Genomic DNA, 57,671 nt, shown 5'->3' on the forward strand with positions numbered 1-57,671 from the left:
CGCCGACCGCCCGCTGCCCGAGATCACGCTCAACTATCTCGGCAATGTCAGCGGCGCGCCGCTCGACGCCGACGGATCACAGGGGCATCAGACCGAGACGGTCGCGTTTGCACCGGTGCCGCAGCGTCACCGGCTCGCCGGCACCATTCGGGGAGACATGGTGGCGCCCGGGGTGCTCGACGTCACCGTCTCCACCGTCCCCTCGTCGTCCGGACGGATCCTGGAGGTCGACTGGCGCCATCAGCCGGACGCACTCTCGGATGACGAGATGGGTTCGGTTGCGCAGTATTTCACCGAAGCCCTGGCGGAGATGGTCGCGTTGGTCGCACGCGTCGACGAGGTGGGACCGTCGCCGTCGGACATCCCCGGTGCCGACCTGACGCAATCGGAACTCGATCGGCTCTGCGCCGAGCACCCGGGTGCGCAGATCTGGGCGCTCTCGCCACTGCAGAAGGGCCTGCTCTTCGAGTCCGAACTCGCCGCCGCTCGCGGCGACGTGGACGTCTACGTCATGCAGTCGACCGTGGGGATCGACGGAGATGTCGATGCGGCGCGCCTGGGCGAGGCCGTCGACGCGCTCACCCGGCGGCACGCCGCACTGCGCTCGGGGTTCGTGCGGACCGACGTCGGGCATCCGGTCGCGGTGGTGGCTCCCTCGGTGGACACACCGACGAGGATCGAGGATCTGTCGGACCTGACCGACGTCGCGGCCGCCGACCGCCTCGACGAGATGCGCCGTGCGGAGAACTCCCGGCCGTTCGATCTCGCGCGCGGCCCCCTGCTGCGGTTCCTGCTGGTGCGCATGCCCGGTGATCGCCACACCCTGGTCCTGACCAACCATCACATCATCATCGACGGATGGTCGGCGCCCCTGATACTCGCCGATCTGATTTCGGCCTACCGCACCGGCTCGACGGTCACCGACGCTGGTGAGCGGCCCGTCGTCGAGTACGACCGGTATCTGGAATGGCTTGCAGCACAGGACATCACCGCTGGACTCCAGGCGTGGGACACGCTGCTGGCGCCGCTCGAGAGGCCCACCCTCATCGGGTCCGGACGACCGATCACCGCCGAGGCGGCGCCGCAGAAATCCACGGTGACGCTCGGCGCCGAAACCACCGCGGCCCTCACCCGGCTCGCCCGATCGGCCGAGGTGACCAACGCCGAGATCATCCAGTTCGCCTGGGCGCTGCTGCTGTCGCGCATCACCGGCGAGACGATCGTCTCCTTCGGTGAGACCGTATCGGGCCGGCCGTCGGTACTCGACGGCGTCGATCGCACCGTCGGCCTGTTCATCAACACCGTGCCGGTGGTCGTGGATGTGGCCGACGAACAGGTGATCTCCGAGGCTCTTCGCCGCCTGCACGAGGGCAAGCTCACGGTGCTCGACCATCAGCATGTCGGGCTCGGCGAGTTGACCACGCGCTCGGGTTTCGCTGCGCTGTTCGACACCCTGACCGTCTACGAGTCCTACCCGGTCGACGCGGCGCAGGCACTGGCAACCGCCGATGATGCCGCCGGGATGCGGGTGAACGCCGTCGAGATGGCCGACGCCACGCACTACCCCGTGGCATTGGGCGCGTCGCCGGTGGGCGACGACCTCACACTGTCGTTCACGTTCCTGCCCGGCGAGATCTCGGCCGACCACATCGAGGTGTACCGGGATGCATTCGTGACCCTGCTCGGCCAGATCATTGCGACCCCCGACGCCCGTATCGGTGATCTCGTTCTGCTCGAGGCGGATTCGGTCGATCGTGTGCTCGCATGGTCACGCGGGGCGACGTCGACGCCCTCGACCCGATCCCTGCCGGACCTCGTGGACGACAGCGTCCGGGCGACACCGGATGCGACGGCTCTGATCTTCGGGCAGGCCGAGATGACCTACCGCGAATTCGGTGACCGCGTCGAGGCGTTGGCGCGCGATCTGGCGGCGACGGGTGTCACGACCGACGTCGCGGTCGCCGTGGCCATCGAGCGTTCGCCGGAATTGCTGATCGCGATCCACGCGATCGTGCGCGCGGGCGGACACTACGTGCCGCTGGACATCGACGCACCGACGAGTCGCCTTCAGTACATGATCTCCACGGCCGGGGTGCGTGTCATTCTCACCGGACCCGACGTGCCCTCGGCGGTGACTGTGGTACTGGAAACACCAGACGTGCACGGCATTCCGGTGGTGGCCGTGGACGCTTCCGGACCTGTTCCCCGGAGCGGCGCACCGACGCCGGCGGCAACGGCAACGGCGATTCCCGAGTCGGCCGCCTACACGCTGTTCACCTCCGGCTCGACCGGAGCACCCAAGGGAGTCACGGTCTCGCACGCGGCGATCGTGAATCGTCTCGAGTGGATGCAGTCCGAGTTCGCGCTCGGGTCTTCGGACGTGGTGGTGCAGAAGACACCGGCAACATTCGATGTGTCGGTGTGGGAGTTGTTCTGGCCGTTGATGTCCGGCGCGACCCTGGTGATCGCCAGGCCGGACGGACATCGCGACCCGCGGTATCTCGCGGAGCTGATGGCCCGCCACGCGGTCACCACGGTGCACTTCGTCCCGTCCATGCTCGCCACCTTCCTCGACGTGCTCGGCGAGGACGACCGCCACGCGCTCACCGCGGTCCGGCAGGTCTTCACCTCCGGTGAGGCGCTACCGGCGGCCGTGGCGCAGGAGACGCTGACCGCGCTGCCCACCGCACGCCTGCACAATCTCTACGGTCCCACCGAGGCGGCCGTCGACGTCACGCATCACGAGGTCGTGCCCTCGGATACCGTGGTGCCGATCGGGGTGCCCATCGCGAACACGACCACCCACGTGCTCGATCGGCGTCTGCGTCCGGTGCCCGTCGGCATCGCCGGTGAGTTGTATCTCGGCGGCGTCCAGCTCGCGCGCGGCTACGCGGGCCGCAGTGACCTGTCCGCGGATCGCTTCGTCGCCAATCCCTTTGGTGGTGCGGGATCGCGGCTCTACCGCACCGGTGATCTCGTGCGATGGGACTCCACGGGCCGCCTCGAGTATCTGGGGCGTACCGATTTCCAGGTGAAGCTGCGCGGGCAGCGCATCGAACTGGGCGAGATCGAGGCCGTTCTCGTCGCCGTTCCCGGTGTCGTCCACGCAGCGGCGTCGGTGATCGATGGACCCGGTGGTCAGCAGTTGGTCGGTTACCTCTCGGGCACAATCGATCTGGATGATGTCCGGGAGGCGGTCGAGGATCGGCTGCCGGCGTACATGCGACCGACCGCCTGGATGGTGCTCGATCCGATGCCGTTGAGTTCCTCGGGCAAGATCGACCGTCGCGCACTGCCCCGACCACAGGTCGCCGACAGCGGGATCGTCGAACCCGCGTCGCCCGTCGAGGCGGTCATCGCCGAGATCGTCGCCGACGTCCTCGGCCTCGAGCAGGTGTCGGTCACCGCGGGCTTCTTCGAACTCGGCGGGAACTCGCTGTCGGCCACCCGCCTGGTCTCACGCCTGTCGAGGGCGCTGTCGGCCGACATCTCGCTGCGGACGGTTTTCGACTCGCCGAGTGTCCGTGACCTGGCGCGTCACCTGGACATCGGAGCCGGTTCCGTCCTGCCGCCGATCACCGCGGCACCGCGCCCTGGGCGCATTCCGTTGTCCTACGCGCAGCGCCGCATGTGGTTCATCAATCGCTTCGACCCCGACTCGTCGGCGTACAACATCGTGGCGGCGCTGCGCCTGCGCGGTGCCCTTGACGTCGATGCCCTGCATTCGGCGGTGGCCGACGTGGTGAGCAGGCATGAGGTCCTGCGCACCACCTACCCCGTCGTCGACGAGGAGCCGGTCCAGAAGATCTGGAGTACCGACAACGCTGTCGCGCAGCTTGATTGGGCGCAGGTGACAGATCTCGACGAGTTGTCGGCGGTGGCCGGCCGCGGTTTCGACGTCACCGTCGAGACTCCGCTGCGCGTGCGCGTCATGCGCGAAGCGGACGATCGGCACGTGCTGCTCATCGTGTGGCACCACATCGCCGGCGACGGAGAGTCCATCCGACCGTTCGTCACCGACCTGGTGGCCGCCTATCGAGCTCGTCGGTCCGGTGCCGAACCCGAACTGCCAACGCTCGCAGTGCAATTCGCCGACGTCGCGATCTGGCAGCGGGCCGTGCTGGGCGAGGTCGACGAACCCGATTCGGTCGTCGGCAGACAACTGGGCCATTGGCGTGAGACCCTGGCCGCGCTGCCTGATGTCATCGCCCTGCCGACCGACCGGGTCCGGCCCGAGGTCGCCACCCTGCGCACCGAAACCGTCGACTTCGAACTCGATCCCGATCTCGTCGGTCGAATCGTCTCGCTGGCCGATCACCGTGGCGCAACGACATTCATGGTGGTGCACGCGGCCTTGGCGGTGTTGCTGTCACGCCTGTCGGCCGGCCACGACATCGTGGTCGCGTCACCGGTGGCCGGGCGCGGCAGTCCGGAGCTCGATGACCTCGTCGGCATGTTCGTCAACACCGTGGTGTTGCGCACCCACGTCGACTCGGCGGCGGACTTCGGCGCGCTCTTGGACTCCGTCCGCGATACCGACCTCGACGCATTCGCGCACAGCGACCTACCATTCGAGTATCTGGTAGAGAAACTCGCCCCGGTGCGTACCCAGGCGTTCGCGCCGCTCGCGCAGGTGATGCTCAACGTCCTCGACGACACCCCGGGAATCGTCGAGTCGACCGACCTGAGCATCGAACCGTTGCCGACACCGGATCGCCCGTCGCAGATGGACATGACGTTCGAGATCGTCCGGGGTCGGGATCTGTCCCCGTGGCAGGCGAGTGTGCGGTACGCGACCGATCTCTTCGACAGGTCGACGATCGTCGCCGTCGTCGACCGTCTGATCCGCATCCTGGAGGCCGTCACCGACGACCCGACCATTGCCGTCGGCGACGTCGTGATCACCTCGCGTGCGGAGCAGCAGCTCCTCGCGGCGTTGCCCCGACCCGGGCGGCAGAATCCGAACGCCGCGGCCACGGTACTCGATCTCCTCGATGAGGTTGTCGTACGTCATCCGGATCGCATCGCCGTCACCGCCGGTGGGCAGAGCCTGACCTACGCCGAACTCGATCGGCAGTCGTCCAGGCTGGCCGCCTCCCTGCTGGATGCCGGGGTGACACCGGGCTCGTTCGTGGGCTTGGCGGTACGTCGCTCGACGGTGCTTCCGGTGGCGATCATCGCGATTCTCAAGACCGGCGCCGCCTATGTCCCGATCGACGTGAGCAATCCCGACGATCGGCTGCGGCACATCATCGACGATGCGTCGCCGGCCTGCATCGTGGTGGATTCGACGACGCGGGAGTCACTTCCGGCCACCGATGCCGCTCGATTGGATATCGACGACCTGCCCGCCCATGGCGGCACCCGCCTCCGCGATGTCACGGTGCGCCCCGGCGACGCCGCATACATGATCTACACCTCGGGCTCGACAGGTCGACCCAAGGGCGTCGTCATCGGGCATCGGCAGGTCGTCGCACTCATGGATGGCGCCGCCGAACTGTTCGAGTTCACCGAGGCCGATGTGTGGACGATGTTCCACTCCTACGCATTCGACTTCTCGGTGTGGGAACTGTGGGGGCCGTTGCTCACCGGCGGACGTCTGGTCATCGTCGATCGTGATCTTGCCCGTGACCCCGACGAATTCCTCCGCCTGGTGCGCGACGAGGGGGTGACCGTCCTCAATCAGACGCCCTCGGCCTTCTATCAGTTCATCACCGCCCGTGAACGTGCGAACGCCGATCTCCCGTTGCGTTACATCGTCTTCGGCGGGGAGGAGCTGAGCTTCGACCAGGTTCACCGCTGGTACTCGACGGTTCCCGATGACCGGCCGACCTTGGTCAACATGTACGGGATCACCGAGACGACGGTGCACGTCACCTTCGCCGAGCTGGACGCGTCGATGGTGGGCCACGGTGGTCCCAGCGTCGTCGGGCGTGCCCTGAGTGCCTTGGGTATCGCCATTCTGGACGAACGTCTGCACCCCGTTCCGCCCGGCGTGGTGGGCGAAATCTACGTCGCGGGAACACAACTCGCGCAGGGCTATCATCGACGTGCGGCGCTCACGGCGACGAGATTCGTGGCCGCCCCGGCCGGGGCGGGCGACGTCGCCGGAACCCGGCTGTATCGCACCGGCGATCTGGGTCGACGCGTCGGCGATGACATCGAATACATCGGCCGCGCCGACTCACAGATCCAGTTGCGCGGTTTCCGCATCGAACTCGGTGAGGTGGAGGCGGCACTACGCCGTGTACCGGGAGTCGTCGCGGCAGCGGCGGACACCCGACGCGGCAGCGGGTCCGACGTCACCCTGGTGGGCTACGTCGTGGGCGGCGAGCAGTCGGATGACCGCGCACGGACGCTCGACCCGAAGGCGGTACGCACGGCGGTCGCGGAGTTCGTGCCCCAGTACATGGTTCCGGACGTGATCACCGTCGTCGAGTCGATTCCGTTGACATCCAACGGCAAACTCGACCGACGGGCGTTGCCGGCACCGGTGATGGAGAGCGACGCAGAGCTCATCGAACCCGGGACCGATGACGAAGCCGCAGTGCTGCAGATCTTCGCGGAGGTGCTCGGCATCGACCACCTCGGTGTCACCGAGTCGTTCTTCGATCTCGGCGGGAACTCCCTGTCGGCGACCCGCCTTGCCGCGCGCGTCGGTGAGGCCTTGTCGGTCGAGGTATCGGTGCGAAGCGTGTTCGATTTCCCGTCGGTGCGTGAACTGACCGCCGCGCTCGCATCCGGCACGAGTCGGATCGCCCCGGTGGTGCCGGTGATCCCACGGCCGCAACGTATCCCGTTGTCTTTCGCGCAGCGGCGCATGTGGTACGTCAACCGAATCGATCCGTCGTCGGCCGCCTACAACATCCCGATGGTGCTTCGTCTGAGTGGTGACCTCGACGTCGACGCGCTGCACGCGGCGGTGCTGCATGTGGTGGCGCGGCACGAGGTGCTGCACACGACGTTCCCTGCCGTCGATGGTGAGCCGTATCAGAAGATTGCCCGGGCATCGTCGGTGGCCGCCCGATTGGACTGGGATGTCGTCGACTCCGAGTCCGGGATCGCCGAGGCGGCAGAAACCGGATTCGACGTGACCACACAGTGGCCGATCCGAATCCGCCTGTGGGAGCAGGCCTCCGACGAGCATGTGCTCGCGGTGGTGGCCCATCACATCGCCTTCGACGGTGAATCGATGAGTCCCTTCGTGACCGACCTGACCTCCGCCTACGCGGCCGAGGCGCAAGAGCGGGAACCGGAACTGGCTCCGCTGGGGGTCCAGTTCGCGGACTTCGCTCTCTGGCAACATGACGTACTCGGCGACGCCGACGATCCCGACTCGGTCTTCGGGCGTCAGCTCGCGTACTGGCAGCGCAGTCTCGCGGGTGTGCCGGACCTGGTGGAACTGCCCACCGACCGGCCACGTCCACCGGTGGCCAGTGGTCGCGGCGATCGTGCCGAGGTCGAGATCCCGGCCGAGGTCGTGCGGCAGATCGGCAGCCGCGCACAAGAATTCGGTGTCACCCCGTTCATGCTGGTACACGCGGCACTGGCCGCGATGATCTCGCGCCTGACCGCCGTCGACGACATCGCCGTCGGCACGCCGGTCGCCGGGCGAGGGCAACGGGTCCTCGATCCGCTGGTCGGGATGTTCGTCAACACCCTGGTTTTGCGCACCACCGTCGATCAGGGCGGCGCCTTTGCCGACCTGCTCGCGGAGGCGAAAGCCGTCGACGTCGAGGCGTTGTCCCACTCCGATGTGCCGTTTGAGGCCGTCGTCGACGCGGTGCGGCCAAGGAGGTCGGACGCCTTCGCGCCGTTCACGCAGGTGTGGCTCACCTTCGACCAGGCGTCGCTGCCTGATTTCGGCGGTTCTGATCTTGGTGGCTCGGATATCGGGGGACAAGTCGCCGGCCTGACGGTGTCACCGTTGTCCGCCGAGACCGTGCCCGCCCGAGTCGACCTCACCGTCGGCATCGCCCCGACACCGCAGGCCCCGACACCGCAGGCCCCGACACCGCAGGCATGGACCGTCTCGTTGCTCTATGCCACCGACCTGTTCGATCACGCCACCGTCGTGCAATTCGGTGACCACCTGGTCGACATCCTGACGGCCGTCGTGGCCGATCCCGGTATGGCGGTGGGAGATCTGCCGCTGGCCACGCGTGATCGTTCGGCGGCGGCGGAGCCGGCCGCCGCAGACGTGGCCGTCGGAGCAGGCGGATACCAGGTGGTGGATCCGCTCGAGGGCATCGCGACCGAACCCATCGCGGTGAGTGGTCCCACGGTGGCGCCACGGTTGCTGCGTGAACTGTTCGCCGATGCTGCCGCGAACTTCGGGTCCCGGCAGGCAGTGATCGATGCCGACGGCGAGATGCTCACCTACGCACAGCTCGACGAACGCTCGAACCGGTTGGCGCGCTGGCTGATCGGACATCGGATCGGCACCGAGTCGCTGGTCGCGCTCGCCATCGGCCGATCCGCCCGGCTGCTGACCGCCATCTGGGCGGTGGCCAAGACCGGCGGCGCCTACGTCCCCATCGACCCGGATTACCCGGCCGAGCGCGTGACGGCGATGGTCGAGGATTCCGGTGCGGTCCTGGGATTGACGGTGAGCGAGGCCGGTGACCTCCCCGCCACCGCCACGGGCTGGTTGCGGCTCGACGATCCGGCGATCGCCGCGGAGATCGAGGCGATGGACGGTGAACCCCTCACCGACGCCGAACGTCGTCTGCCCGATCGGGTGCACAACACCGCCTACGTCATCTTCACCTCGGGCTCGACCGGACGACCCAAGGGCGTGTCGGTCACCCACACCGGACTGGCCAACTTCGCCGCCGAGGAACGACGGCGATCCAGCGCCGACGAGTACGCACGCGTCCTCGGATTCGCGTCGCCGAGTTTCGATGCCTCCGTCCTGGAGTATCTGCTGGCCACCATCAGTGGTGGAGTGCTGATCTACCGTCCGAGCGGCGCGGTCGGCGGGCCGGAACTGCAGGACCACATGATGCGTCAGGCGGTCACCCACACCTTCCTGACACCGACCGTGCTGTCGACCCTGCAGTCGAGCGCATTACCGGCGCTGCGTGTGGTCTATGCCGGTGGCGAGGCCGTGCCACAGGGACTCAAGGACGACTGGTCGGCGATGCGCCGAATCCAGAACCTGTACGGTCCGACCGAGACGACCATCGGTGTGACCATCAGTGAACCGATGCAGATGGGTACGCCGGTCTACCTCGGCGGGCCGATCAACGGTGTCGGACTGCTGGTGCTCGACGGCCGCCTCAAGCCGGTCCCCCCGGGCGTGCCCGGCGAACTGTACGTCGTCGGCCACGCGATCTCCCGCGGATACCTTCACCATCCGGCGCTCACCGCCGCGCGTTTCGTCGCCAATCCCTATGGCATCCCCGGCGATCGGATGTATCGCACCGGAGATGTCGTCCGCCGGCGCACCGACGGCTCGGGACACCAGGTGCTCGAGTACTCGGGCCGCAGCGACGACCAGGTCAAGCTGCGCGGACTGCGCATCGAACTCGGCGAGATCGAGAGCGCGCTCACCTCACACCAGGCGGTGGACTCGGCCGTGGTGGTCGGTGTCGGCGGTTCGGTCGCGACGTCGCTGGCCGCCTACGTGGTCGGCGACACCGAGCGGATCGACATCGCCGAGCTGCGGGCGTTCCTCGCCGATCGGGTGCCCGCCCACATGGTGCCGTCGTCGATCGCTGTCCTCGATGCGCTGCCGCTCACGCCGGTGGGCAAACTCGACAAGGCGGCGCTGCCCGAACCGGTCGTCGAGGCGGGGGAGTACGTGCCCCCGGCCGACGACACCGAGGCCGCGGTCGCGGCGATCTTCGGCGAGGTGCTCGGGATGGCCGAGGTGTCGGTCACCGACTCCTTCTTCGATCTCGGCGGCAATTCGCTGTCGGCCACCAAAGTGGTTGCCCGGGTGAGTGATCGGCTCTCCACCACCGTCGCGGCGCGCGACCTCTTCGACGCGCCCACCGTGCGGCGGTTGGTGCGGGCGGTCGCTGGTCGTGGCGTCGACGATCGTGAACCACTCGTCGTCGGGCCGCGACCCGAGCGCATCCCGCTGTCCTTTGCACAGCAGCGGATGTGGTTCATCAATCAGTTCGACACCACCTCGCCCGCCTACAACGTCCCGGTCGGCCTGTGGGTGACCGGCGCCCTCGACACCGACGCACTGCGCGCCGCCGTCGGCGATGTGCTGGACCGTCACGAGATCCTGCGCACCGTCTTCCCGGCGGCGGGCAACGACCCGGCAGACGACGACAGCGCAGCGCCGTATCAGCGTGTGCTCGGGGTCGGCGAGGCAATGGATCGGCTCGACTGGGCGGCCGGCGCCGACGTCGACGCGGTGCGTGCCGCCGCGACCGAGGGGTTCGACGTCACCGCCGACCTACCGATCCGGGTTCGCGTCGCGCACCGCACCCCCGACGAACACCTCCTCGTGCTGGTGACCCACCACATCGCATCCGACGCCGAGTCGGCGCCGATCCTCGCGCGAGATCTGATCACCGCGTATGAGGCCCGGGCGGCGGGGCGCACGCCGCGGTGGGTTCGGCTCGATGTGCAGTACGCCGACTTCGCGTTGTGGCAGCGGCGGATTCTGGGATCGATCGACGATCCGACGTCACGTCTGTCGGCACAACTCGATCATTGGCGCGACGAACTCGCCGATCTCCCCGAGGTGCTCGCGCTTCCGGCGGACCGTCGACGTCCGGTGGTCTTCGATCCGACGGCGGGGACCGTCGACTTCACCTTCGATGCGGAGATGCTCGGGTCGATCGCGAATCTCGCACAGGAGGTCGGCGGCACCCGCTTCATGGTGGTGCATGCCGCGGTGGCGGCCGCATTGTCGCGGCTGTGCGCCACCGACGACGTGGCGCTCGGCACAGCGGTGGCCGGCCGTGGTGATGCCGCGCTCGACGAGATGGTCGGCATGTTCGTCAACACGGTGGTCCTGCGCACCGTCCTCGATCCGGCCGAACGGGTGCGCGACCTGCTGACACGTGTTCGTGATCGAGATCTCGACGCCTTCGCCCATGCCGATGTGCCGTTCGATCAGGTCGTCGAGGCGTTGGCGCCGCGGCGTTCGACCGCCCACGCACCGCTGTTCCAGGTGGGTTTCAACTACCTCGTCGGCGCCGACATCGGCGACACCGCTCAGGAGTCACTCGGCGCGCTGGGCATCGCATTCGAGGAATCGGCCGCCCCGGCGACCAAATTCGACATGTCGTTCTCCTTCGTCGAATCGGCGCTCGCCGACGGCGCCGAGACGGCCGAGTTGCGCGGTGAGATCCAGTACGCCACAACCCTGTTCGACACCTCAACGGTCGAGCGGTTCATCGGGGTGCTGCGGGCGGTCGTCGCAGCGATGGTGGCCGACCCGGATCGGCTCGTCGGAGACATCGACATCGTCGACCCGGACACCCGGAACCGGCTGGTGCCGGCGACGTCCCGGCGATATCCCGACGTGACGGCCGCGACCCTCATCGAGATGCTCGACGCCCGCGATCTCGACGCCGATCGTCCGGCCGTCATCGAAGGCGACGAGGTGATCTCCCACCGCGAGTTCGAGGAGCGGACCAATCGGCTGGCGCGTGAGTTGATCGCCCGCGGTGTGGGTCCGGAGGTTCCTGTCGCCGTCGGGATCTCACGGTCAATGGAGTCCGTCGTCGCGGTTTGGTCGGTACTCAAGGCGGGCGGGGCGTACCTGCCGGTGGACCCGCGTCACCCGGCCGAGCGGATCGCGCACATGCTCACCGACTCGGGGGTTGGCGTCGGTGTGACCCGGGCCGCCGACCGAGCCGCCTTCGACGACGTATCCTCCACCGAATGGGTGGTCCTCGACGAGCGGGGCACCGACGAGCAGGGCACCGACGAGCAGGGCCCCGACGAGCAGGGCACCCGGGCGCGAACGGCCATGCACCCGGCCGCGGCCATCGACGCCGCCGAGCGGCGTGGACCGGTGACGCTCGACTCGCTGGCCTATTTGATCTACACCTCCGGGTCGACCGGCCGCCCCAAGGCCGTTGCGGTGTCACACCGCGGCGTGGCCGACCTGGTCGCCGAACAACGAGCCCTCAGTGGCCTGGGCGGGTCCGCCGAGGACCTACGCGTGCTCCACGTGGCATCGCCGAGCTTCGATGCGGCGTTCTTCGAGATGATCTGGGCGATCGGTCTCGGCGGCACCTTGGTGGTCTCACCCGCAGAGGTCTACGGCGGAGACGACCTGACGCAGGTCATCCGGGCCGGCGCGGTGACCGACATGGTGATCACGCCGTCGGTGCTCGCGACGCTCGATCCGGATCGGTTGCCGACGCTGCGGCACCTGACCACCGCCGGCGAGGCCTGCCCGCCCGAACTGGTGGATCGCTGGGCCCCGAGAGTGGCGATGTCCAATCTGTACGGCCCGTCGGAGACCACGGTGTGGGCCACTGTCGCAACGATGGGGGTCGATCGGCCGGTCACCATCGGCCGGCCGGTGCACGGATTCTCCGCCGTCGTACTCGACAACCGGCTGAATCCGGTGCCGGTCGGCGTGGTCGGCGAGCTCTACCTGATGGCCGACGGCCTGGCGCGCGGGTATCTGGGTCGTTCTGCGCTCACCGCGGAGCGGTTCGTCGCCGCACCGTTCGGGCGGCCCGGTACGCGGATGTACCGGACCGGCGACCTCGTGCGCTGGACCCCGGGTGCCGAACTCGACTACGTCGGACGTTCGGATTTCCAGGTCAAGGTCAACGGGCAGCGTGTGGAGCTCGGCGAGATCGACGCCGCGCTGGTTGCCGATCCCGCTGTGGCGCAAGCCTTCACCCTGGGTGTGCCGGGGCCGCGGGGCAACATGCGGCTGGTGGCCTACGTCGTCGGCGCGAGTGCCGATCTCGACGTCGCCGCGCTACGCGAGCGGGTGGCGGGAGGTCTCGCCGAGTACATGGTGCCCTCGGCGATCGTCGCCCTCGACGCCATCCCGCTCACCCCGACCGGAAAACTCGACCGGGCCGCGCTCCCGCAGCCGACGCTGTCCGACGACGAGGGTCACCACGCTCCGTCGACCCCGACCGAACAGGTCATCGCCGACGTCTTCGCCATGGTGCTCGGACAGAAGCGGGTGTCGGTCACGCAATCGTTCTTCGAACTCGGTGGCGACAGCATCATGTCGATCCAGCTGTCCTCGCTGCTGCGTGCGGCGGGGCTGTCGGTGTCGCCGCGGGAGATCTTCGTCCACCGCACGGTCCGCGGCCTGGCCGCGGTCGCGCGGGCCGATCGGGGCGAGTCCCTGGCCGAGCTGACCGGCGGCGCGGTGGGGCCTGTCCAGACGCCGCCGATGGCGCACTGGTTGCTCGAACATGCCACCACGCCAGGCGATCTCGATGATTTCTCACAGTCGGCGGTGCTGGTGCTGCCCACGACGATCGACGCCGGTGACCTGACCGAGGTGATCACAGCCGTCGTCGAGCACCATGCGATGCTCTCGGCGACCATGCGCGTCGACGACACCGGCACACCCGAACTGATCGCCGGCACCCCGTTCGATGCGACCCGCTGCGTCCACACCGTCGAGGCGGCCGGCGCGCCCGGTTCGGCGGAGTTCACCGAGGCGATCACCACGGCACATGCGCAGGCGCTGACGCGTCTCGACCCGTCGTCGGGTGTGATGACACAGTTCGTCGCGGTGGTTCCGGCAAAACATTTTGCGCCCGAACATGATGCGCCGGGACGGCTCATCGCTGTGGTGCATCACCTCGCCGTCGACGCCGTGTCGTGGCAGGCCATCATCACCGATCTCGCCACCGCGTGGGCGCAGCGCGCGGCCGCCGCACCCATCGAGCTGCGACCGGTCGGCACCTCATATCGACGCTGGGCCGCCGTACTCGGTGAGCTCGCCGCCGGGGATCACCGATTCTGGGAACGACAACTGCCGATCGACGGGGCCGGTATCGGACGCCCGTTCGACGGTGAGCGCGACCGGCTGTCCACAGTGTGCAGCCACGCCGTCGATCTGGACGAGTCGCTCACCGAGGCGCTCCTGACCCGTGTCGCAACGGCTTTCGCCACCTCCGTCGACGATGTCCTGCTGGGCGCGCTGACGGCCGCTCTCGGTCAACTCGGCGGCGACCGGATCTCGGTGCTGCTCGAGGGACACGGCCGCGAGGAGGAACTCGCACCCGGAGCCGACCTGGCACGAACGGTGGGGTGGTTCACCTCCATCGCGCCGCTGACCGTCGAGGTCGCCGACGTCGCGATCGACGACCCGGACACCCTTCTGTCAATGGTCAAGACGGTCAAGGAGATCCGCCGCGCCATGCCGGACGGCGGGCTGTCCTTCGGGCCCGCGCGCTACCTCGATCCGTCCTCGCCCCTGCGGTCGCGACCGCTGCCGGCCGTCGGCTTCAACTACCTCGGCAACGTCGGTACCGGTGGTGCCGGTGGCGAGGTAGCGCAGGAGTCGACGCCCACCCCGTTCACCCCTGCGCCTGAGCGATATGAGCTCCCGGCGTCGGTGTCGGGGGCATTGGTGGCGCCGGCGTCGTTGTCGGTCAACGCCGCCGTCGCGGTGATCGATGGTCGCCGCACCCTGCACGCCGATTTCTCCTTCCCCGCAGCGGTTCTCGCGGAGTCGGAGGTGGCCGGGATCGCGCAGCGGTGGACCGCAGCGCTGGGCGCGATCGTCGATCACCTCGACGCCGGCGCCCGACCGGGCCGTACCCCATCGGATGTTCTCGCCCCCGGTGTGACCCAGATCGATGTCGACGAGATCGATGCGGTGCACCCGGAGGCGCAGATCTGGCCCCTCTCGCCGCTGCAGAACGGTCTGTACTTCCAGGCCGAACTGGCCGCGGCCGATCACCTGCCGGACGTGTACATCACCCAGGCGACCATCGGTCTGCGCGGCGCGGTGGACCCGGACCGGATGCGGGCGGCGGCCGATGCGGTGATGGCGCGTCACGCGATCCTGCGATCGGGGTACCGGCGCACCTCGGCGGGCACCGTGGTGGCCGTGGTGCCCCCGGTGGTCGCCGCGGAGTTCTCCACAGTCGACCTCCGGGAGGTTGCCGAGCAGGAGCGGGACGAGCGCCGCGCCGCGCTCGCCGACGAACTGCGCCTGCGGCGGTTCGACATGTCGCGGCCCGGGCTGATCCGGTTCACCCTCGTCATCGAGGGCGATCGGCGACACAGCCTCATCATCACCAACCACCACATCCTGTTGGACGGGTGGTCGGGCCCCCTGCTGATCACCGATCTGCTGACGATGTATCTGACCGGCGCCGACACGGATCCGACCGGCACCTCCATGACGGCCGAGCGTGGGGACGTGCCCGACTATGATGCCTTCCTGCGCTGGCTGGGCCGGACCGACCCCGATGCCGGGCTTGCCGCCTGGCGGGAATGCCTACGGTCAATCGACGGTCCCACCCTGGTGGCGCCGGTGACCGAGACGGCATCGCAGCGACCACTGCCGCAGGATCTGGTCGTCGAATTGGACGGCTCGACCACCGCGGCGCTCGCCGAACTGTCCCGGACGCACGGCGTGACGATGTCGACCGTGGTGCAGGGCGCGTGGGCGATCCTGTTGTCGCGGATGACCGGTCAATCGACCGTGGTCTTCGGTGAGACCGTCTCCGGGCGGCCCGCCGACCTCGACGGTGCAGCCGCCATCGTCGGGCTGTTCATCAACACCATCCCGGTCGTGGCGACGGTGGACTCGGACATGACGATCGGTGGTGTACTCGCCGAACTGCACCGGTCCAAGACCGCCGTTCTCGACCATCATCACCTCGGCTTGGCCGACATCGCGGCCACGGTGGGGGAGAGCGTCCTCTTCGACACCCTCACCGTCTACGAGTCCTACCCGGTGGACACCTCCGCCGCGGCCGAACTGACCGCCGACGGCGGGCTCACGGTGAGCGCGGCATCCGGTCGTGATGCCACGCACTACCCACTGAATCTGGCCACCTCCCCGACGCCGGACGGGCTCACGCTGTCACTCAAGTACCTGCCGGATGTCTTCGACGAGGCGACCGTGTCGGCATTCTCCTCGGCACTGGTGCATCTGCTCGAGACGATGGCGGCAGAACCCGGACGCCTACTGCGCACCGTCGGTCTGCTCGATGCGCGGGCCGCCGCGGGCCGGCTCACCCGACGCGGACCCGAACCCGAGGACACCCTCACGCTGCCCGAGATGCTGCAGCGGTCGGCGGCGGCACATCCGGAATCCACCGCGGTGATCTGGGGAGATCGCACGCTGCGGTATCGGGAACTCGACGAGCAGAGCAATGCGCTCGCGCGGCTGTTGCTCTCGCATGGCGTCGGGCCGGAAGAGGCTGTGCTGGCGGCATTTCCGCGCTCCGATCTGGCGCAGGTGGTGCTCTGGGCGGTGGTCAAGACCGGAGCCGTCTTCACCCCCGTCGACCCCAAGTACCCCAGCGATCGTGTGCGCATGGTGGTCGAGGACAGCGGCGCGCGCCTCGGATTGGTCGACGCATCCGCCCGGTCGGAGATGCCCGACGGCGCGGAATGGCTGGGCGTCGACCATTCGTTCCTCGAATCCGTTGTCGCGCAATGGTCCACCGCACCGATCTCCGACCTCGAACGGGGCCACGGGATCCGGCCGGACAACGCGGCGTACATGATCTTCACCTCGGGATCGACCGGACGGCCCAAGGGCGTGATGGTCACCCACAGCGGTCTGCGCAACGTCGCCACCGGGCTGCGTGACGAGCATCGGTCGAACTCGTCGAGCCGGTGGCTGGGGGTCAGTTCCCCGGCGTTCGACGCCTCGATGATGGAGGTCCTCGGTGCCTACGTCGAGGGCGGCACGATGGTCGTGGCGCCGGCCGACACCTACGGTGGACCGGAACTGGCCCGATTCATCCGCGAACACGATGTGACACACGCATTCCTGGTGCCCAGCGTTGCCGCGTCGATGCCGACCTTCGGTGACGGAGCTCTGGCCGACCTGCTATTGGGTGGTGAAGCCGTCCCGGCGAGCGAGATCGCACGATGGACGGCCGCGGACTCCTCACGGGCCCTCTACAACGTCTACGGTCCGACGGAGACGACGATCATCGCGGTGACCTCCGCTGCGATGCGCGGTCAACCGATCACCATCGGCGACGCCCTGCCCGGCGTGCACACCCTCATCCTCGATCAGTGGTTGCGGCCGGTGCCCACCGGAGTCGCCGGCGAACTGTATCTCGCCGGGCCGGCACTGGCCCGGGGCTACGCACACCACGGTGGGCTGACCGCCGAGCGATTCGTCGCCGATCCCTACGACGCGCCCGGATCGCGGATGTACCGCACCGGTGATCTGGTGCGCTGGCGCTCCGACGACACCATCGAGTATCTCGGTCGATCGGACTTCCAGGTCAAGGTGCGCGGACTGCGCATCGAGATGGGTGAGATCGAATCGGCGCTGCGGCGCGTCGACGGGGTGGCCGCGGCCGTGGTCACCGCCGTCGAACGCCCGGCCGGAACGGCGCTGGCCGCCTACGTGGTCCCCGCCGAGGGGGCCCGGCCCGACCGGCGGACGATCCTGGCCGATCTCGGCCGGCTGCTACCCGCCTACATGGTGCCGGCGAGTCTGACGATCCTGGACCGGATGCCGCTGGGTCCCATCGGCAAGCTCGATCGTCGGGCCCTGCCGGAGCCCGAGTTCACCGCGACCGAGACCGTCGCGCCGAGGACTCCGGCCGAGAAGGCGATCGCCGCGGTGTTCGGCGAGGTCCTCGGGATCGCCGAGGTGTCGGTGATCGAGTCCTTCTTCGACATGGGTGGCAACTCGTTGTCGGCGACGCGGGTGGTCGGCCGGCTCGGCGACCTCGTCGGCGACCGCGTCGGTGTGCGGACGCTGTTCGACCACCCGACGGTGGAGTCGCTCGCCGGCCATCTCGATCACACGCGAACACGTCCGTCGGCCCCGATCGTCGTCGGGCGGCGGCCCGATCGTGTGCCCTTGTCACTGGCGCAGCAGCGGATGTGGTTCATCAACCAACTCGATCCCGCCTCGTCGGCGTACAACATCCCGACGGTCCTGCGGCTGACGGGTGATCTGGACGTCGAGGCCCTGCGCGCGGCGCTCGACGACGTGATCACCCGGCACGAGGTCCTGCGCACCATCTATCCGGCGACATCCGGCGACCCGGCACAGCAGATCATCGATGCGCGGACCGCCGCCGACGATCTCGATTGGGCGGTGGTCGGTGATCTCGATTCCGTCGTCGCCTCGGCCACCGACGGGTTCGACGTGACCACCGATCTGCCGGTGCGGGTGCGATTGCTCGACGAGTCACCATCGGGCGACGAGCCGCGCCACCTGCTGTCGGTCGTCGTGCATCACATCGCCGCCGACGGCGAGTCGATGGCGCCGCTGGTGCGCGATCTGATCGTCGCCTACGACGCACGACACGCAGGACGTCGGCCGGACTGGCAACCGCTGCCGCTGCAGTTCGCCGACGTCGCCGTGTGGCAACGCGAGATGTTCGGTGCGGCAGACGATCCCACGTCGCTCCTGCACCGCCAACTCCGGTACTGGGCGGATCAGCTCGCCGGCCTCCCCGACGTGGTGGCGCTGCCCGCCGATCGCATTCGCCCCGCGGTGGCCTCCCACATCGGCGACAACGTCGACTTCGAGATCCCCGCCGACACCGCTCGACGGATCACCGAGGTGGCGCGGACGTTCGGGGTCACACCGTTCATGGTCGTGCATGCGGGGTTGGCGGCCCTCGTGGCGCGGCTGTCGGACACCGACGACATCGCGATCGGCACACCGGTTGCCGGGCGGGGCCGGCCCGAATTCGACGACCTCGTCGGCATGTTCGTCAACACGTTGGTGCTGCGTACCCGGGTCGAGCAACAGTTGTCGTTCGCCGACCTCGTCGCACAGGTGAGAGCTGTTGATCTGGAAGCGTTCTCGCATTCCGAGGTCCCGTTCGAGTCGATCGTCGACGAGCTCAATCCCACTCGCTCGCAGGCGTTTGCGCCGTTGACGCAGATCATGTTGACCTTCGAACAAGCCGCGATGCCCGAACTCGCGGGCGGCGACCTGCCCGCCGATGAGGTCGCCGACCTGCGGGTGACGCCGCTACCGCCGATCGAGTATCCGGCGAAGCTGGATCTGACGGTCGGAGTGAGTGTGGCCGAAGCAGATTCGCCGTGGCGAGGTTCCCTCATCTACGCCACCGACCTGTTCGACGAATCGACCGTGGTGACCTTCGCCCGGCGCCTGGTCGCGATGATCGACACCCTGACCCGCGATCCGCAGGCGGCGATCGGTGACATACCGATCTACATCGACGGCGAGATCGACCAGGTCGTGGCGGCGTCGGTGGGCGCACGGGTCGAGGTCGAGCCGGTGACACTGACCGATCGTGTCGACCGGCAGATCGCGGCCACGCCCGACGCGGTGGCGCTGGTGTTCGGCGAGACCGAGATGACCTACGGGGAGTTCGGTACCCGGGTGACCGCGCTGGCGCGAGCGTTGATCGATCGGGGAGTGGGCGCCGAAACGGCTGTCGGCGTGGCGATTCCGCGTTCTGTCGAGCTTCTGGTGGCGGTGCATGCGGTGGTTGCCGCCGGTGGTCACTATGTGCCGGTCGACACCGACGCACCGGTCGAACGCGTCCGCTACATGCTCGAGACCGCCGACGTCGAACTGGTGATCGTGGCGGCCGAAACCTGCGCAGACTCTGTAGCGACCGCGGGCGTCGAGGTGTATCCGATCGAGTGCACGGGCCCCGTTCCGCAGGGCCCGGCATCGCCGATCTCCGACGCCGACCGACCGCAGACCTTGCGCCCGGACTCGGCGGCCTACACCTTGTTCACGTCGGGATCCACCGGACGCCCCAAGGGAGTGACGGTCTCGCATCACGCGATCGTCAATCGACTCGAATGGATGCAGTCGAGGTTCCCGTTGACCGGTGACGATGTGGTGCTGCAGAAGACGCCGGTGACCTTCGACGTCTCGGTGTGGGAGTTGTTCTGGCCGTTGATGGTCGGTGCCCGTCTGGTCATCGCCCGTCCCGACGGCCACCGGGATCCGCGGTATCTGGTCGCTGTGATGTCCGAACAGGCGGTGTCCACGGTGCACTTCGTTCCGTCGATGCTCTCGGCGTTCGTCGATGTCGTCGGCGCCGAGGCGATGGCCGGGTTGACGTCGCTACGGCAGGTGTTCACCTCCGGTGAGGCGTTGGGATCGTCGGTGTCCCGGTCGGCGCTGAGCACGCTGCCGAACGCCGCCGTGCACAACCTGTACGGCCCGACAGAGGCGGCGGTCGATGTGACCCACCACGAGGTGCGCGCGAGCGACAAGGCGGTCCCGATCGGAGTGCCGATCTGGAACACCACCACCTACGTGCTCGACCGGCGCCTGCGTCCGGTGCCCGTCGGCGTGGTCGGGGAACTCTATCTGGGTGGCGTGCAGATCGCCCGCGGATACGCCGCGCGCGCGGATCTGACCGCCGACCGATTTGTCGCGAACCCGTTCGGCGCACACCCGTTCGGCAACCCCGGCGAACGCCTCTACCGCACCGGTGACCTGGTTCGCTGGAACCGCGCCGGGGAGTTGGAGTACCTCGGTCGCGGCGACTTCCAGGTGAAGCTGCGCGGACAGCGGATCGAGCTCGGGGAGATCGAGGCCGCGCTGGCCGCCGCGCCGGGGGTCGTGCACGCCGCGGCGACGGTCGTCGACCTCCGGGGCGATCAGCGCCTCGTCGGCTACGTCAGTGGTGGCGATCCCCGGGCCGGTCTCGCATCGGTGGATCTGAATGCCGTCAAAGAGTTTGTGGCACACCGATTGCCGAAGTACATGTGCCCGTCGACGTGGATGGTGGTCGACACCATGCCGCTCAGCACCGCGGGCAAGATCGATCGCAGCCGACTGCCGTCGCCGGTGTTCGAGGCGGCCGAGTACGTGGCGCCGTCGGGTGAGACCGAGACGCTGGTGGCCCAGACCGTCGCGTCGGTACTCGGCACGGATCGGGTCGGCGCGACGGAATCGTTCTTCGACCTGGGTGGCAATTCGCTGTCGGCGGTCCGCGTGATCGCGGCCATTCGGGAAGTGACCGGCCGCGACATCGAACTGGCGTGGTTGTTCGCCGATCCGACCGTGCGGGGCCTGGCCCAACGGCTGGCCGCAGGCCCGCAGATGGAATCGGCATCGGCTGACATCGTCATCGGGTTGCGCGCCGAGGGGCGGGGAGCACCGCTGTTCTGTATTCACCCGGCGGGCGGATTGGCGTGGCTCTACGGCGGACTCGCGACCCATCTGCCCGGACGTCCCATCTACGGGGTGCAGGACCCGCATGTCGTGGCCGGCGAGACCGCGGCATCGTCGATCACCGAGATGGCGCGACGATACGTCGAGGAGATCCGGTCGATTCGTGGCGAGGGTCCTTATCACCTCCTGGGGTGGTCCCTCGGTGGGGTGATCGCACACGAGATGGCGGTCATCCTGGAAGCCGAGGGGGCCGAGGTCGGTGTGGTGGCATTGATGGACGCGATGGTCAGTTCGCAGATCACCGACGACATGGCGTCCAACGCCCCGGATGCGGCCGACCTTCTCGGCGCCTGGCGGGTGCTGTTCGATCTCGACCCCGCGCCGACCGAGGGATCCGGGGACCGTGACGTGCGCTCCGACGACATCGCCGCGCTGATACGCGAGCAACTGGGCGCGTCGGGTCTGGTCGGCGACGACCAGATCGACCGGATCATGGACAGTTTCCGGCTGTCGGAGGCCGTCATGGCCGAGCATCGACCGCGAGTATTCGGTGGTGACCTCACGGTCTTCACCGCGACCGCCGACAAGGCGGAACCGGCGATGATCTCCGACAGTTGGCGACCACTGGCGGCCGAGGTCACCAACGTCGACGTCGACACCGCTCACCTGGGCATGGCCGGCGCCTCGGCCCTCGCGGTGATCGGTCCGCGCCTGTCGGTCGCCCTCGACGACGCCGAGGACGACATGTAGCCCGTTCGGCGGGGCGGGTGTGGATCGCGGCGCCACCGGCCCACTAGCCTGTAGTGATCGCGGCTTGACGACACGACACAAATGGCGGATCACCGATTCGGCGACCGCCGATTCGACAAGAAACCAGAGAGGGCATCCGGCGATGACCAATCCTTTTGACGACGAGAACGGCCGTTTCTTCGTGCTGGTGAACGACGAGAACCAGCATTCGCTGTGGCCCACGTTCGCCGACATCCCGGCCGGCTGGACCAAGGTGTTCGGTGAGGACAGCCGGGCGGCGTGCCTGGAATACGTCGAGCAGAACTGGACGGATCTGCGCCCGCAGAGTCTGATCGACGCGATGGAGGCCGATCAGGCGGCCCGCGACGGCAGCTGATCGGGTCACATAGCGGTCACCATTTCACATCAGCCCCAGTGATCACATTGGATTACAGGGGCATCGGCTATACCGTGATTACTGGACGGATTGCCACGATTGGGTGTGTACTTCCTCACAATGTGGCCCGTCCGGTTATCACTTGGTTGTGAGCCGGTGGATTCTTGGCTGGCAGGTGGCCGTCGATTGACGGGGAGGTTGGTCGACATGGAACTCGCACACGGTGGGGAGCAGCGTATGTATGACGTGATGAATGACGTGCGGGCGCGTGCCCAGGTGACGCCGTCGCTCCCGGCGGTGCGATACGCCGGGCAGATGGTCACCTACGGTGACCTCGACCGCGCGATCGACACCTACTCCGAGGTGATGCGCCGGCATGGCATGTCGATGGAGGCGGCCTTCTATGCCGCGATCCTGCATTCCATTCCGGCGCTCGCCGAGGTCACCGATGCCGATGCCCAAGGGCGTGCGCTCGATCAGGTGGTCCAGTGGCTCAGCCGTCATATCGCCGCGACCGGTCAGGATCTGCGCGCGGTCGGTTGATCCGGGCCGTCACTCAGAGCAGGGCGCCGATGGTCAGGACCAGTGCCAGGATCGGTATCCCGATCACCGCGCTGCCGGTACCTAGCACGATCCCGGTGATTGCACGTCCGTTGCCGCGCGCCAGGGGTTCTCGTCGGACCTGTCGCACCCCGACGACCCCGAGGATGACGGCGAGCACACCGAGGACGCCGCCGATGCCCAGCAGTAGCACGAGCGGTACCGACACCAGGCCGCCGATCAGTGCGGCATTGGCCCACCCCGATGTGTGCGGATAGCGCACCTCTTCATGGCCGCCCCGGATGTGGGTGGATGCCCAGTCGTCGGCCGTCCAGTACTCGGCTGTCCAATACTCCCCCACGGCCGGTAGCGGTCCCTCGTCGCGCGGACTGCGCAGCGGAAATCGGGTGATCGGCGCGACGGGCTCGATCACTGGTACCGGTGCGGCCTCCACAATCGGTGCGGCTTCCACGATCGGTGCGACATCGTCATTGTGCTGCGGCCACCGGACGTGCCGATCCGTCGCGGTCGGCGCGATCGGATGCGTGGGCTGATCGGTGCGCACGGCCGCTCCTGTCGGTGTTGCTGGACTGCTGGGTTTGATGGCGGCCATGCTACCGACGAAAAAACACCTGCGCCGCGCCGGAAGGTCTCCGGTGCGGCGCAGGTGTTGCCGAGGTGCGCCGGCGATCAGCCGCCGTGCTGGCCCATCATCGAGGTGAGTTGGGTGACCGCGGATCCGGCCAGCTTCCAGGTGCCGTCGACCTTGACGAACGCCAGGGTGATGTCGACCGGCTGCGGGGCGTGCGGGCTGGCGACCGAGACGGTGGCCGCGGCCTTGTCGGTGCCGTCGGCCGACACCGACTTCACGGTGTAGACCTCGGGTCCGTAGCCGGCCGCGGAAGCGCCCTTGGTGTAGGCCTGCAGGGCGGGCTTGGTCACCGGGCTCGACACGTCCACCACGGCGTCGAGGTCGTCGCTGGAGGTGTTGGGATCGAGCGCCTTGCGCAGGATCACCTGGGCCTGTGCGGCGTCGAGATCGGCCGGCGCGGGTGCGGCGGATTCGCTGGTGCTCTCCGCGACGCTGCTCGCAGCCGTCGACGTCGCGGATGATGAACTGTCGTCGCTCGAGCATGCGGCGACGGTGAAGACGGCGGCGCCGGCCAGCACGGCCGCGGCGACGGACTTCCGAAGGTTCATGTGAGTAACTCCCATTCGAGGATCGGGTAAGCACACACTAACCCACCGAGGTGGAGGCGCCTATGGACCTTCGGCGCTCCGAGGTGGAAGTCCGCGGAATTATCCGGACCGCAGTCCGGTTAGTCTGGGTGAATCTCGATTCGCCACCATTCCAGGAGGTAGGACATGCAGTTCGGACTCTTCAGCGTCAGCGACATCACCGTCGACCCCACCACCGGTATCGCGCCCACCGAACACGAGCGCATCAAGGCCATCGTCGAGATCGCCAAGAAGGCGCAGGACATCGGCCTCGACGTGTTCGCGCTCGGCGAGCACCACAACCCGCCGTTCTTCTCGTCCTCGCCGACCACCACGCTGGCCTACATCGCCGCGCAGACCTCGACGTTGAACCTGTCGACCGCGACCACGCTGATCACCACGAACGATCCGGTGAAGATCGCCGAGGACTTCGCGATGCTCCAACATCTCGCCGACGGCCGCGTCGACCTGATGCTCGGCCGCGGCAACACCGGCCCGGTGTACCCGTGGTTCGGCCAGGACATCCGTCAGGGCATTCCCCTCGCGATCGAGAACTATCACCTGCTGCATCGGCTCTGGACCGAGGACGTCGTCGACTGGGAGGGCAAGTTCCGCACGCCGCTGCAATCGTTCACCTCGACGCCGCGTCCCCTCGACGACGTCGCGCCCTTCGTGTGGCACGGATCGATCCGCAGCCCGGAGATCGCCGAGCAGGCCGCCTATTACGGTGACGGTTTCTTCGCCAACAACATCTTCTGGCCCAAGGACCACTTCCAGCGATTGATCAACTTCTACCGCGAGCGCTACGAGCACTACGGACACGGCAAGGCCGACCAGGCGATCGTCGGTCTCGGCGGACAGTTCTTCATCCGCAAGAACTCTCAGGACGCGATCAACGAGTTCCGGCCCTACTTCGACAACGCGCCGGTCTACGGACACGGCCCGTCGCTGGAGGATTTCAGCCGCGAAACCCCGCTCACCGTGGGCAGCCCGGCCGAATTCGTGGATCGCACACTGTCCTTCCGCGAGACCTTCGGCGACTATCAGCGTCAGCTGTTCCTCGTCGACCACGCCGGTCTGCCGCTCAAGACGGTGCTCGAGCAGCTCGACGAACTCGGCGCGGTGCTGCCGGAACTGCGCAAGGGCTTCGCCGAGGGGCGGCCGGCCGAGGTTCCCGACGCGCCCACCCACGCATCGCTGGTGGCCGCGCGAGACGCCGCTGATGTTGCAGCGGAACAGGATACGACGGTGAACGCATGATCCGCCTGGTCGCGGTGAACGCCGGCCTGAGCGAGCCGTCGTCGACGAGGATGCTCGTCGACCGGCTCGCCGCCGCCACCACCGCGGTGCTCGGCGACGATCGGGTCGATGTGCAGATCATCGACCTTCGCGATCTCGCGGTCGACCTGGGCCGGTCGATGGCCCCAGGCTTCGCCACCGGCGCCGCGCGCGACGCCATCGCATCGGTTCAGGACGCCGACGCCCTGATCGTGGCCACACCGGTGTTCAACGCGTCGTATTCCGGTCTGTTCAAGACCTTCTTCGACCTCGTCGACGTCCACGCGATGAACGGAAAACCGGTACTCATCGCGGCCACCGGCGGCAGTCCGCGGCATTCGATGGTGCTCGACCACGCCCTGCGTCCGCTGTTCGGTTACCTGCGGATGGTGGTCATTCCGACGGGAGTCTATGCGGCAGCGCAGGATTGGGCCGGAGGGTCCGGTGACACCGCGACACTGGGCGACCGGATCGATCGTGCGGCCCGCGAACTCGCGGCACTGCTGGGTACCGGCGATCGGCCCACGAGGTCGGCGCCCACCGGCACCGAGGCATCTCCGGCGGCGACCACCGCCGAGGCGTCGGGCATCGCGAACTTCGCGCGACTTCTCAACGGGGTCTGAGCGGATCGGTCACTCACGTGCGCGCCCGGGAGTGTTCTCCCGGGCGCGCAACCGTGTTCCGGGCAGCGCCGGGGCGGGCAGATGTTGGACGTCGCCGACGTAACCCCGCACCTGGCCGAAGCGTTCGGAGTGTTCCATCCACTGCTCGCGGAACGCCACGATGTCGTCGTGGGTGCGGCCGATGAAGTTCCACCACATGATGATGTCCTCGTCGAGCGGTTCGCCGCCGAGCAGCACAATGCGGGCGGTCTCATTGCCGACATTGACCAGTGTGATCGCCTCGGCGCCGAGGCCGATGTAACCGAGTTCGGTGCGCCGCAACGGTTCTGCGGTCGAGTCGGCGATCTCGACGACGCCGGAGTCGACGAGGACGCCGTGCTCGAAGTCGTGGCGCACGTCGAGGGTGATCCGTGCCCCCGGTGGGATGTGCAGTTCGGCACCGAGCAATGGGGTGAAGGTGCGCACCGGTGAACTGCTACCCATCACCTCGCCCAGGAAGACCAGCGCGCTGACCTCGCCGACGGTCACCAGCGGTGGTTCGTAGTGCGCGAAATCCCTTGTGGTGTCCCGGGCCTCGTCCGGTAGCGCGATCCACAACTGCACGCCATGCAGCACCGTGGTGTCGGGGGTGCTGACCTCGGTGTGTGCGATCCCGTGACCGGCGGTCATCAGGTTCAGCTCGCCCGGCCGCACCATCGCATGATTGCCCATGGTGTCGCGATGCTCGATCTCCCCGGTGAAAAGCCAACTCGCGGTTTGCAATCCGGTGTGCGGGTGCGGTGGGACGTTCATCCCGCCGGTGCTCGAGACATCGTCGGGCCCGTAATGATCGGCGAAACACCAGGCGCCGATCAGTGATCGGTCACGCTGGGGCAGGGTGCGATGCACGGTCATCGCCCGTGGGCCGCCGAGCGGGACGTCGCGGGCGGTGAGCACCTCCACCCGCAGCGCACCGGACGGGGATCGGGCGTCGTCACCGATGGTCCGGCATTCGACTTCCGCCGGCTGGGTTTCCATGTTGCTCACGGGCTACCGCCTTGGACTGGGGCTGGTGGACTGCGAGCCAGTCTACGTACTCACCGGACAGCGCCGTCGGGTCACACGGTCTCGGCGTCGTCGAAGGTCATCGCGAGGCTGCGGACCGAGGTCGACATCAGTGCGTGCCGGGACAGCTTCAGTGTGCGCAGCTCGTCGGCGATCGGATGATCGCCGAGCTCGAGGAGCGCGCCGCCGACCCGGGTGCGGGTTCCGGTGATCGACCGCAGCCGCCACGGCGTGCTGCGCAGCACGCCGTCGAGCTGGGAGTAGGCGTGCAGGGTCGCCTCCACCGACGAGCCCGGCATCGGCAGGCCCGGTTTGACGGTGAGGTCGGCGATCAGGGCCCCGTCGGCGCTGACGCGGCCGTGGCGGGTCGCCGAGTCGTGGTCGACGTCGAAGTCCGCGAGGGTCTTGGGGAAACCCCAGATGCCGCGTCCGGCGGCCAGGGTGAAGTCGCCGTCGACGGGGAGGTGATGGATGAGGGCCCGGGCGTCCCCGGCGAACAGCGAGCGCAGCGCGGCGACGGGCGACGGGGCGGGCGCGGCGGGATCGCTCACCAGGAAACACACCCCGAACTCGTTGTACGGTCCGAGGTCGCCGTCGATGTATTCGACGAACACCAGCATGCACATCCCGCGATCGCGGCGGATCCGCAGCGGGGTGAGTCGGCGATCTCCGGGGCCCGAACCGTCGATGGCCCGCTGCATGGCGGTGACGTCGGCGGAGAATCCGCCGACGAAACAGCGTGCGGTCCGGATCTCGACGGGCATCGTGACCGTCTCGCCGAGGACCTGATGCCGGGTAGGGGTGGACATGCGAACTCCCGCCGTATGGTTTCTAGAACGTGTTCTATTTTGCCGGACGGACCGCCCCGGTGTCCCCTTTTTCGGCGTCCCGGCGTACGCCCGTTCGGATGAAAAACCCGCGGTGGACACCCACGCCTGAGGGCCGATGTCCGATTCTCGTGATACGACACGTCACGCAGCGCAGGGATCGGGAAGGGGGTCACAATGCCCGGCGGAACTCTTCGGGTCGGCATGGTCGACGATCACCGATCCCCGATCTGGGGGATCGAACGTGTCCTCGAGCCCGAACCCGACATCGAACTCGTGCGGGCCGCCGCCACCGTCGACGAACTGCTGGCCGCCGACGTCGAACTCGATCTGGTGCTGCTCGATCTGCGTCTCGACGACGGCACCACCCCGCGGGAGAACGTCAACCGGCTGCGCGACGCGGGCATCGGTGCGGTGGTCTACACCTCCGGTGAGCATCCGGCGTTGCTCCGGTCGGCCGCCCGGGCCGGCGCCCTGGGCGTGGTCCTGAAATCGGCGTCCGAGGACGAGATCCGGGAGGCGCTGCGTGCGGCCGGGCAGGGCCGGGCCGTGCTCACCACCGAGTGGGCCGCCGCGATCGACGGCGACCCCGAACTCGCCGCGGTCGACCTCAGCCCGCAACTGCAGCGGGTGCTGGCGTTGTACGCCTCGGGTGAGACCTCGGCCGGCGTCGGTGCCGCGCTCGGGGTGAGCGCGGAGACCGTCAACGAGTACCTCAAGCGGATCCGGCAGAAATATGCCGACGCCGGTCGCCCCACCCGCACCAAGATCGACCTGTACAAACGGGCCATCGAGGACGGGTGGCTGCCGATGCCGCGCCGCGGCGACGACCCGCCCGACCCATGACCGCGATGGGGCCCCGGGAAGCCCGCATTCAACGACTCATGGCCCGGTTCGTGGGCGGCGGATTCCTCGCCTACCTGCTGGTCTCCGCCGTCGAGTTCGCGCCGACGTCGACGTTCGTCGCGGCCTGGTTCACCCCGGTGGCCGCCGTCGCCGCGTTTCTCCCCGGCATCACGATCTTCGCCTACAGCTTCGTTTCCGAGGTCAGGCCACGAGTCCTCGTCGCACTCTCGGTGCTCACCTCGGTGGGCTACGTCGGTGCCTGCGCGCTGTGGTTGATCGCCTGGAACGGGGTGGCCAGCGGCGCGGACCGGGTGACCTGGCTGATGAGTTTCGGCGGACTGCCCAGTCTGGCCATCGTGCTCGTCCGCCCGCTGTGGGTCGGCGTGATCCATCTGGTGATCTGCATCTGTGCCTCGACGATCGTCACCAATCTCGGCCGTCATGGTGCGTTGGGCGCCTCGACGATCACCGAGGTCATCTGGGGTGTCGCCTACAGTTCGATCTTCCTGTTCGCCGCCGCCATGATCCGGCGCACCGGCCAAACCCTCGACCAGACCCGCGCCACCGCACTGCGGGTCACCTCGGCGACCGCCGCCGCCACCGCGCGTGACGTCGAGCGGGCCCGGTTCGACGCGCTGGTGCACGACCACGTGATCGCCACCCTGCTGGCGGCGGAGTCCGGCGACGCCGACGGACGACTGGCCGGTCAGGCCCGGTTCGCGCTGTCCGAACTCGACTCGCTGGCGGCGGTCGGTCCGCACCGTCCGGTGACCCGCGACGAGGCCGCGGCCCGTCTGCGGGTGAGCGTGTCCTCGGTGTCCGAGGACGTCGGTGTGCACCTCACCAGGATCGGGGGTGCCGACACCGACCGGGGACCGTCCGACTATCCGGCCGAGGTGATCGCGGCGGTCGGGGAGGCGATCGCCGAGGCCGTGCGCAACGCATCCCGCCACGCCGGCCCGGACGCCGAATGTGTGGTCGTCATCGAGCTCGGTCCGGATTCGCTGCAGGCGGCCGTCATCGACGACGGACGGGGGTTCGACATCGGCGCGGTGCCCCCGGAACGGCTCGGGATCGAGGTGAGCATCCGACTGCGGATGGACTCGATCCCCGGCGGCGGGTCCCGTATCCGCAGTGAGGCGGGCGCGGGCACCACGGTCCAGCTGTGGTGGCGGCGGTCATGAAAGCCGCAGTGCGCGTTCTGCTCCGGCAACGCCCACGCAACGACGCGTCGACGATCATCGGGCTGCAGTCGCGCTGGGTGTACGCGGTGATCGCGTGGTTCGTCGGTGCCTGCCTGATCACCGCCGGATTCGGCGCCGGCGGGGTGCGGTCCTGGCCGCTGTTCCTCGTGGTCCTGTTGCTCGTGCTCACCGGGGTCGGGGCGCTGATCCTCGCGCCCGGCGACCCGATGGGTCACACCGCGACGGCCATCACCGCGACGATGGTGGCGGTGGCCCCAGCGCTCGCCACGGTGGCGTGCGACCCGCCGCCGGCCGTCGCGTTCGGGACCGTCGGCGGCTGTGTCTCGGCGACCTGCGCCTTCATGTGTGTGCGGGGGCGCGTCGTGGCCGCCTGGTGCGCGTTCGGTGCATCGGTGCTCGGTTCGGTGGGAGCGGCGTGGCCCGAGGCGACACCGTGGTTGGGTGCCCAGATCGGCAGTGTCGCCGTGCTGCTGATGGCCACGCTGTTCGCCGCGATCATTCGTCCCGCGGCACGCGAGATCTATGCGTTGCGGGCGCAGACCGTGCGCGAGGCGAGTGCGGCGGCGTCGGTGGCGGCGGCGACGGCCGAGCGCGACGGTCAGTTCGCGCGGCTCGACGAACAGGCCAGGCAGTTGCTCGAGACGATCGCCACCGGGGCGACGCTGACGCCCGCGCAACGATTCCGGTGCCGCCTCGTCGAGGCCCGGTTGCGCGACGGTATCCGCGCCCGCGCCCTCGACACACCCGCGGTGGTCGACGCGGTGTGGGCGGCGCGGGAACGTGGCGCCACGGTGACCCTGCTCGACGATGCCGGCCCGGCATCCGCCCAGCCGGGTGTCCCGGCCGAATCGTCACGTGACCCGGTGCTCGCGGAGATGCACGCCCGATTGATCGCCCTGCTGGCCGACGCCGTGGCCGGGACCTCGATCACCGCGCGGGTTCATCCGGTCGGCCGCGATCCGGTGGGCACGATTGTCGTCCGGACGGCGGACGGACAGCATCGCGTCGACTTCGGCGCGGTGGTCGACGACGGTGCCGTGGAGAAACTTCCTGGTCAGCGCGATCCGCAGATCTGAGAGGTCCCCGAAAAGGGGGAAAGTGCTTGCAAACGGAAGGATCGTCCCCCAAGTTGGGACTATTCGGTATCTGAGCGGAGCCTTAAGATCTGCTGTGACGACCTGAATGATGTGCGCTCGGCACCACACCTCGTGACCGCCGCGGCCACCCGACAAGTGAGGAACCACGGTGACGACCGCGCATTCTGATTTCCCCGCCCCGACGACCCGAACCGCGACCGCGAGCGCGCAGCCCGCACCGGCGCGGCAGGTCCCCGGCCGATTCGGACCGAGCCACCCCGCAGCGGGTCAGCCCGCACCGGTTCCGCCAGGACGGATGACGCCGGGACAGGTCCGACCCGGACACCGCCCGCCCGCACCGGTGACGCGCATCGCCGACTACCGGCCCACGCATCCCCGGCCGGTCGGTCCGGGCGCTCCGATGCGTCCGGCGCCCGCCACCCCGGTCGTCGAGACCCCGTCGGTGCGTCGGCCGTCCCTGTCGCCCCGCGAGGTCGAGGTGCTGCTGGCCTGGCTGCGGGCCGAGTCCAAAGAGGAAGCGGCCGAACATCTGTTCATCGCCGCCTCGACGGTCAGCACGCACCTGGCCCGCATCCGCGCGAAGTACTCCGGCGTGGGACGCCCCGCGCCGACCAAGACGCATCTGCTGGCCCGCGCACTTCAGGACGGGATCACCCGGCTCGAGGACTGGTGAGTGCGAGGCGGTCGCGACCGGTCGCGACCGCCGACCTCAGAGCTGCACCTGAGCCAGGATCGGTGGGCTCGGCGCCGCGGACCCGCCGCGCGGTTCGATCGTCACCGCCACCACGTCGGCGGTGTCGATCCGGTCGATGAGCGCGGGAGCCGCCGAACCCGTACCCGGCACCAGCCCGGCCGACACCGGCGCCGCGTTCTGCCCGCCGACCAGCCACAGCTGATAGGTCCGGTCGTCGGGCAGCGGCGTGCTCCGGTCCCGCAGGACGGCCACCGCCTGGTTACGGCTACGCGAGGCCACCACCGACATCGATCCGTTGTCACCGGAGAGCCGGGTGACGGTCAGCGTCGCGTCGGGTGCCTGCAGCACGTCCAGAACGTCCTGATCGGCGCTCACCTCCGGTGCCGGTGACGGCGCGAGTTGCCGCCCGATCAGCACCCCCGCGCCCAGGGCGACGACGACGGCGACGGCCGCCGCGGACAGGGTCATCGCGATCCGGCGCCGCCGGGCGCGACGCGCGTCGAGGTCGGTCACCTCCGCGATCCCGGTCGTCTCGGTGTCGGTGGCCCCGGTCGAGGCCGGGCGTTCCGGCGCCGACCCGGGAGTGCCGGGGGCCGCCGAATCGGTGGTGGCGGACTCGGTGTCGGAATCGGCGGCGGTGTCGGCATCGAAGACGTGGGCCAGCACCGCCGCACGCAGCTCCAGTGGTGCGGCGAGGGCGTAGCTGCTCGCGAAATCGGCCATGGTGGTGTGGATTTCGGTGATCCGGCCGTCGTAGATGGTGCGCTCGAGCGGTGTCAGGCCGGCGTATTCGGTGTCGAATCGTGCGTTCTCGTCGGGACGCAACGCCGAGATGGCGAAGAGTTCGACGTGATCGTCGAGCCAGTCGGTGTCAGCCATGACCATGTCCTCGTACGCAATCGCGCAGTCGTCGCAGTCCGTCACGGATCCGCGATTTGATGGTGGGCAACGGGGTGTCGGTCTCTCTCGCCACCTCGGGATAGGTCATCCCGTTGAAATACGACATCTCGATGCTGGAGCGCTGCAGGGCGGTCAGATCGTCGAGGCAGGTGCGCAGCGTGCGGGTTTCCTCGCGGTCGACGACGACCTCGAGTGGCAGGGGCTCGGACACCGTCGCCTGCGCCACACCCGCCTCGGTACTCCGTCGGCGTTGCAACTCCTCGGAGCGGACCCGATCGATGGCCCGGCGGTGCGCGATCGTCATCATCCAGGTGATCACCGACCCGCGGTCGGGCCGGTAGGTGGGGGCCTGCTGCCAGTACTGCAGATACGCCTCCTGCACCACCTCCTCGGCGTAGTTGGCGTCGCGGATCACCCGCAACACCAGCCCGTAGATCCGCGGATTGGTCAGGTCATAGAGGTGGGTGAAGGCTTCCCGATCCCCGGAGGCCGTCGCGGCGAGCAGATCCCGCATCGACAGTTCGGCGTCATCGGTACCCGGGGTCACCGGTCCACCGTAACCACGTCGAGGCGGCGGCGCCCCCGAAACCGATCGGGCGGGCGTCACCGACTCGTCGATCGTCGATACAGCAGCAGCGACACCGGCACACAGATCGCGAGGATCACCACGCTCGCACCGATCGAATACGCCATCGCGTGATCGGCCACCCAGCCGGTGGGCGGCGGGAAGTCCGGTGGTGCGGTGTTGCCGAACTTGTCGCGGGCCATCGTGGCCACCGCGGTCACCGGATTCCACTCGGCGATCGTCCGCAGCGGGCCGGGCAGGCTCTGCGCGGAGATGAAGGCGCTCGAGAGGAAGGTCACCGGGAACATCCACAGGAATCCGATGCTCTGTGCCACTTCCACATTGGGCGCCGCCAGGCCGCTGACCGCACCCACCCAGGCCATCGCCAACGCGAACAGCGCGATCACCGCGAACGCGATCACCGCGTCGCCGACGCTGCCGCGGATCCGCCAGCCGATGGCCAGTCCGCTCGCGACCATCACGGCGACGCCGAGCGCTCCGAGCAGCATGTCCGATCCCACCCGAGCGGCGATGACCCCGATCCGCGACATGGGCAGCGAGCGCAGCCGGTCGACGATGCCCGCGGACATGTCACCGGCGAGGCCGACGGTGGTGAACGCGGCATTGAACACCACGGTCTGGGCGAAGATCCCGGCCATCAGGAATTCGCGGTAGGGCGCACCGCCGAGGGTGGCACCGAAGACGTAGGCGAACAGCACCACGAACATCAGCGGCTGCACGGTGGCACTGAGCAGCAGAGTGGGGATTCGTTTGACGGTGAGCAGGTTTCGCTCCACCAGGACTGCGGTGTCAGCGAACATTGCTGAGCTCCCTTCGATCGGCGGTCAGTCGGAGGAACACGTCGTCGAGGGTCGGGGTGGCGACGACGGCGTCGACGATTTCGACGCCGATCTCGTTGCACACCTGCACCGCGGACACGGCGCTGCGGGTGCCGTCGGCCACCGGAACCGACCAGTGTGTCTCGTCGACGCGTTCGGGCATACCCAGGCCGATCTCGGCCAGGGTGGTCGCGATGATCTCGGTGGTGCCGTCGATCTCGGTGGCGCCGGCCGCGCCGCGCACGTGCCGCGGCGCCACCTCGACGGTGAGGATCGCACTCGCCGCGGTCTCCTTGAGTTCGGCGGCCGAACCCTGCGCGCAGATCCGGCCGTGGTCGATCACGGTGATCTCGTCGGCGAGTTCGTCGGCCTCCTCGAGGTACTGGGTGGTCAGCAGCACCGTGGTGCCGGTGGCCACCTGCTCGGCGATCACCTCCCAGATCTGGCGCCGGCCGCGAGGATCGAGGCCGGTGGTCGGTTCGTCGAGGATGATCAGTTGCGGGTCGTTGATCAGTGCGCCGGCCAGATCGAGGCGCCGGCGCATGCCGCCGGAGTAGGTGCGCATCGGGCGGTCGGCGGCGGCCGTCAGGTCCAGTTGCTCGATCATGGCCCGGGCGCGGTCACGCGCCTCCCGGCGCGGATGACCATAGAGTTGCGCCACCAGCCGGAGATTCTCGAAGCCGGTCAGGGTGGGGTCGACGGCGGCGTACTGGCCGGACACCCCGATCACGGCGCGCACGGCGTCGGGGTCGGCGAGCGCGTCGATCCCACACACCGTGACGCTGCCCTCGTCGGGACGCATCAACGTCGCCACGGCGCGCACCGTCGTGGTCTTGCCCGCCCCGTTGGGTCCGAGCAGGGCGTGTACGGTCCCGGACCCGACCTGCAGATCGAGTCCGTCCAGTGCGCGCACCGACTGCCGGGAACCGAACGATCCGGAGCCGAATGTCTTTGTCACACCCCGTAGTTCGAGGGCATCGGTAGTCGAGTCGGCGGCCGCAGCTGCGGCCGTGGTCGCGGCTTCGGATGCGGTCATTCGGTGGCGTCCCACGTGGGGTCCTTTCGTCGGGTCTCGGCCGCCTCCATGGCGGCGATCAGGCTTGCCGGGCGCATGTCGCGCCAGTTGTGTTCGACATAGTCCAGGCATTCGTCGTGGCCTGCGGGCCCGAACACCTGCCGCCAGCCGCGGGGTACGGGCGCGAAGTCCGGCCAGAGCGAATGCTGGTTCTCGTGATTGACCAGCACCGCGAAGGTGCCGCTGGTGTCATCGAAGGGATTGGTCATGATCGTCCTTTCTCGCGGATCGCCGGGGTGAACCCGGTGACGTTCTCGCCGAGCAACATTCGTGCGTGGGTGCAGTCCAGAGAGATCTCGGTGACCGGCCCCCGCAGGGTGTCGCGCCAGCCGTGCAGCGCCGACGGCCCGGGTGGTACGTCGCGCGTCGCGGTCACGAACACCGCGTCGCCGTCATACGGACGGGGATGCCAGTCCTCGGCGAGCCGGGACGCCGACACGAACGTCTCGTGCACCCGGCTGAACTCGTCGAAGTCCAGCGAGGCCAACGGGCCACCCGCGCCCCTCAGGGTTTCCCACGCCTGCCGCGGCGTCGGGTCGGTGTGTTCGCCGGGAACGGTGATCCCGAACTCGGCCATCAGCGCACCGATGTCGGGGGTGGTGTCCAGGTCGGGGCGCTCGGCGACGATGAACGAGTCGAGGATCATCAACTGACCCAACGATTCTCCGGCGTCGGTCAGTGCCACCGCCATCTCCTGCGCGATCAGGCCGCCGAGCGACCACCCCAGCAGGTGATAGGGGCCGTGGGGCTGGATGCGCCGGATCTGCTCGACGTAGTGGGCGGCCAGCTCGTCCAGTGCCTGTGGTGCCGGAGCGCCCGACAGGCCGGGATGCTGCAGACCGTAGACCTCGCGGTCGGTGGGCACGTGGGGAAGCAGCGAACCGAAGCTCCAGGACAGCCCGATCGCCGGGTGCACGACGAACAGCGGGGCCGCGCCGGTGGGGTGCGGTGTGCGCCGCAGCCCGAGCACCGTGGCCAGCGCGCCGGCCTGGTGGGCCGCCGGGTCGGTGCCGGCGCCGTCGTCGATCACGGCGGCGAGTGCGGCCGGGGTCGGATTGGCGAACAGGTCGTTGACGCGTAGGTCCGAGCCGGTCCGGGTGGACAGCGTCGCGGCGACCTCGGTGGCCGACAACGAGTTTCCGCCGAGGTCGAAGAAGCCGTCGTCGGCGTGCACCTCCTCGGAGCTCAGGCCCAGTACCTCGGTGAAGACCGCGGCGATCAGGGCCTCGGTGCCCGCCCGCGGGGCCCGGCCGGAGCGCGCGCCACGACTGGGGTCGGGCAGCGCGGACCGATCGAGTTTGCCCACCGGGGTCAGCGGGATCTCGTCGAGGACGGTGATGGCGGCCGGGATCATGTGCCGCGGAAGGCGGCGAGCGAGGTGCCGGGCGAGGCGCTCGGTGTCGATCGTCGCGTTCGGCGCCGCCTTCACATAGGCCACGAGGGAGGTGCCGTGATCGTCGTCGCGCACCGTCGTCACCGCGAAATCGACTGCGGTGCATTCGCTGAGGGCGTCGTCGATCTCGCCGAGCTCGATACGGAAACCGCGCACCTGGACCTGGTTGTCGGCGCGTGCGACGTACCGGAGGCGTCCGGTGTCGTCACGTCGCACCAGATCGCCGGTGCGATACATCCGGGCGCCCGCGCTCTGCGGCCCGGTGACCATCGGTGCGGCGACGAATCGGCCGGAGGTCAGGCCGGGCCGACGGTGATAGCCGCGCGTCACCTGATCGCCGAGGAGGTAGAGCTCACCGGTGACGCCCGCCGGGACCGGATGCAACCGCGCGTCCAGCACCAACGCCCCCACACCGTTGTTGGGTGTGCCGATGGTCAGATCGGTGGTGGCGTCCAGGGGTTGGCTGCCGGTGGTGATGATCGTGGTCTCGGTGGGACCGTAGACGTTGCGCAGTGTGCGTCCCGGCGCCCACTGCCGGACAAGTTCCGTTCCGTAGGCCTCGCCGCCGATCGCCAACTGCGTCAGCCTCGGTACCTCGGCGGGATCCATACTCGCGACCGCCGCGGGGGTGATGAACGCGTGGGTGACCCGATGGCGGGAGATGAAGTCGGACAGCGCCGTCCCACCGAAGACATCGGGCGGCACGATCGCCAGCGCCGACGCCCCGGCGGCGGCCAGCAGGAACTCCAGCACCGACGCATCGAAGCTCGGCGACGCGAAATGCAGGACGCGGGAACTGCTGTCGGGACTCATCTGTGTGCGCAGCTCGTCGTGCACGGCACGCAGGCCCGAGTGCGGTACCAGCACACCCTTGGGGCGTCCGGTGGAGCCGGAGGTGTAGATGACGTAGGCGAGGGCGTCGTTGCGGCGCACCGGGATTCGTTCGGTGTCGCTGATCGCACGCGGTGAGGAGTGGCCGAGCCGCGAGCGTGTCGAGGGTGCGTCGAGGATCACCGTGGGCACCGCGGTGTCGAGTCGATCGGCGACCGCGGTGGTCGTCACGACCAGTTGCGCGCCGGAATCGGCGAGCATGTGCGCGATCCGATCGGCCGGATAGGTGGGATCGATCGGCACATAGGCCGCCCCGGACCGCACGATCGCCCAGATGGCCACCAGTGCATCGATGGAGCGGGGGATCGCCATCGCGACCACCGATTCGGCGTCCTGATGACCGGTGTTCTCGTGACCGGTGTCCCGATCCCCGATGCCCCGGCCGAGCAGCACCCGCGCGAGCCGGTTGGCCCGGGCGTCGAGGGTGGCGTAGGTGATGAAATCGGGGTCTCCGTCCGGGGTTTCGGCGAGCGCGGCGAGGCCTTCGGGATTGCGGCTCACGGCGTCGTCGAACAACTCCCCGAGGGTCATCGGGGACTGGGCGTCCGGCCCGCGCTGCGGGCTGACCTCGGCGACCTCGAGCGGATCGGTGATCCGGATGTCGCCGACCGGGCGATCCGGGTCGGTGATCATCGCCCGGACGACGCGCAGCAGGCGGATCGCGAGGGTCTCGGCGTCGGCGGCCCGGTATCGGGACGGGTCGAAGGTGACCCCCAGTGACGCCGGCGCGTGTTCGGGGTCCTCGGTGCGGGCCCGACGCAGTCCGGTCGCGGTGAACTGCAGGTCGAACTTCGCCGCCGCCACACCGGCATCCATCACCGACGCGGTCAGGTTCTCCGACAACGGAATCCGTGCCCCGGTGAGTCCCTCGCCGAAGTCGTGGACCGACAATGCCACCTGGAACAGGGGATGACGGCCGGGGGTGCGTTGCGGGTTGAGGGCATCGACCACATCACCGAAGGGTGCGCCGCTGTGATCGAGCGCGTCGAGGTCGTCGTCGCGGGTCCGCGCGAGGACATCGGTGACGGTCTCGGCCGCGCCGAGTTCGGTGCGCAGCGCGAGGGTGTTGACGAACATGCCGACCATCGGTTCACAGTCGAGCGGTGTCCCGCCGTCGGCCGGTCCGGCGCGGTTGGCGGCCGGCGTACCGATCACGAGGTCGTCGCCGGCGCTGAGTCGATGCAGCAGGATCGCCAGTGCCGTGTGCAGCACGGTGAACGGTGTCGTGTCGTGGTGCCGTGCCCAGTCGAGGATGTTGCCGCGCAGCACGTCGTCGATCGCGATGCGGACGTCACCGGAATTGCCGGTGATCTCGTCGGGGCCGGCGTCGCCGAGGCTCGGGGTCACCGTGGTCTCGGGAGGCGAATCCGCCAGTCGCGCGGTCCAATACGACACCTCGGTGTCGGCGACGGTGGCGGCGCGCAGGGCGTAGTCGCGGTAGTCCGACGCGGCCTGCGGCCACGGCTCGGTGCGTCCGGCCAGGCGTTCGGTGTAGGCCTGTGCCAGGTCGGCGGCGATGATCGGCAGTGACGCACCGTCGACGGCGATGTGATGCATCACCAGCAGCAGCACCTGTTCGGCGGGGTCGTCGGTATCGGTGCCGCGGGTGGTGAGCAGGTGTGCCCGGATCGGCGCGGTCGCGGTGGGATCCAGTGGCGTGGTGGCCCGTTCGAGCGTTGCGGCCGCCAGGTCGTCGACGTACTCGGGTCGCAGATCGCCGATCACCTGCGCGGCGTCGTCGAGGACCACACCGATCGGCCGGCCGGCCACCGCGGGGAACACGGTCCGCAAGGTGACATGCCGGGTGACGAGGTCGACGAGGCAACCGCGCAGGATCGCCACATCGAGATCGCCGTCGAGGCGGATGGCCAGCGGGATCAGATACTCCGCCGATTCGGGCTGGGAGCGGGCCAGTGTCCACAAGCCGCGTTGCACGGGTGCCGCCGGAACCTGTTGCGGCCGTGGAGCGGTGGTCACCTGCGGATTCTCGGACCCGGTGACCACCGTGCCGTCGATGGCCTCGGAGGAACCCGCCACCGGGCCGACGAGAGCGGCCAGGTCGGCCACCGTCGGATGGTCGAAGAGGTCACGCACGCGCAGCGGGGTTCCGCTGTGCGCCCGGTTGAGGCGGCTGATCACGGTGGTCGCCTGCAGCGATGTGCCACCGAGGTCGAAGAAGTCGGCATCGTCGGTGACGCTCGACGCTGTGAGGTCCAGAACCCCGGCCAGGATGGTGGCCACCAGTTCGGTGGCCGTGCGGGCCCGCGGCGGTCGCGCAGTGGCTTCCGCGGTGCCGGCCTCCTCGACGCCGGCCTGCGCCGCGGTGGGAAGCGCCGCGCGGTCGAGTTTCCCGTTCGGTGTCAGTGGGACGTCGTCGAGCATGATGACCGCCGACGGCACCATCGGCGTGGGCAGCCGACGACTCACGAATCCGCGGAGTTGTTCGGCGGTGGGCGCATTCTCGCCGCGTAGCCGGACGTAGCCGACGACGGTGGCCTGCGCTCCGGTGCCGGAGACGGCGGCGGCGGCGAAGTCGACCTCCGGGTGGGCGCCGAGCGCGGCGGACACCTCGTCGAGTTCGATGCGGAAACCCCGCACCTTGACCTGATTGTCGCCGCGCCCGTGGAAGATCAGCGCGCCGTCCGCTCGGCGGTGTACCACGTCACCGGTCCGGTACATGACGCCACCGACCGCACCGGGGGCCGCGACGAAACGAGAAGCGGTCAGAGCGGGCCGAGACAGATAGCCGCGGGCGACGCCGGGCGAGGCGAGATACAACTCGCCGGGCACGTGATCGGGTACCGGGCGCAGACGGTGGTCGAGCACGAGCGCACGACATCCGGGAATCGGTGCGCCGATGGTGATCTCGTCGTCGACCAACAGCGGCTGCGACATGGTGGCGACGATGGTGGTCTCCGTCGGGCCGTAGCAGTTGAGCAACCGGTGATCGGCCGACCACCGCGACACCAGTTCGGCCGGAACGGTTTCGCCGCCGACCGCGAGCGCCTCCAGCGCCGGCAACTCCCGGTACTCGGCGGTGGCCAGGGCGGCGGGGGTGACGAAGGCGTGGGTGACCTCGGTGGCCGCGATGAACTCGATGAGTTCGTCCCCACCCACGATGTCGGAGGGGGTGATCACCATCGTCGCGCCCGCCGTGAACGCGAGCAGGAACTCCAGCATCGAGGCGTCGAAGGCCGGGGAGGCGAAGTGCAGGGTGCGATGCCCCGGGTGCACGCCGTGACGCCGGCGCTGCGCATCGGCAAAGGCGGCGATACCGGCGTGGGACACACTGACGCCCTTGGGTTCTCCGGTGGATCCGGAGGTGTAGATGACATACGCCAGCGAGTCCGGGTGGCGTCGGTCGCGAGGTGGCACGGTGATGGAGTCGACCGGCCACGAGTTCAGTGCGTCGGTGTCGACCCACCACACGAGGTGCGGGAGGGCCGGGATGCGATCACCGGCGGTGATGCCGGCCAGCGCGCCGGAGTCGGCGAGCATGTGCGCGATCCGGTCCGCCGGATGGCGGACGTCGATGGGCAGGACGACGGCACCGGCGAGGGTGATGGCCCAGGTGGCCAGTACCGAGTCGAGGGAACGAGGCAGGGCCACCGCGACCACGTCCTCCTCGCCGATACCGAGGTGGGACAGGTGACCCGCCCAGATCTGGGCGCGAGATGCCAACTCCCGGTAAGTGAGTGCGCGTTCCCCGTCGATCACCGCGACCTGATCGGGGTGGGCGGCGGCGGTCTCGTCGAGCAGATCGGCGAGATGGCGTGCGGTGGTCGCGTCGGTCGTCCTGTCGTCACGGACGGTGTCGTCGTGAGTGACCAGGTCGACTTCGTTGATGGCCCGATCGGCGTCGTCGACGCTCGCCCGTGCCATCGTCACCAGGTCGTCGGCGAACGCCCGCACCCGGTCGGCGCCGAAGACGGCGGTCGCGTAGGTGATCTCGAGTTCGTCGCCGCGGGCCCGGATCTCCAGGTCGAACCGCGCCGCACCGGTGTCGAGGGCCTCCGGGGTCACCGTGATGCCATCGAGGGTGGGCACCGGCAGTGCGGCGACCCCGTCGGATGCGGTGGCATCGGCGGCCAACGCGATGGAAAACAGTGGGTGACGTGCGGTGCGGGGCGGATTGAGCAACCCCACCAGGTGTTCGAAGGGCATGTCGGAGTGGGCGAGTGCCGCGAGGTCGCGGGTGCGGACGTCGTTGAGCAGTTCCCGGAATCCGGACCGGCCGTCCACCGGGGTGCGCAGCACCACGGAGTTGACGAACATGCCGACCGTCGCGGCCAGTCGCGGATCGTTGCGTCCGGAGACCGGGGTGCCGATGACGATGTCGGAGGTCGCACCGTCGAGGTGGACGGCGGCGTGGGAGTCGTGCCGGTGCAGGGTGGCGGCCAGAAGTGCGTGCAGCACCGTGAATTCCGTGATGTGACCGTCGCCCAGTCGCTGCAGGCGGCTTCGCAGGGTGCGGTCGAACGGCACGCGGACCACGGCACCGGCGAAGTCGGTGCCGTTCGCCTCGGCGGCATCGGACCGGGTCACGTCGGGACGGAGAGTCGGGGTGTGGTCGAGGTCGGCAAGGGTGTCGCGCCACCAGTCGGTGAGTTGGGCCAGTCGGGTGTCCCGGTCGTCGATGCGGTGCGCGGAGAGTGCCACGCCCGCATCGACGCCGAGACGCTCGGCCTGCCACCGCAGATGGTCGCGGTAGCTGACCGGCAGGGGCGCGGGCGACGGTGATCGACCGTCGCGCAGCCGCCCGTAGGCGCTCGCGATGTCCTTCGCGAGGGGCGCCATGGACCAACCGTCGGCGGCGATGTGATGCACCACGACGGTGAGTTTGTGATGGTCGGGATCTCCCGAGATCCGGTGCAGTGCAGCGCGGAACGGGCTCTGGCGGGTCAGATCGAACGGCCGGCGCGCCAGTTCGGTGGCCTCGTGGTGCCAGCGGGGTGCCTCCACGGGTTCCGGCGTCAGCGCAGGTGCCGCCTCGTCCACCGACACCACGACCATCTCGGGTCGTCCGTCGTTCTCGGGGTAGATGGTGCGCAGTGGTTCGTGACGATCCACCGCCCAGCGCACCGCACCCTCGAGCGAGGCCACATCCAGCGGGCCGACGAGATCGAGTGCGAATGCGATCGAGTACGACGCCGGGTTGTCCGAGGAGTCGGGGGCGTCGGCGGCCAGCCGGTTGAGGAACCACAGTTGCTGCTGTGCGGGACCCGGGACGACCGGGGTGTCGAGTCCGACCGGGATGGTCAGCGGAACGTCGTCGGTGTCGATGGCCGCGTCGGTGGTGCTGCCGGTGGTGCTGCTGTCGATGGTGCTGCCATCGTCACCGGCCAGGCGGGCGAGCCCGGTGACGGTGGGATGGTCGAAGACGTCGCGGACGTCGATGCGCCGTCCCCCGAGGTGTTCGAGGGTGCCCACGATCTGGGTGGCGAGCAACGAGTTGCCGCCGAGGTCGAAGAAGTCGGAGTCCCGGCCGACGGTGGCCGGGTCGAGACCCAGTCGATCGGCGATCAGGTCGGCGACGGCACGTTCGGTGTCGGTGGCCGGCGGTTGGCTGGTGGCATCGACGCCGGCGGTGCCCAGCGTGAGGTGCTCGATCGCCGCCGGATCGGTGAGTGCGCGGCGGTCGATTTTACCCATCGGTGTCGTCGGGATCCGGCTCACCGCAACGATGTTGGCGGGAACCATATGCGACGGGAGCCGGTCGGACAGCTGTGTGCGCAGCGTCCGCAGGGTTGCCGAGGTGTCGGTGACGTCGCCGGCGAGGGTCACGTGGGAGGTGAGACGGGCGTGTTCGTTCTCCCCGTCGACCACGGTCACGGCCGCGGTGACCGCGGGGTCGGCGCTCAGCGCGGCGTCGATCTCGCCGAGTTCGATGCGATGTCCGCGGACCTTGGCCTGCGAATCGGCGCGACCCCGGAACTCGAGTTCGTGGTCGCCGGTCCAGCGCACGAGGTCGCCGGTGCGATACATCCGGTCACCGGGGGACCCATACGGGTTGGCGATGAACCGCTTCGAGGTGAGGGGCCGGATGCCGTGATAGCCACGTGCGAGGTGATCGCCGGCGATGTAGAGCTCACCGACGGTGCCCGGCGCGACGGGGCACAGCCGTTCGTCGAGGACCATGGCCTCGATACCGCGGATCGGCCGGCCGATGGTGAGCGGACTGTTGGGCAGGATCTCCGACGAGACGGTGGCGACCACCGTGGTCTCGGTGGGGCCGTAGGCGTTGAACAGTGCCGGTCCGCGCGACCAGTCCTGCACCGCTTCAGGGTTGGGATGTTCGCCGCCGATCACCAGGGCACGCAGACCCGGGACGTCGTCGGGGGACATGGTGGTGAGCAGTGAGGGGGTGAGGAAGGCGTGGGTGATGCCGCGCTCGTTCATCAGCTCGGCGAGCTCACGCCCACCGACGGTGCCGGGGGGTGCGATGTGCATGGTGGCGGCCGCCGAGATGGCCATCACCATCTCCAGGACGGAGGCGTCGAAGCTCGGGGAGGCCAGGTGCAGGGTCCGCGCCTGCGGACTGAGTCCGAAGTGGGAAACCTGGTGTGCGGCAAAGTCGGCGAGCCCACGGTGGTTGACCACGACACCCTTGGGTGTGCCGGTGGTTCCGGAGGTGTAGATCAGGTAGGCGGGCTGATCCACCGACAGTGGCGCGGTGAGTTCGTGATCGCCCACCGGACCGGTCGCGGATGCCGCGGTCTCGCGCGTGTCGTCGACGGTGAGGATCGGCCGGGTCCCGGCCGCCTCGGCGACGGCAGACCGCGCGGCCGCATCGGTGACGAGCAGGATCGCATCGGAGTCGCCGAGCATGAAGGAGATGCGCGCCGCGGGATACGAGGGGTCGACGGGCACCCAGGCCGCGCCGGTGCGGGCGACTGCCCACACCGCGGTGATCCAGTTGACGCCGCGCGACAGTGCCACCGCCACAAAGCGTTCCGGTCCGGCCCCGCGCCGCAGCAGTTCCCGGGCCAACACATTGGCGCGGCGATCGAGTTCGCGGTAGGTCAGTGCGGTGTCGGAGTCGCTGACGGCGATGCGATCGGGTTCGGCGCGCACCGCGTCGGCCAGCAGGGTGGTGAGGTGTTCGACCGGGCGGGCGGCGTCCCCGACCGCCGGGACCAGTCCCAGGCGTTCGGTGGGATCGAGCACCATGATGTCGCCGATCGGGGTGGCCGGTGCGTCGATCACGGCGTCGGTGATGCGGCGCAACCGTGCGAGCATCGCCTGTGCGGTCGACTCGTCGAAAAGGTCGGTGGCGTAACCGAGTTCGGCCGAGAGGCCGCCCGGTGCGCCGGCGGGATCGCGGTGTTCGGTGAAGGTGAACGACAGGTCGAACTTGGCGAGTCCGGTGTCGACGCGCGATGCGGTGGCCGACAGGCCGGCGAAGTCCAGATCGACCGCGCCGCCGCTGTCGCGGGCGCCGACCATCGGGTCCTCGAGCGCGATCGACACCGCGAAGAACGGATGGACGCCGGTCGTGCGGGCCGGGTTCAGTTCCGACACCATCCGGTCGAACGGCAGTGCGGCGTGGTCGAAGGCGTCGATGTCCACCTCGCGGACCGCGGCGAGCAGCGCGTCGAAGGTCATGTGCTTGTCGACGGTGGTGCGCAACGGGAGGGTGTTGACGAACATGCCGACCAGACCGTCCACGTCGGCATCGCCGCGACCGGACACCGGGGTGCCGACGATCAGATCGGACTGGGTGGACACGGTGCGCAGCAGGGTCGCGACGATCGCGTGGATCGTCATGAACACGCTCGCGCCGCGCTCATCGGCGACACGGCACAGCGCCGCATGGGTGGCCGCCGGAAGGGTGGCGGTCGTCGTCGTGCCACGCAGGGCGGCCGAGCGGGGGCGGGGCCGATCGACGGGGAGTTCGGTCTCGGCCGGTGCGCCGTCGAGGGCATCGGTCCAGAAGCGCAGGTCGGCGGCACCGTCATCGGAGTCCAGGGCGGCGTGCCGGGCGGCACTGATTTGCGAGTAGGTCACCGGCAGGGGCGTCCAGTGTGGTGCGTTCCCGGCGCAGCGGCTGCGATAGGCGGTGGCCAGGTCGTCGGCGAGTGGGCCGAGTGACCATCCGTCGGCGGCGATGTGGTGGACCACCACGGTGAGCCGGTGATCGCCGTCGGCGATGCGCAGGAGACGAGCCCGAATCGGGATCTCGCGCTCCAGATCGAAAGGCAGCCCGGCGAACTCGACGTCGGAGCTCTCCTCGGCGACGTCGGCGACCGAGAGGGGTGTGGCGACCTCGGCCGGATCGAGCACCTCGATGTAGGCCGTGCCGGACTCCTCGCGGACGGTGCTGTGCAACGGTTCGTGCCGGGCGATCACGTCGCCCAGCGCGGCGTGCAGGGCGGGCACGTCGAGATCGCCGACGAGGCGGACGGTGAACGGGATGTGGTAGCTCGCGGTGGCACCGGAGGCGAGCTTGCTCGCCAACCACAGGCGATGCTGGGCGGGGGACAGCGGCACCGGGCCCTGGGTCTGCGTGTCCTCGTCCCGGGTGTGCTCGTGGCCGCGAGCACCTCCGGCTTCGGTGACGTGGGCGGCGATAGCAGCGAGGTCGCCGGCGTCGAAGATGTCACGAATGCCGATGCGGTGACCGGTGGTACGGGACAGCCGTGCCGATACGCGGGTCGCCGACAGCGAGTTACCGCCCAGATCGAAGAAGTTGTGCGACATGGACACCGAGTCACGGCCGAGCACGGCGGCGACGGTGTCGGCGACCAGTTGCTCGGCGGGCCCGGTGGGGGCGAACTGCGCGGTGAATGCGTCGGTGGTGATCTGCGGTGCGGGGAGTGCGCGCCGATCGAGTTTGCCGTTGGCGTTCACCGGTAACGTGTCCAGCACGACGATCGCCGTCGGGATCATGTGGTCGGGCAACCGGTCGCGCAGCATCGACCGCAGGTCCTGATCATGCAGTTCGGTACTGCCACTGACGTATCCGACGATCGACGGTTCACCGTCGACGACGTCGTCGCGGAGCACGGCACCGGACGAGGTGACCCCGTCGATCCGGGCGAGCGCCGCCTCGATCTCACCGAGTTCGACGCGCTGGCCCCGAATCTTGATCTGGGAGTCGCTGCGTCCGAGGTACTCCAGCGATCCGTCGGCGCGGCGCCGCACCAGATCACCGGTGCGGTACAGGCGTGCGCCGTCCGGGCCGGCGACGAACCGCGACGCGGTCAGATCCGGGCGGGCCGCGTACCCGCGGGCGAGTTGCACACCGCCGAGGTACAGCTCGCCGATCGCCCCCGCCGGTTGCGGGTTCAGGCGCCGATCGAGGACCGCGACGGTGGTGTTCCACACCGGTGTGCCGATGGGGATGATATCGGCGTCGGGTGAACAGAAGTCGTGGTGGGTGACGTCGATGGCGGCCTCGGTAGGGCCGTAGAGGTTGTGGATCGGCGCGCCGGACAGGCGGGCGGTGGCCGCGACGGTCGCAGGGGTGAGCGCTTCGCCACTGGTGATGATCCGGCGCAGGCTCGACAGGCTCTCGTCGTCGGTCCTCTCATTGCCGGCCGAACCGAGGGCCTCGGCGAATGCCGCGAGCATCGACGGAACGAAGTGCGTCGTGGTGATCTGTGCATCGTCGATGACCTGCTGCAGATACCACGGATCGCGATGACCGTCGGGTGTCGGCAGCACCAGGGTGGCGCCGCTGATCAACGGCCAGAAGAACTCCCAGACCGACACGTCGAAGGTGGCCGGTGTCTTCTGCAGCACCCGATCGTCGGTGCCCAGCGGGTAGGCGTGCTGTGTCCAGCGCAGGCGGTTGACCAGTGCGCGGTGAGAGACGATGACGCCCTTGGGCTTTCCGGTGGATCCGGAGGTGAACAGGACATAGGCCGGGTGATCGGGGCGGGGCCGGGTCACCGCCGCGGGTGCGATCGAGGTGAGGTCCTCGAGGGTCGTGGTGGGGAGATCGCCGTCGACCGGAAGCGGCGTCGAATCCGCAACAATGACCGTGGTCGGGTGCGCGGTGTCGAGGATGTGAGCGAGCCGCTCGGCGGGCTCGTCGGGATTGACCGGCAGGAACGCCGCGCCGGCCCGGATGGTGGCGTGCAGCGCGATGAGCTGATCGATGCCGCGGGCAAGTGCCACCGCGACAACCGATTCCGGCCCGATCCCGCGGGCGGCCAGGCCTGCGGCCGTGGCGTCGGCGCGCTCGGTGAACTGTGCGTAGGTCAGGGTGGTGCCGGTCGTCGCATCGAGGAGCGCCGGGTGATCGGCGAACCGCGCGGCGGCGTCGTCGACGAGGTCGAGCACGGTCTGATCGCCGAGTTCGACGTACTCACCCGTCGACGCCGCGGTGATCGCGGAGCGTTCGTCGGCACCCGGCAGCGCGATGGCGGTGACCGGGCATTGCGGATCGGTGTGTACGAAACGATCGAGGAAGTCGATGAATCGGCGATGATGGGTGGCGATCTCATTGTCGGAGTACAGGTTCGGGTTGGCCTCGAGATCCAGACGCATGCCGCCGGTGAATCCGTCGTAGACGTTGATCGAGGCATCCTCGACCGGTCCGGTCGACAGGACGTTCAATTCGCCACGCAAGGAACCGAAGTCGATGTGCTCGAAGAACAACATCACGTTGACCATCGGGCCGAAGAACCCGCGTCGGCCACCGGTGTTGCCCAGGACGTCGCCGGTGATCTCCTCGTGGCGGAATCGTTGATGCCGCAGGGCGTGCTTGATCTCGGTGTTCGTGGCGCCCATCAACTCCGCCACCGAACGGGGTCCGCCGTCGCCGTGCAATGACACCCGGATCGGCACCACATTGGAGGTCAGGCCCGCCGAGGTGCGCAGGATGTCGGCGTCACGGCAGGCGACCGGCAGCGAGAACATCGCCTCATCGCGGTCGTTGAGCAGGGCGAGGTAGAGAGCGGCCGCGGCGCTGATGACGGAGGCGGGACGCACCCCGTGGGCCGTGCCGGCAGACCTGATCGCAGCAACGAGGGGCTCGGTCAGCTCTGCCGGATGGACGGTGGCCACTCGCGCCGCGGCCGCGGTATGGGAGGTCAGGGAGGTGATCTCGGCGGGCTCGCCGGACGGGTCGTGCAGGACGGCGGCCCAGTGCTCGCGGGCCGCGGCGTACCGGTCGGAGTCACGCCAGGTGCGATCGATCTCGGCGACCTGTGACATCGAGGCGGTGGTCGCCGGAGCGACCGGGACATCGCCCGACAGTGCGGTGTAGTGGGCGGCGACGCGCAGCATCATGTACATCGCGGCGTAGCCGTCGAACGCCAGGTGGTGGCCCCAGCAGTACCAGATGTGGTGCCGCGGCCCGAGCGTCAGCAGATGGGTCTCCAGTAGCGAGTCGGTCATGAGATCGGTCGACCGGGAGCGATGGTCGTCGATCCAGGCCAGGGCCGCCGCCCGCGGATCGGGGTCGGAGGAGAAGTCACGCCGCCCGAGCGGGATCACGCGATCACGATCGACGCGCACCAGCGGCTCGCCGTCCTCGGTGTCGACGAGGGTCAGCAGGCCCGACTCGGTCTCGGCGGCCGTCGCGGCGACCGCGCGGCGCATCACCTCGCCGTCGACCGCATCGTGGAACTCGGCGTATGCGGCCACCGACATGGGGACGTCGGGATCGAGCTGCTGTGCGTAGTAGATGCCGCGCTGCGCTGCGGTCATCGGGATGGTCTCGGCAGTCTCGATCGTGTCGGTGATCAAGTCGTCGATACTCACAGGGGAGCCTCCTGATGGTGGACGGGAGTCTCTGGTGGACGATCCCGGGACGGCCGATTGCTTCAGCCATGCCCGATGTGTGACTCGCGCGGTGCTTCGTCCGGGGGATGGCGGCAGATGGGTGAGACTTGAGAAAAATTTCGTCTCGGCCACGGATTTGGTTCCCACCTGCGGTTTCACCTACACTTGACGGGTTGCCCGCAGCACGCATGTGCCGCGAATCGGCTCACGAACCCACTGGGAGGTCCCGCGAAAGCGGAAAAGCCCAGGCAGGCGTGTGTCCGGTGGTGACAGACCGTGTGCGTCGGGTCGGAAATCCGGCGGACATAACCATCCAGGTCAAGGAGAGAATCGAGTGATTCAGCAGGAGTCTCGCCTGCGGGTCGCCGACAACACCGGTGCCAAGGAGATCTTGTGCATCCGTGTGCTCGGCGGTTCGTCGCGGCGCTACGCCGGCATCGGTGACGTCATCGTCGCCACTGTCAAGGACGCCATCCCCGGCGGCAACGTCAAAAAGGGTGAGGTCGTCAAGGCCGTCATCGTGCGCACCACCAAGGAGCGCCGTCGCCAGGACGGAAGCTACATCCGTTTCGACGAGAACGCTGCCGTCATCCTCAAGGGTGAGAGCGATCCCCGTGGAACCCGCATCTTCGGCCCGGTCGGCCGCGAGCTGCGTGAGAAGAAGTTCATGAAAATCGTGTCGCTGGCACCGGAGGTGATCTGACATGAAGGTGCACAAGGGTGACACCGTGATCGTCATCTCGGGCAAGGACAAGGGCGCCAAGGGCAAGGTCATCCAGGCCTTCCCGAAGGACGAGCGTGTTCTGGTCGAGGGCGTCAATCGCATCAAGAAGCACACCGCAGCCTCGGCCGGCGAGCGTGGCGCCTCCTCGGGCGGCATCGTGACCCAGGAGGCCCCCATCCACGTGTCGAACGTGATGGTCGTGGACTCCGACGGCAACCCGACCCGCGTCGGATACCGCGTCGACGAAGAGACCGGCAAGAAGGTCCGGATCTCGCGCAAGACCGGGAAGGACATCTGATCATGACCACAACTGAGAAGGTCCAGCCTCGGCTCAAGCAGCGCTACCGCGCCGAGATCAAGGACGCACTGAACAGCGAGTTCGACTACGCCAACGTGATGCAGATCCCGGGCGTCGTCAAGGTCGTCGTCAACATGGGTGTCGGTGACGCCGCCCGCGACGCCAAGCTGATCAACGGCGCGGTCGCCGACCTCGCCCTGATCACCGGCCAGAAGCCGGAGATCCGTCGTGCTCGTAAGTCCATCGCGCAGTTCAAGCTGCGTGAGGGCATGCCGATCGGCGCGCGCGTCACGCTGCGCGGCGACCGCATGTGGGAGTTCCTCGATCGTCTCGTGTCGATCGCACTTCCCCGTATCCGCGACTTCCGTGGTCTGAGCGACCGCCAGTTCGACGGCAACGGCAACTACACCTTCGGTCTCAACGAGCAGTCGATGTTCCACGAGATCAACATCGACAACATCGACCGGCCGCGCGGCATGGACATCACCGTCGTCACCTCGGCCACCAACGACGAGGAAGGCCGCGCGCTGCTGCGCCACCTGGGCTTCCCGTTCAAGGACAACAACGCGAAGGACAACTGAGATGGCCAAGAAGGCTCTGATCAACAAGGCCAACAAGAAGCCGAAGTTCGCCGTGCGCGCCTACACCCGCTGCAACAAGTGCGGTCGCCCGCACTCGGTGTACCGCAAGTTCGGCCTGTGCCGCGTGTGCCTGCGCGAAATGGCACACGCCGGCGAGCTGCCGGGCGTGCAGAAGTCGAGCTGGTGACTTAAGCCCCCGCTGGTCGAGTAGCCGCGACGAAAAAGCGGCGTATCGAGACCACATTCACAACTGAACACAAGACCCCGTCTCCCACGTGGAGGCGGGGTCTTGTGGGCTTTCACCGAGCTGCTGAAAGTGGGGGAGGAATGTTCCTCCCCCACTTGTCATTTCGTTCTCGGGAAATATCTGGGGGAGGAGCGGAGAGTGGGGGGAGGAAGTTCGCCTCGACATCCGCACGACTCCGGTTCGGGTCAACGGCATCCGACCGGCGCTCACACGTCCACGTTCGGCGTTGCGCGGAACGCTGGGCGGGTCTGCTCAGCGCCTCGAGACGCCACTGCGTTGGGCAGCGTGCCAACCGGTTCCGCCGTAGTCGACGTTCACTGCCGCGCCGTGTCGGTGGAGTTGGGTGGCACTCATGCCTGCCTCACGCGGGCATTCCCGCATGGAAGTCGGGTGGCCGTCCGCTCTTGCGTCACTATGATGACCGTCATAGAATTTCGGGTAACCGCCACAGAGGGGGAAGTGCCGATGACGACGCTGGCCGAGGTTCTCGCCTCGTTCGATCCGAACGCGCAGTTCGCCATCCCCGAGGGATGGACCCAGGGGCGCACGGCCTATGGAGGCCTGACCGCGGCGCTGGCCGTTGCGGCGGCCCAGCAGACCGACGGGGATGCCCTTCCTCCGCTGCGTGCGGCGCAGTTCGCGTTCACCGCCCCGGCGACCGAGAAGCTGTCCGTTCAGGCCCAGCGGCTGCGGGAGGGCCGGTCGGTGACCAGTGTCGCGGTGGAATCGCTCAGCGGGAATACGGTTGCGGCGCAATCGACCCTGATCTTCTCTGCCGGACGGGAGAGTTCGGTGCGGCACAGCATGATCACGCGGCCTGATGTTCCGGCGCCGGAGGATTGTCTGAGTCTGGATGCTCCGTCAACGCTGCAGCCGTCTTCGCTGCCAACTTCGAACGCCGGATGGCCGCCGGTGCCATCCCGGTCACCAATGCCGAAGTCCCCGAGCTGATCTGGTGGGTACGTCACCGTGACGCCCGCGGCGTGGACCCGTCGGTGGCGTTGATCGCCCTCGGCGACAGTCTCCCGCCCGCGGCGATGACCGCCTTCTCGGACTGGGCGCCGGTCAGCACGGTGATGTGGTCGGTCGACGTGTGCGCCAACACCATTGACGACGCCACCGGATGGTTCCTGTTGCGATCGTCGAGTGTCGTCGCCGAGGCCGGATATTCGTATCAGACGATGGAGGTGTGGGACGCCGGCGGCCGGTTGGTCATGACCGGTACCCAGACCGTCGCGATATTCACCTGAACTGCCGGTTCAGCGAGTGACACCCAATCGTCGATGAGGTCGGGCAGCGTGTCGATGCCTGCGGTCAGTGCCGTCTGGAAGGCTCGGGGGACCACGGGGTCGGCCCATCTTGCCGAAGAGTCCGCCGAGCCCGCTTCCGCTCTCGATTCGGTAAGTGTAATGAGTGCCCTCGGCGGTCTCTGAGAGATCAGGTCGCCTACGCAGCGAGGCCGGTCAGGCGCACGTCCCGCTGGGCAGCTTCGTCAGGTTCTTGTTCAACCATGCGGCGACCTTGTCGAGGACGGCGGTGCCCGCCTCGAAGGTTTCCCCGGGCGTGTAGGTGCCCATGGTGACGGCGGTCTGCCGGCCATCCGCGTGGGTGATCAGCCCGAGTTGGCGAACCTCGTACCCGCCCTCGTCGCCTGGGCCCCAACCACCTTTCACCGCAGTGGCTTTGGGTGCCGGCATCACCTCGACCCCCCACTGTTGGTTGCCGGCGACCTGACCCATCAGCGACACCACGAAATCGTCGCCGGACTCACAGGGCAGGTGCGAGGCGAAGGTGGCCGCAGACGCCAGCGGCCATACGGTGAGGCCGAAGGTTTCGTCGGGTTCGGTGATACGCACGAGTTGTGTTGTCTCGTCACCGAGATCGCGGAAGACCTTGGTCAGTGCCACGCGCGCCTGATCGGGGGTTCCGAGCGACCGGCGCAGCGTCAGGGCTCCCTCGTTGTCGGAGTTGATGATCGTCGTCCGCACGGTGGCGCGAGTGCTCGCGCTGTTCGACTTGCGCAGTGCGGCGATCGACAGCGGCACCTTGATCGTCGACCACGCGACGCGCGGGGTCTGGTCACCGAAGGAGATGACCGGTCCACCGCCGACCGGGGCAAGTGCCACACCGACATTCGACGGGATGTCGAGGCGATCGAAACTCGCCCGTAGGTTTGCGGGAGCCGATGCCGAAATCGATTGTTGGGCCGTGGTTGCCGAGGATGCCGGCGACAGGGCCGAGGATTCCGCGACCGCCGTCGGTGGGGTCGGATCCTCGGCGTTGTCCGAACACCCCGTCAGCGTCGCAACGGCGATGGACGTGACGAGCGAGGCGATGACGGCGCGGCGGAAGACCAGTGGTCGCGCGGAAAAGGGCACTCGGGTTCCCGTCAGTAGACGTAGACAACGGCCTGATTGCCGCCGCGGCACGCGATGATTCCGGCGTAGGGATCACACGACATCACGTAGTACTTGCGTTGTTGCGGTGCCCATCCGTTGACCACCCGAGACTCTCCCAGGGGACCGCCGGCGACATAGGCGTCACGCACGTTGATCGCGAACTCACATCCGGTCCACTGGGGATAGCCGGTGCCGACGCCGGTGGCGCCCGGACACGGCTGATTGTCCGGGGGTGGCGCGGCCGGAACGTAGCTTGGGGTGGTGGGAGCCACGGTCGTCGGAGCGGCCGCCGTCGGCTGGGTCGCCGCGGTGGTGTCGGTGGTGACGGCCGCCGAGGACACGTCGTCGTCGTTGCCGCCGAGTTGATCGACGACCAGCCAGCCACCGACACCGGCGAGTGCGCCGACCAGCAGGACGACCACTGCCGCCAAGATCATGTTGGTCCGCCGCGATCCGCCCGAACTCGGCGCGGGAGCCGGCGGGTAGCCGGGATATCCGTAGGGAACCGGGCCGGACACGTTGGGCCCGACCGGTTGTGGTCCCGACGGGTGTGGTCCCGACGGGTGCGGCCCGGACGGATACGGACCTCCGACCTGGGGGCCGGAAACATTTGCGGTTCCCTGCGGGCCGGGATGCTGTTGCATGTATCCCGCGCCGGCGACCATCGTCCGGTCCGCGGTGGGCGTCTGCGGATTCGAGATGACGGTCGGGGAGTCCGGGGGCGGTGGCGGTGGTGGCGGGGCGATCGGGGACGGCGCGGCAAGCGTCGCCGGGGCACCGCCCGGCGACTTCGTGAGCGACGTCTGCGCGGCCGCCGCTACCGGTGGCGCCTCACCGGCCAGCGCCTTGCGCGCTGCGGCGGCCAATTCCAGGGCCGATGGGCATCGGCCGGCAGGATCGCGATGCAGACCCCACGCCACCACGGCGTCCATCTCGGGTGTCACATTCGGATTCGCCGCGCTGGGCGAGGGCGTCTCGTCGAACAGGATGCCGCGCATCACCGTCGAGATCGACTCGCCGGGGTACGGCTGACGGCCGGTGAGCATCTCGAAGAGCACCACGGTCAGCGAGTACACGTCCGAGGCGGCCGTCACCGGAGTGGCCTCGAACTGCTCGGGCGACATGTAGGCGACCGACCCGACGGCGGTGCCGGTTTTGGTGAGATGGGTGTCGTTGTCGGCGTGGGCCACGCCGAAGTCGACGAGGTAGGCGAAGTTGGCGCCGGTGACGAGGATGTTCTCGGGTTTGACGTCGCGGTGCACCAGGCCCGCGGCATGCGCGGCGTCGAGAGCCGCGGCGACCTGTTCGATGAGGCCGACCGCGTCGACCGGCGACAGTGTTCCCCGCTCACGCAGGATCGCCCGCAGGTCGCGACCGTTCACCAGCCGCATGTCGAGAAACAGGGTCGAATCGATCTCGCCGAAGTCGTGAATGGGGATGACGTGCGGTTCGTCGAGGCGCGCCAGGGTCTGGCATTCACGCCGGAATCGTTCCTGGAACGACGGATCCTGCGCGTACTGCATCGTCAGCAGTTTCAAGGCGACGTCGCGTTGCCTGGTGGTGTCGTAGGCGCGGTAGACCTCACCCATCCCACCCCGGCCCAGCAGGGAATCGAGCCGGTAGGGACCAAAGGTCTCACCCACTCGATCGTTCGTGCTCTCGGACATCACTCACCCCTCCTGTGCGGCACATGACATCCTAGGTCGAAGAATGGTCGCGGGTTCACTCGAACCCGCGAGATTCATCGGATCGGTTGACCGGACTCTCGGGTCGAGAACGGTTCAGCGGCCCAGGAAACCGCCGAGCATGCCGCCGACGCCGGCCTGACCGCCCTCGCCGGTGCCGCCGATCATGCCGCCCGGTGGCAATTCCGACGGTTGCACCACCACGAAGCCCTGGCCGCTGAACGCAAGGGTGAGTCGTTCGCCGGTGCTGCGGCCCATCAGGGTGCCGAGGTTGAAGGAGTCGTTGGTCTTGATCGACGTCCGCAGACTCGACGACCAGGCGACCGCCGCATTCGGGTCGGCGTAGGTGGCGGCGTCGACGTTGAGTACGACCGGCGTGCCGTCGGTGGTGATGGCGATCCGGCCGCGGCCGGTGAAGACACAGTTGAACATGCCGGCGTTGCCCAACGCGCCCGCGCCCTGCACCCGGGCGATGTCGTAGGTCAGGGTCGAGTCGAAGGCGAGGACGTTCGCACCATTGATGGTGAGGCCGTCGGTGCCGTCGAGATCGATGAGATGGATGTCGGAGGCGGCATTGGCGAGGAACAGATCACCACGGCCGCTGACCTTCATCAGGGGCACGCCCTCACCGGAGAGGGCTTGGCGCATCATGCGGCCGAAGCCGCCGGAGCCGAGGGCCTCGAACTTCAGGTCGCCCTGATAGGCGACCATCGACCCGGCCCGGGCCATCACCTCACCGGACAGGCCGATGCGGCACATCTTGCTGCCCTGCTTCTGGATGCCCTGCCCGGAGACCTCGGCGTGGTTGGGGTTGAACAGATCGCTGTGCATGGCGGCTCCCTGCGGTTGCGGCTGGGGTCGGGGTGATGGCGGAGGTGGTGGGGCGGCCGCCGTCGCGGATGACGGGTTCGGCTGCGTCGGCGGCCACGGTTGCGGGTCGCTGACGCGTGGTGGCTGCGTCGTCGGAGTTGGGTCATCGTCGACGGAGATCCCGAAAGCCGTTGCCAATCCGGCCAATCCGGCGTCGTATCCCTGCCCGACGGCGCGAACCTTCCACTGTTCGCCGCGGCGGTAGATCTCAAGGCAGACCACCGCGGCCTCACTCGTCAGGCCGTCGGGTCGAAAGGTCAGTTCCTCACCGCCGCCCATCGGGGTGACGGTGGCGTCGATGCGTCCGGCCGTCGCGAAGCTCGTCGGACCGGTGCCGTCGAGGCTCGCGGCGATCGCGACGGTCTCGATGTCGGAAGGGATGCGCGCGGTGTCGACGGTGATGACGTCCACGCCGCGCTCGGAGCGGTAGGTGATGCCGGCGCCGGACGGCTGGTTGTAGAAGATGAGGTCGGCGTCGGTGCGCACGCGCCCGGCGGAGGTCAGCAGTACCGCGGAGGTGTTCACCGGCGACGCAGACCGCACCGACACCGTCACCGACGGTGTGGGCAGGGCGGTGTTCTCGCCGGGGGAGAGTTGTCTCATCGGCACATCACGCCGTCCATTGTGCCCGGGGGACGGATATGTCCGTGGCGGAGTCATCGGACCCCGCCACGGACACCGTCAGGTCCGGGGTCGGCGACGTTGAGCCGCGCGTCGTTCCATCCGATTGCGGCCGTCGTGGGTGGAGACGGTCCGCGGGCCGACGACGCGACCGGTGGTGGTCGGCGGGATCCCGATGATCGTCTGGGATTGCTGTGAGAGCGAGTACCCGACCTCCCAGGGGTAGGTTCCGAGATCATCGGGCCAGACCACTTGCAGGGCAGGAGCATTCGGGAAGAGCTCGTTACTCATGCACAGGTCGGACTTGTCGATGATCTCGATGAGCATCACCGGTACGTCGAGAGCGTTGAGGGGGATCGGTGCCCTCGCGTCGACGATCTTCGCCCAGTCGTAGGTGTGCAGAAGGTTGCCGAGTTCGTTGAGGACGCGACCGGCGGTGCCCATGTCGAGTCCGTAGACGGCCAGTTCCGGGATGTCGTGCATGACGAGCCCGGAGGTGTAGGCGAACGGGCAGTCTGGCTGGTCGGAGCCGTCGCATCCCTCGACCATGCAGTGCTCGCCGACAGCGGTCACCGCCCAGCCGTGAATGCGGATCCGTTCGATGATCGACCGCACGATCGGGTTCGGATGCCAGCGGGGTAGTCCGGGGACGGCGTGGATTGGATCGGCCATGTCACACTCCTGATGTTCGACGGGTGTGGTCAGTAGAGCAGGAGGGTCTGACATTCTCGTTCGGGGGAGATGTCCGCCGGGTGAGTGAACCCTCGGAGGTGCGCGCCGCCCGGGATGCGCGGTGATCGGGTTTGACTAAGCTCGCCAGAGAAGATCATCACCTCGTGCGTGGTGGCGATATGTTGGAACTCGAGGGTGATGTTCGCGTTTTCGGAGTATGACGCCGCCGACCTGCGTGATGACACCTGGGTGGACCTGTTCCCGTGGCTGGATGGGTACGAATCCGCGGACGCGGTGTGCCTCGAGGAACTCGTCCCCGACGTTTCGGACTGGTGGATCGCCGACTCGCCACGTGACACCGCCACTGACGTATCGCTCGAGGAACTCGTCGCCGGCCTGGCGCGTCTGGCCGTCCGCCGACATCGAAACATCACCTTCGATGAGCTCG

General features: G+C 68.5%; 30 protein-coding genes (2 of these 30 running past the window's edge). 16 read left to right on the forward strand and 14 right to left on the reverse strand.

Annotated features, from left to right (window positions below; genetic code table 11):
• From ABLE94_RS15265 to ABLE94_RS15275, 3 genes are all read left to right on the forward strand, one after another.
• On the forward strand, positions 1-21,982 hold the 3' portion of the coding sequence (locus ABLE94_RS15265; protein ID WP_348809162.1) for a non-ribosomal peptide synthase/polyketide synthase. The gene continues 12,695 nt to the left of window position 1, outside the view; the window shows 21,982 of its 34,677 coding nt (coding positions 12,696-34,677); the start codon falls outside the window, past its left edge; the stop codon is at positions 21,980-21,982.
• Positions 21,983-22,124: 142 nt separating this feature from the next.
• On the forward strand, positions 22,125-22,358 hold the full coding sequence (locus ABLE94_RS15270; RefSeq protein ID WP_348805542.1) for an MbtH family protein: 234 nt from the start codon (positions 22,125-22,127) through the stop codon (positions 22,356-22,358).
• Between the two features lie 207 nt (positions 22,359-22,565).
• Positions 22,566-22,901 (forward strand): hypothetical protein, encoded by a 336-nt coding sequence (locus tag ABLE94_RS15275; protein ID WP_348809163.1) that lies wholly within the window; start codon positions 22,566-22,568, stop codon positions 22,899-22,901.
• A 13-nt stretch (positions 22,902-22,914) separates the two neighbouring features.
• On the opposite strand, the gene ABLE94_RS15280 is transcribed toward ABLE94_RS15275, so the two are convergent.
• Positions 22,915-23,463, reverse strand: a complete 549-nt coding sequence (locus tag ABLE94_RS15280) for a DUF4190 domain-containing protein (protein WP_348809164.1) — start codon at positions 23,461-23,463, stop codon at positions 22,915-22,917.
• Between the two features lie 125 nt (positions 23,464-23,588).
• Positions 23,589-24,098, reverse strand: coding sequence for an MTB12 C-terminal domain-containing protein (locus ABLE94_RS15285; protein ID WP_348809165.1), 510 nt, complete (start codon positions 24,096-24,098; stop codon positions 23,589-23,591).
• A 165-nt stretch (positions 24,099-24,263) separates the two neighbouring features.
• Here ABLE94_RS15285 and ABLE94_RS15290 point away from each other — a divergent pair, with 165 nt between their 5' ends.
• Positions 24,264-25,376: an LLM class flavin-dependent oxidoreductase gene (locus ABLE94_RS15290; protein ID WP_348805538.1), complete on the forward strand. Its 1,113-nt coding sequence runs from the start codon at positions 24,264-24,266 to the stop codon at positions 25,374-25,376.
• Complete coding sequence (locus tag ABLE94_RS15295; RefSeq protein WP_348809166.1) at positions 25,373-26,017, forward strand: CE1759 family FMN reductase; 645 nt, start codon at positions 25,373-25,375, stop codon at positions 26,015-26,017. The genes ABLE94_RS15290 and ABLE94_RS15295 overlap by 4 nt, the downstream gene beginning before the upstream one ends.
• 9 nt (positions 26,018-26,026) lie before the next feature.
• Here the strand turns inward: ABLE94_RS15295 and ABLE94_RS15300 are convergent, their stop codons facing one another.
• Positions 26,027-27,043, reverse strand: a complete 1,017-nt coding sequence (locus tag ABLE94_RS15300; protein WP_348805536.1) for a pirin family protein — start codon at positions 27,041-27,043, stop codon at positions 26,027-26,029.
• Between the two features lie 71 nt (positions 27,044-27,114).
• Entirely contained in the window at positions 27,115-27,870 is a 756-nt protein-coding gene (locus tag ABLE94_RS15305) for an acetoacetate decarboxylase family protein (RefSeq protein WP_348805535.1), read from the reverse strand.
• Between the two features lie 195 nt (positions 27,871-28,065).
• Here ABLE94_RS15305 and ABLE94_RS15310 point away from each other — a divergent pair, with 195 nt between their 5' ends.
• The 4 genes from ABLE94_RS15310 to ABLE94_RS15325 all read left to right on the forward strand — a co-directional run bounded on the left by ABLE94_RS15310 (position 28,066) and on the right by ABLE94_RS15325 (position 31,709).
• Positions 28,066-28,734, forward strand: coding sequence for a LuxR C-terminal-related transcriptional regulator (locus tag ABLE94_RS15310; RefSeq protein WP_348805534.1), 669 nt, complete (start codon positions 28,066-28,068; stop codon positions 28,732-28,734).
• A 38-nt stretch (positions 28,735-28,772) separates the two neighbouring features.
• Positions 28,773-29,918, forward strand: coding sequence for a sensor histidine kinase (locus tag ABLE94_RS15315; protein WP_348805533.1), 1,146 nt, complete (start codon positions 28,773-28,775; stop codon positions 29,916-29,918).
• On the forward strand, positions 29,915-31,015 hold the full coding sequence (locus tag ABLE94_RS15320; protein WP_348809167.1) for a DUF8320 family protein: 1,101 nt from the start codon (positions 29,915-29,917) through the stop codon (positions 31,013-31,015). The genes ABLE94_RS15315 and ABLE94_RS15320 overlap by 4 nt, the downstream gene beginning before the upstream one ends.
• Positions 31,016-31,331: 316 nt before the next feature.
• A complete protein-coding gene (locus ABLE94_RS15325) occupies positions 31,332-31,709 on the forward strand; it encodes a response regulator transcription factor (RefSeq protein ID WP_348809188.1) in 378 nt (125 codons plus the stop codon).
• 36 nt (positions 31,710-31,745) lie between these two features.
• Here ABLE94_RS15325 and ABLE94_RS15330 read toward each other — a convergent pair whose 3' ends face one another.
• The 6 genes from ABLE94_RS15330 to ABLE94_RS15355 all read right to left on the reverse strand — a co-directional run bounded on the left by ABLE94_RS15330 (position 31,746) and on the right by ABLE94_RS15355 (position 49,105).
• A complete protein-coding gene (locus tag ABLE94_RS15330) occupies positions 31,746-32,609 on the reverse strand; it encodes an anti-sigma factor (protein ID WP_348809168.1) in 864 nt (287 codons plus the stop codon).
• Positions 32,602-33,144, reverse strand: coding sequence for an ECF RNA polymerase sigma factor SigK (gene sigK / locus ABLE94_RS15335; protein WP_348805643.1), 543 nt, complete (start codon positions 33,142-33,144; stop codon positions 32,602-32,604). Before sigK ends, ABLE94_RS15330 begins: the two co-directional genes overlap by 8 nt.
• Positions 33,145-33,233: 89 nt before the next feature.
• On the reverse strand, positions 33,234-34,016 hold the full coding sequence (locus tag ABLE94_RS15340) for an ABC transporter permease (protein WP_348805530.1): 783 nt from the start codon (positions 34,014-34,016) through the stop codon (positions 33,234-33,236).
• The gene (locus ABLE94_RS15345) at positions 34,006-35,070 is read right to left on the reverse strand and encodes an ABC transporter ATP-binding protein (RefSeq protein WP_348809169.1); all 1,065 of its coding nucleotides are present in this window, start codon (positions 35,068-35,070) and stop codon (positions 34,006-34,008) included. The genes ABLE94_RS15340 and ABLE94_RS15345 overlap by 11 nt, the downstream gene beginning before the upstream one ends.
• A complete protein-coding gene (locus ABLE94_RS15350) occupies positions 35,067-35,318 on the reverse strand; it encodes an MbtH family protein (RefSeq protein ID WP_348809170.1) in 252 nt (83 codons plus the stop codon). The genes ABLE94_RS15345 and ABLE94_RS15350 overlap by 4 nt, the downstream gene beginning before the upstream one ends.
• Positions 35,315-49,105 (reverse strand): non-ribosomal peptide synthetase, encoded by a 13,791-nt coding sequence (locus tag ABLE94_RS15355; RefSeq protein ID WP_348809171.1) that lies wholly within the window; start codon positions 49,103-49,105, stop codon positions 35,315-35,317. Before ABLE94_RS15355 ends, ABLE94_RS15350 begins: the two co-directional genes overlap by 4 nt.
• A 355-nt stretch (positions 49,106-49,460) precedes the next feature.
• Here ABLE94_RS15355 and rplN point away from each other — a divergent pair, with 355 nt between their 5' ends.
• The 6 genes from rplN to ABLE94_RS15385 all read left to right on the forward strand — a co-directional run bounded on the left by rplN (position 49,461) and on the right by ABLE94_RS15385 (position 52,226).
• On the forward strand, positions 49,461-49,829 hold the full coding sequence (gene rplN / locus ABLE94_RS15360) for a 50S ribosomal protein L14 (protein ID WP_348809172.1): 369 nt from the start codon (positions 49,461-49,463) through the stop codon (positions 49,827-49,829).
• 1 nt (position 49,830) lies between these two features.
• Entirely contained in the window at positions 49,831-50,148 is a 318-nt protein-coding gene (gene rplX, locus ABLE94_RS15365) for a 50S ribosomal protein L24 (RefSeq protein WP_348805525.1), read from the forward strand.
• Between the two features lie 2 nt (positions 50,149-50,150).
• A complete protein-coding gene (rplE, locus tag ABLE94_RS15370) occupies positions 50,151-50,729 on the forward strand; it encodes a 50S ribosomal protein L5 (RefSeq protein WP_348805524.1) in 579 nt (192 codons plus the stop codon).
• Position 50,730: 1 nt separating this feature from the next.
• Positions 50,731-50,916: a type Z 30S ribosomal protein S14 gene (locus ABLE94_RS15375; protein ID WP_006370432.1), complete on the forward strand. Its 186-nt coding sequence runs from the start codon at positions 50,731-50,733 to the stop codon at positions 50,914-50,916.
• 525 nt (positions 50,917-51,441) lie between these two features.
• The gene (locus tag ABLE94_RS15380) at positions 51,442-51,927 is read left to right on the forward strand and encodes an acyl-CoA thioesterase domain-containing protein (protein ID WP_348809173.1); all 486 of its coding nucleotides are present in this window, start codon (positions 51,442-51,444) and stop codon (positions 51,925-51,927) included.
• Positions 51,879-52,226 carry a hypothetical protein gene (locus tag ABLE94_RS15385; RefSeq protein WP_348809174.1) on the forward strand — a complete coding sequence of 116 codons (348 nt, stop codon included), beginning with the start codon at positions 51,879-51,881 and terminating at the stop codon, positions 52,224-52,226. Before ABLE94_RS15380 ends, ABLE94_RS15385 begins: the two co-directional genes overlap by 49 nt.
• A 213-nt stretch (positions 52,227-52,439) precedes the next feature.
• Here ABLE94_RS15385 and ABLE94_RS15390 read toward each other — a convergent pair whose 3' ends face one another.
• The 4 genes from ABLE94_RS15390 to ABLE94_RS15405 form a co-directional block, all read right to left on the reverse strand.
• Entirely contained in the window at positions 52,440-53,354 is a 915-nt protein-coding gene (locus ABLE94_RS15390; RefSeq protein ID WP_348809175.1) for a serine hydrolase, read from the reverse strand.
• An 11-nt stretch (positions 53,355-53,365) separates the two neighbouring features.
• Complete coding sequence (locus ABLE94_RS15395; protein WP_348809176.1) at positions 53,366-55,042, reverse strand: serine/threonine-protein kinase; 1,677 nt, start codon at positions 55,040-55,042, stop codon at positions 53,366-53,368.
• 114 nt (positions 55,043-55,156) lie between these two features.
• Positions 55,157-56,533 carry an AIM24 family protein gene (locus ABLE94_RS15400; RefSeq protein ID WP_348809177.1) on the reverse strand — a complete coding sequence of 459 codons (1,377 nt, stop codon included), beginning with the start codon at positions 56,531-56,533 and terminating at the stop codon, positions 55,157-55,159.
• A 78-nt stretch (positions 56,534-56,611) separates the two neighbouring features.
• Positions 56,612-57,223, reverse strand: a complete 612-nt coding sequence (locus ABLE94_RS15405; protein WP_348807592.1) for a DUF4262 domain-containing protein — start codon at positions 57,221-57,223, stop codon at positions 56,612-56,614.
• A 198-nt stretch (positions 57,224-57,421) separates the two neighbouring features.
• On the opposite strand from ABLE94_RS15405, the gene ABLE94_RS15410 reads away from it, so the two are divergent.
• Positions 57,422-57,671: the 5' portion of a hypothetical protein gene (locus tag ABLE94_RS15410; RefSeq protein WP_348809178.1), read on the forward strand. It continues 1,775 nt past the right edge of the window; only the first 250 of its 2,025 coding nucleotides appear in the window; its start codon is at positions 57,422-57,424; the stop codon falls past the right edge of the window.

Source organism: Gordonia sp. VNK1, from assembly GCF_040049135.1.
In the GTDB taxonomy this organism is placed as follows: domain Bacteria; phylum Actinomycetota; class Actinomycetes; order Mycobacteriales; family Mycobacteriaceae; genus Gordonia; species Gordonia oleivorans.

What these genes read in the sequence shown, in the direction of transcription:
- ABLE94_RS15310 (WP_348805534.1), top strand. Translation starts at nt 28,066, where the DNA reads ATGCCCGGCGGAACTCTTCGGGTCGGCATGGTCGACGATCACCGATCC.
- ABLE94_RS15405 (WP_348807592.1), bottom strand. Translation starts at nt 57,223, where the DNA reads ATGGCCGATCCAATCCACGCCGTCCCCGGACTACCCCGCTGGCATCCG.
- ABLE94_RS15385 (WP_348809174.1), top strand. Translation starts at nt 51,879, where the DNA reads ATGGCCGCCGGTGCCATCCCGGTCACCAATGCCGAAGTCCCCGAGCTG.
- ABLE94_RS15340 (WP_348805530.1), bottom strand. Translation starts at nt 34,016, where the DNA reads ATGTTCGCTGACACCGCAGTCCTGGTGGAGCGAAACCTGCTCACCGTC.
- ABLE94_RS15400 (WP_348809177.1), bottom strand. Translation starts at nt 56,533, where the DNA reads ATGAGACAACTCTCCCCCGGCGAGAACACCGCCCTGCCCACACCGTCG.
- ABLE94_RS15375 (WP_006370432.1), top strand. Translation starts at nt 50,731, where the DNA reads ATGGCCAAGAAGGCTCTGATCAACAAGGCCAACAAGAAGCCGAAGTTC.
- ABLE94_RS15345 (WP_348809169.1), bottom strand. Translation starts at nt 35,070, where the DNA reads ATGACCGCATCCGAAGCCGCGACCACGGCCGCAGCTGCGGCCGCCGAC.
- ABLE94_RS15325 (WP_348809188.1), top strand. Translation starts at nt 31,332, where the DNA reads ATGACGCCGGGACAGGTCCGACCCGGACACCGCCCGCCCGCACCGGTG.
- rplX (WP_348805525.1), top strand. Translation starts at nt 49,831, where the DNA reads ATGAAGGTGCACAAGGGTGACACCGTGATCGTCATCTCGGGCAAGGAC.
- ABLE94_RS15290 (WP_348805538.1), top strand. Translation starts at nt 24,264, where the DNA reads ATGCAGTTCGGACTCTTCAGCGTCAGCGACATCACCGTCGACCCCACC.
- ABLE94_RS15270 (WP_348805542.1), top strand. Translation starts at nt 22,125, where the DNA reads ATGACCAATCCTTTTGACGACGAGAACGGCCGTTTCTTCGTGCTGGTG.
- ABLE94_RS15380 (WP_348809173.1), top strand. Translation starts at nt 51,442, where the DNA reads ATGACGACGCTGGCCGAGGTTCTCGCCTCGTTCGATCCGAACGCGCAG.
- sigK (WP_348805643.1), bottom strand. Translation starts at nt 33,144, where the DNA reads ATGCGGGATCTGCTCGCCGCGACGGCCTCCGGGGATCGGGAAGCCTTC.
- ABLE94_RS15320 (WP_348809167.1), top strand. Translation starts at nt 29,915, where the DNA reads ATGAAAGCCGCAGTGCGCGTTCTGCTCCGGCAACGCCCACGCAACGAC.
- ABLE94_RS15330 (WP_348809168.1), bottom strand. Translation starts at nt 32,609, where the DNA reads ATGGCTGACACCGACTGGCTCGACGATCACGTCGAACTCTTCGCCATC.
- ABLE94_RS15305 (WP_348805535.1), bottom strand. Translation starts at nt 27,870, where the DNA reads ATGTCCACCCCTACCCGGCATCAGGTCCTCGGCGAGACGGTCACGATG.
- ABLE94_RS15275 (WP_348809163.1), top strand. Translation starts at nt 22,566, where the DNA reads ATGGAACTCGCACACGGTGGGGAGCAGCGTATGTATGACGTGATGAAT.
- ABLE94_RS15315 (WP_348805533.1), top strand. Translation starts at nt 28,773, where the DNA reads ATGGCCCGGTTCGTGGGCGGCGGATTCCTCGCCTACCTGCTGGTCTCC.
- ABLE94_RS15295 (WP_348809166.1), top strand. Translation starts at nt 25,373, where the DNA reads ATGATCCGCCTGGTCGCGGTGAACGCCGGCCTGAGCGAGCCGTCGTCG.
- rplE (WP_348805524.1), top strand. Translation starts at nt 50,151, where the DNA reads ATGACCACAACTGAGAAGGTCCAGCCTCGGCTCAAGCAGCGCTACCGC.
- ABLE94_RS15350 (WP_348809170.1), bottom strand. Translation starts at nt 35,318, where the DNA reads ATGACCAATCCCTTCGATGACACCAGCGGCACCTTCGCGGTGCTGGTC.
- ABLE94_RS15395 (WP_348809176.1), bottom strand. Translation starts at nt 55,042, where the DNA reads ATGTCCGAGAGCACGAACGATCGAGTGGGTGAGACCTTTGGTCCCTAC.
- ABLE94_RS15285 (WP_348809165.1), bottom strand. Translation starts at nt 24,098, where the DNA reads ATGAACCTTCGGAAGTCCGTCGCCGCGGCCGTGCTGGCCGGCGCCGCC.